Origin of the sequence: Pseudomonas sp. GM50 (genome assembly GCF_000282375.1) — a bacterium.
In the GTDB taxonomy this organism is placed as follows: Bacteria; Pseudomonadota; Gammaproteobacteria; order Pseudomonadales; family Pseudomonadaceae; genus Aquipseudomonas.
This window is the reverse complement of the sequence record NZ_AKJK01000061.1, coordinates 54,917-99,398: the sequence shown is the minus strand read 5'-3', so window position 1 is coordinate 99,398 and position 44,482 is coordinate 54,917. Positions and strand designations below refer to the sequence as shown.

The window sequence follows — 44,482 nt, the reverse complement described above, 5'->3', positions numbered from 1 at the left end:
TCAAGCTCAGCGGCGACCTGAAAGTGCCTGAAGACCAGGTCAAGTCCCTGCTGCTGGTTCAGAAAGGCCAGGTGTTCTCGCGCAAGCTGATGACCACCACGTCCGAACTGATCACCCGTCGCCTGGGTAACGAGGGTTACACCTTCGCCAACGTCAACGGCGTGCCTCAGCCTCACGATGACGACCACACGGTCGACATCACGTTCGCTGTCGATCCGGGCAAGCGTGCTTACGTGAACCGCATCAACTTCCGTGGCAACACCAAGTCCGAAGACGAAGTGCTGCGCCGTGAAATGCGTCAGATGGAAGGCGGTTGGGCTTCGACTTACCTGATCGATCAATCCAAGACCCGTCTGGAACGTCTGGGCTTCTTCAAGGAAGTCAACGTCGAGACACCGGCCGTGCCGGGCGTAGACGACCAGGTTGACGTGAACTACAGCGTTGAAGAGCAGGCGTCCGGCTCGATTACCGCCAGCGTCGGTTTCGCCCAGAGTGCCGGTCTGATCCTGGGTGGTTCGATCACCCAGAACAACTTCCTGGGTACCGGTAACAAGGTCAGCATCGGTTTGACCCGCAGTGAATACCAGAGCCGCTATAACTTCGGTTATGTCGACCCCTACTGGACTGCTGACGGTGTGAGCCTGGGTTACAACGCTTTCTACCGCACCACCGACTATGACGACCTCGATGTCGACGTGGCCAGCTATGCCGTAGACAGCCTGGGTGCTGGCGTGAGCGTCGGCTACCCAATCAGCGAGACTTCGCGCCTGACCTTCGGTCTGACTGCACAGCAGGACAAGATCAAGACCGGCCAGTACACCGTTGACGAGATTTTCGACTTCGTTAACCGCGAGGGCGACAGCTACCTGAACTTCAAGGCTTCGGCCGGTTGGTCCGAGTCCACTTTGAACAAAGGCGTATTGGCGACCCGTGGTCATTCCCAAAGCCTGACCCTGGAAACCACCACGCCGGGTAGCGACCTGTCGTTCTTCAAGCTTGATTACCGTGGCCAGTTGTTCCAGCCATTGTCTGAAAACTACACCATGCGCCTTCACACCGAACTGGGTTATGGCGATGGCTACGGTTCTACCGATGGCTTACCGTTCTATGAAAACTACTATGCTGGTGGTTTCAACTCGGTTCGTGGTTTCAAGGACAGTACCCTCGGTCCTCGCAGTACACCTAGCCGCGGCGCGGCTGTCACGGGTAACGCCGGTACGCTCGCCGACCCGGACCAGGATCCGCTGCCATTCGGTGGTAACGTCCTGATCCAGGGTGGTGTCGAAGTACTGTTCCCGCTGCCATTCGTCAAGGATCAGCGTTCCCTGCGTACTTCGGTATTCTGGGACGTGGGTAACGTTTTCGACTCCAAGTGCGACAAAACGACGAACGCCAATGTTGGTTCAACCGCCCAAACAGCGTGTAACGACATTAGCCTGAGCAACATGGCCAGTTCCGTCGGTGTAGGCGTGACCTGGGTTACCGCACTGGGTCCTCTGAGCTTCGCGTTGGCCATGCCGGTCAAGAAACCGGATGACGCTGAGACTCAAGTGTTCCAATTCTCCCTCGGCCAGACGTTCTAAGCGTCTGACCCAAGATAACGACAATGGATTTTGTAGGAGTGCATCGTGCGTAAGTTGACTCAATTGGTTCTCCTGGCGACCGTACTGGTAGCAGGTCCGGCTTTTGCCGACATGAAAATCGCCGTTCTGAACTATCAGATGGCACTGCTGGAATCCGACGCGGCGAAAAAATACGCCGTGGATGCCGAGAAAAAATTCGGCCCGCAACTGACCAAGCTCAAAAGCCTGGAAAGCAGCGCCAAGGGTATCCAGGACCGTCTGATGGCTGGCGGCGACAAAATGCAACAAGGCGAACGTGAGCGTCTGGAGCTTGAGTTCAAGCAAAAGGCTCGTGATTTCCAGTTCCAGTCCAAGGAACTGAACGAAGCCAAGGCCGTTGCCGACCGTGAAATGCTGAAACAGCTCAAGCCGAAACTGGACAGCGCTGTGGAAGAAGTCATCAAGAAAGGTGCTTTTGACCTGGTCTTCGAGCGTGGCGCAGTGATTGATGTCAAGCCTCAGTACGACATCACTCGCCAGGTTATCGAGCGCATGAATCAGCTGAAGTAACCCATGACAGCGACTATAAAGCTCGGCCAGTTGGCCGAGTTCCTCGGCGCCACCTTGCGTGGCGACCCGAAGAAAGAAATTACTGGGCTAGCCACTTTGCAAGAGGCTGGCCCAGCTCAGTTGAGCTTTCTGGCAAATCCTCAATACCGTAAATACCTGGCTGGCAGTCAGGCTGCAGCTGTATTGCTGAAGGCCGCTGACGCTGAAGGTTTTGCCGGTGATGCATTGGTGGTGCCGGATCCGTACCTGGCCTACGCGCGCGTTTCCCATTTGTTCGATCCCAAACCCAAGGCGCCTGCCGGTATTCATCCGACAGCGGTGGTGGCCGCGGATGCAGTGGTCGATCCAGCGGCGAGCATCGGTGCTTTTGCGGTGATCGAAAGTGCGGCGCGTATTGGCGCAGGTGTGACCGTTGGGGCTCATTGCTTCATCGGTGCGCGCTGCGAAATCGGCGAGGGCGGCTGGTTGGCTCCGCGTGTCACGCTGTATCACGATGTGCGCATCGGCAAACGGGTGGTGATTCAATCCGGTGCCGTGCTCGGCGGTGAAGGCTTCGGTTTTGCCAACGAGAAAGGTGTCTGGCAGAAAATCGCCCAGATCGGCGGCGTCTCGATCGGCGATGACGTGGAAATAGGCGTAAATACCGCTATCGATCGCGGCGCACTGGCCGATACCGTTATCGGCAATGGTGTGAAGCTCGACAACCAGATTCAGATCGCTCACAACGTCCAGGTCGGTGATCACACCGCCATGGCCGCGTGTGTGGGGATCTCCGGCAGCACCAAGATCGGCAAGCATTGCATGCTCGCCGGTGGCGTAGGGCTGGTGGGGCATATCGAAATTTGCGACAACGTTTTCCTGACCGGGATGACCATGGTGACCCACTCGATTACCGAGCCGGGTTCCTATTCTTCCGGTACGGCGATGCAACCGGCAGCCGAATGGCGCAAAAGCGCGGCACGTATCCGTCAGCTCGATGACATCGCGCGACGACTGCGACAGCTGGAAAAGCGTGTAGGGGACGTGACCCCTGACGGTAATGCTTCATCAGATGGCTGATACCATTTCCATATCAAGTGTGCACAGCCGCTAGACTGCCTCCTTGATTTGCTAGAGGAGTGCGCGTCAGTCGCGCGCTCCCAATCTTTACATAGGCTTCCCCCCGAAATGATGGACATCAACGAGATTCGCGAATACCTGCCTCACCGTTACCCGTTCCTGCTGGTGGACCGGGTCGTGGATCTGGATGTGGAAGGCAAGCGCATTCGCGCCTACAAGAATGTCAGCATCAACGAACCGTTCTTCAATGGTCACTTCCCTGCGCATCCAATCATGCCGGGCGTATTGATCATCGAAGCGATGGCTCAGGCTGCCGGGATCCTTGGTTTCAAAATGCTCGACGTGAAGCCTGCCGACGGCACGCTTTATTACTTCGTCGGCTCCGACAAGCTGCGCTTCCGCCAGCCTGTGCTGCCAGGCGATCAGCTGATCCTGGAAGCCAAGTTCCTGAGCTGCAAGCGTCAGATCTGGAAGTTCGAGTGCCAGGCTTCGGTCGATGGCAAGCCAGTCTGCTCCGCTGAAATCATCTGCGCGGAACGCAAACTATGAGTTTGATTGACCCTCGCGCAATCATCGATCCGACGGCCATTCTGGCCGACGACGTCGAAGTCGGCCCTTGGTCGATCATCGGCGCAGGTGTGGAAATCGGCGAGGGGACAGTGATCGGGCCGCATGTGATTCTCAAGGGCCCGACCCGAATCGGTAAGCACAACCGCATCTACCAGTTTTCTTCGGTAGGCGAGGACACGCCCGATCTGAAATACAAGGGCGAAGAAACCCGTCTGGTCATCGGTGACCATAACGTCATTCGCGAAGGTGTGACGATTCACCGCGGGACCATTCAGGACCGTTCGGAAACGACCCTGGGCGATCACAATCTGATCATGGCCTATGCCCACATCGGTCACGACAGCGTTATCGGCAACCACTGCATTCTGGTCAACAACACCGCGTTGGCGGGCCATGTGCATGTCGAGGACTGGGCGATCCTGTCCGGTTTTACCCTGGTTCACCAGTATTGCCACATCGGCGCCCACAGCTTTTCCGGTATGGGCACTGCCATTGGCAAGGACGTTCCAGCCTACGTCACGGTATTCGGCAACCCGGCCGAAGCCCGCAGCATGAACTTCGAAGGCCTGCGCCGTCGCGGTTTCAGCGAGGACGCGATTCACGCCTTGCGTCGTGCCTACAAGGTGGTTTACCGCCAGGGCCTGACGGTCGAGCAGGCGCTTGCCGAGCTGGCCGAACCCTCGCTTCAGTTCCCGGAAGTCGCGGTGTTCCGTGACTCCATCCAGTCTTCGACCCGCGGCATCACCCGTTAAGCATGGCCAATTTGCGTATTGCGCTGGTGGCGGGAGAGGCTTCCGGTGACATTCTGGGTGCGGGTCTCATGCGCGCGCTCAAGGCTCGGCATCCGGCAGTCGAGTTCATCGGTGTCGGCGGTCCGCTGATGCAGGCCGAAGGCCTGGCGTCGTATTTCCCGATGGAACGTCTTTCTGTCATGGGCTTGGTGGAAGTGCTGGGCCGTTTGCGCGAGCTGTTGGCGCGTCGCAAGAAACTGGTCGCGGACCTGATCGCCGAGAAGCCGGACGTGTTCATCGGTATCGATGCCCCGGACTTCAACCTCAATATCGAGCTCAAGCTGCGTCAGGCCGGGATCAAGACCGTGCATTACGTCAGCCCGTCGGTCTGGGCCTGGCGGCAGAAGCGGGTGCTGAAGATTCGCGAAGGTTGCGACCTGATGCTGACGCTGTTCCCGTTCGAAGCCAAATTTTATGAAGAGAAGGGTGTCCCGGTGCGGTTTGTCGGGCATTCCCTGGCCGATGCGATTCCGCTTGAGGCTGATCGCGCCGCCGCGCGGGCTGAGCTTGGCTTGCCGGATGGGCCGCTGGTCGCCCTGATGCCGGGCAGCCGTGGCGGTGAGGTCGGGCGCCTTGGTGCGCTGTTCCTCGACACCGCCCAGCGCTTGCGGGCCATGCGCCCGGGCGTACGGTTCGTCATGCCATGCGCGAGCCCGCAGCGCCGGGCCCAGCTTGAAGAGCTGCTGGCCGGTCGCGATCTGCCGCTGACCTTGCTCGACGGCAAATCCCATCTGGCCCTGGCGGCTTGCGACGCGGTGTTGATCGCTTCGGGGACGGCTACGCTGGAAGCATTGCTATACAAGCGACCGATGGTGGTCGCTTATCGCTTGGCACCGCTGACGTTCTGGATTCTCAAACGGATGGTGAAGAGTCCCTACGTCTCCTTGCCAAATCTGCTGGCCCAGCGCCTGCTGGTGCCGGAGTTGTTGCAGGACGATGCGACGGTAGAGGCCTTGGCCCAAACCCTGTCGCCACTGATCGAAGGTGGCCAGGAGCAGACCCGGGGCTTTGACGAAATCCACCGAACCCTGCGCTTGGACGCCTCCAATCAGGCAGCGGACGCGGTACTGAACCTGATTGGCAGAGCATAATGAGCAAAGCAAGTAAGCAGATGGGCCTGGATTTTATGCTGGTCGATGAGCTTGAAGATCTGGTGGCGGGTGTCGATGAAGTCGGTCGCGGCCCGCTGTGTGGTGCGGTGGTGACGGCGGCAGTGATCCTCGATCCGAGCCGCCCCATCCTGGGCCTCAACGACTCGAAGAAGCTTACCGAAGCTCGCCGTGATGCGCTTTACGATGAAATCTGCGAAAAGGCCCTGAGTTGGTATGTCGCTCGCGCTGAAGTAGAAGAAATCGACGAGCTGAACATTCTTCACGCCACCATGCTGGCCATGCAGCGTGCCGTCGAAGGGCTGCACATTCAGCCGAAACTGGCGATGATCGACGGCAACCGTTGCCCGAAGCTCTCGATGCGCGCCGAAGCGGTGATTCAGGGCGATGGCAAGGTACCGGCCATTGCCGCGGCATCGATTCTGGCCAAGGTCAGCCGTGATCGGGAAATGGCGGCATTCGAACTGATTTATCCGGGTTACGGGATCGGAGGCCATAAAGGCTACCCGACACCCGTTCACCTGGAAGCGCTGGCCCGCTTGGGGCCGACCCCAATCCATCGCCGCTCGTTCGCCCCGGTACGCTTGGCGTATGAAGCGCGGGAAAACCTGATCGAGCGTTAGCCGCAGGCTGATGTTTTACTCAAGGCCCGGTACAATCCGGGCCTTGTTGTCTTCACGTTTCTAGTTTCTAGACAGGATCACTATGCCGGCTTCATTCGTTCATCTACGCCTGCACACTGAATATTCCCTGGTCGACGGTCTGGTGCGGATCAAGCCGCTGGTCAAGACCCTGGTCGGCATGAACATGCCTGCCGTAGCGGTCACCGACCAGAACAACATGTGTTCCCTGGTCAAATTCTATAAAGCCGCCATGGGCGCCGGGATCAAGCCGATCTGTGGCGCCGACCTGTGGCTGTCGAACAAGGATCCGGATAACGCTCTGAGCCGGATCAGCCTGCTGGCGATGAACGCCGTGGGTTATCGCAACCTCACCGAACTGATCTCGCGTGGCTTCATCGATGGCCAGCGCAATGGTTCTGTCATCATCGAGCGCGAGTGGGTGGCTGAAGCCAGCGAAGGCTTGATCATGCTGTCGGCTGCGAAAGAAGGCGAGATCGGTCTGGCGATGCTCAGTGGCAACCCCGCCGAAGCGGAAAACCTGGCACGTGAATGGATGGCCGTGTTCCCGGATCGCTTCTACCTGGAAATCCAGCGCACCAACCGCCCCAACGACGAAGAACAGTTGCACGGTGCTGTGGCCCTGGCTGAAAAAATCGGTGCGCCGCTGGTCGCGACCAACGACGTGCGCTTCATCAAGCAGGAAGACTTCGCCGCCCACGAAACCCGCGTTTGCATCGGTGAAGGCCGCGCCCTCGACGATCCGCGGCGTTCGAAGAATTACAGCGATCAGCAATACCTCAAAAGCGCCGAGGAAATGGCCGAGCTGTTCAGCGACTTGCCCGAGGCGCTGGAAAACACGGTCGAGATCGCCAAGCGCTGTAACATCGACGTGAAACTGGGCAAGCACTTCCTGCCCAACTTCCCGATTCCCGATGGCATGACCATCGACGAGTACTTCCGCAAGGTTTCCTTCGACGGTCTGGAAGAGCGCCTCACCGTCCTGCTGCCCAAGGACACCACCGAAGACTACGAAGCCAAGCGTCAGGTCTATGTCGACCGGCTGAATTTCGAGCTGGATATCATCATCCAGATGGGGTTCCCCGGTTACTTTCTGATCGTGATGGACTTTATCCAGTGGGCCAAGAGCAACGGCGTGCCGGTAGGTCCGGGTCGTGGGTCGGGTGCCGGGTCGCTGGTGGCCTATGTGCAGAAGATCACCGACCTCGACCCGCTGGAATATGACCTGCTGTTCGAACGTTTCCTTAACCCGGAACGGGTATCCATGCCCGACTTCGACGTCGACTTCTGCATGGACGGCCGTGACCGGGTGATCGATTACGTGGCCGAGAAATACGGTCGTAACGCGGTTAGCCAGATCATCACCTTCGGTTCCATGGCGGCGAAAGCGGTGGTCCGTGACGTGGCGCGGGTGCAGGGCAAGTCCTACGGCTTGGCGGATCGTCTGTCGAAGATGATTCCGTTCGAAGTCGGCATGACCCTGGAAAAGGCCTACGAGCAGGAAGAAATCCTGCGCGACTTCATCAAGGTCGATGAAGAGGCAGCGGAAATCTGGGAGATGGCGCGCAAGCTCGAAGGCGTTGTGCGTAACGTCGGCAAGCACGCCGGTGGTGTGGTAATCGCGCCGACCAAGCTGACCGACTTCTCGCCGATTTATTGCGACGAAGCGGGTGATGGCCTGGTAACCCAGTTCGACAAGGACGACGTCGAGGCTGCCGGTCTGGTGAAGTTCGACTTCCTGGGGTTGCGGACCCTGACGGTCATCGACTGGGCGCTGAAAACCATCAACCGCGATCGCGCCAAGGTCAACGAGCCGCCGCTGGATATCGCCTTTATCCCGCTGGACGACAAACCGACCTACACGCTGTTGCAAAAAGCCGAAACCACCGCGGTGTTCCAACTTGAGTCGCGTGGCATGAAAGAGCTGATCAAAAAGCTCAAGCCCGACTGCCTGGAAGACTTGATCGCACTGGTGGCCCTGTTCCGTCCCGGCCCGTTGCAATCGGGCATGGTGGACGACTTCATCAACCGTAAGCACGGTCGCGCGGAACTCGCGTACCCGCACTCGGATTACCAGTACGAAGGCCTCAAGCCAGTCCTGGCGCCGACTTACGGCATCATCCTGTATCAGGAACAGGTGATGCAGATTGCCCAGGTCATGGCCGGTTACACCCTTGGCGGTGCGGACATGCTGCGTCGAGCCATGGGTAAGAAAAAACCCGAAGAAATGGCCAAGCAACGCGGCGGTTTCATTGAGGGTTGCGCCACCAACAATATCGACGCCGACCTGGCGGGTAACATCTTTGACCTGGTAGAAAAATTCGCCGGTTACGGCTTCAACAAATCCCACTCCGCCGCGTATGGCCTGGTGTCGTACCAGACCGCCTGGCTGAAAGCCCACTACCCGGCGCCGTTCATGGCTGCGGTACTGTCGGCGGATATGCACAACACCGACAAGGTCGTGACCTTGATCGAAGAAATTCGCACCATGAAGCTGCGTCTCGACGCGCCGGATGTGAATACTTCGGAGTTCAAGTTCACGGTGAATGACGAAGGCCGCATTATTTACGGTCTCGGCGCAATCAAGGGTGTGGGCGAAGGGCCGGTGGAAGCGATCACCGAGGCGCGACAGGACGGACCGTTCAAGGATCTGTTCGATTTCTGCGCCCGTGTCGATCTCAAGCGGATCAACAAGCGCACCCTGGACGGTTTGATCCGCAGCGGCGCGCTGGATCGTCTGGGCCCGTATTTCCATGACGAACCAAAAGCCTATCAAGCCAGTATCGACCAGAACCGCGCGGTCTTGTTGAACGCGATGGAAGGGGCGATCAAGGCTGCCGAACAAACCGCTCGCACCCACGACAGTGGCCACGCCGACCTGTTTGGCGGCCTGTTCGTTGAAGAAGACGCGGATGTGTATGTCAACCACCGCAAGGCCAAGGAACTGACCCTCAAGGAGCGCCTGAAAGGGGAGAAAGATACCCTCGGCCTGTACCTGACCGGTCACCCGATCGACGAATACGAAGGCGAAATTCGTCGTTTCGCCCGTCAGCGCATCATCGACCTGAAGCCGGCTCGCGATACGCAGACGGTCGCGGGCATGATCATCGCCCTGCGCGTGATGAAGAACAAAAAGGGCGACAAGATGGGTTTCATCACCCTCGACGACCGCTCCGGGCGGATCGAAGCCTCGCTGTTCGCCGACGCCTTCCATTCTGCGCAGTCGCTGTTGCAGACCGACGCGATGGTGGTGGTCGAAGGCGAAGTCAGCAATGACGACTTCTCTGGTGGCCTGCGGCTGCGGGTCAAGCGGGTGATGAGCATGGAAGACGCGCGCACCAACCTGGCCGAAAGCCTGCGCCTGAAATTGCACACCAAGGATTTGAAGGGCGATCAGCTACGCTGGCTGGGTGAGCTGTTCAAGCGCCACCGCGGCGCGTGCCCGATCACCATGGAGTACACCAGTCCCGATGCGAAGGCCTTGTTGCAGTTCGGCGAGACCTGGCGGATCGATCCGGCGGATGCCTTGATTCAAGCCCTGCGTGACCAGTTCGGGCGAGACAACGTCTTCCTCCAATACCGTTGACGGTCAGGTGCCATTCCTTACCATTGGAACGCGCCTGACCCCGACCCGAATTTTTAATCTCGACCTGAACGCGCCTGTCCCTTAAGGTAGGGCGCGAATAGACAACCGGCCGGCCCAAGCTCTCTTGGAGGTCGACCCAAGACGGACGCCTATGAACCCGAATTTTCTAGATTTCGAACAGCCGATCGCCGACCTGCAAGCCAAGATCGAAGAGTTGCGCTTGGTCGGTAATGACAATTCGCTGAATATCGGCGATGAGATCTCCCGCCTGCAGGACAAGAGCAGCACGCTGACCGAAGACATCTTCGGCAAGCTGACCAGCTGGCAGATCGCACGTCTGGCGCGTCACCCGAAACGTCCGTATACCCTGGACTACATCGAACACATCTTCACCGAGTTCGACGAACTGCACGGCGACCGTCACTTCTCCGACGACGCTGCGATCGTTGGCGGCATTGCCCGTCTGGACGACCAGCCGGTGATGATCATCGGTCACCAGAAAGGCCGCGAAGTGCGCGAGAAGGTTCGCCGCAACTTCGGCATGCCGCGTCCGGAAGGCTACCGCAAGGCGTGCCGTCTGATGGAAATGGCCGAGCGTTTCAAAATGCCGATCCTGACCTTCATCGACACCCCGGGTGCTTACCCTGGCATCGACGCCGAAGAGCGCAACCAAAGCGAAGCAATTGCCTGGAACCTGCGCGTCATGGCTCGCCTGAAAACCCCAATCATTGCCACCGTGATCGGTGAAGGTGGTTCCGGTGGTGCATTGGCGATCGGCGTCTGCGATCAGCTGAACATGCTGCAGTACTCGACCTACGCGGTGATTTCGCCGGAAGGTTGCGCTTCGATTCTGTGGAAAACTTCCGAGAAGGCGCCGGATGCTGCTGAAGCCATGGGCATCACTGCCGAGCGTCTGAAGGGCCTGGGCATTGTCGATAAGGTGATCGGCGAGCCATTGGGCGGCGCTCATCGTGATCCGGCCGCTGCGGCTGCCTCGATTCGCGCCGAGCTGAGCTCGCAACTGGCGATGTTGAAGAAGTTCGATAACAAGGCGCTGTTGGCCCGTCGTTATGAGCGTCTGATGAGCTACGGTCTCTGATCTGACCTCGGCTTTAATAATGTGGGAGCGGGCTTGCTCGCGAAAGCGGTATAACAGTCAACTGATGTGTTGAGTGTTGAACCGCTTTCGCGAGCAAGCCCGCTCCCACATTTGATTTGTGCGAAGTGATCGATATGAGTCAGCCCACGATTGATTTGTCTACCCGACTCCTGCGCAACCTTACGCCTTGGCGCAACGCCACAACCTGGCGCATCGCGTTCTCCGGTGGTCTCGACTCCACCGTCCTGCTGCACCTTCTCGCGCACCTTGCGAAAACCCAATCCCTGCCGACACTGACCGCCATCCATGTCCACCACGGCCTTCAGGCTGCGGCTGATGCGTGGCCGGAACACTGTCAGTCGGTCTGTGATGCGTTGGGAGTGCCGCTGGAAGTCGTGCGTGTTCAGGTTGAACCCGGCGCCAGCCTTGAGCGTGCGGCGCGGGATGCGCGTTATAGCGCCTTCATCGCGGCGACTCATATTGGTGAAGTGCTGCTCACTGGGCAACACCGTGACGATCAGGCGGAAACCCTGTTGTTTCGACTGATGCGTGGGGCAGGGGTGAGAGGCTTGTCGGGGATGCCGAGCGAGCGTCCTTTGGGGCGGGGGCATCTGCTGCGACCCTTGCTCGACGTTACTCGCGCCGAGCTTGAGGCCTGCGCGACTGAATATCAGTTGGGCTGGATCGAGGATCCATCGAACCAGGACCACCAGTTCTCGCGCAATTATCTGCGTCATCAGGTGTTCCCCGTGTTGACTGCGCGCTGGCCGCAAGCCGTGACGACCATGGCTCGCAGCGCCGCGCATCTGAGCGAAGCGCAGGGACTGCTCGACGAATTGGCGCAAATCGATCTGGCCCACGCCACCACGGTCAGCGAGTTCGATTGGCTGGGCTTGCCGTCGCTGGAGCTGGCGCCACTGGAAAAACTGTCTGATGCGCGCCAGCGCAACGCGCTAAGTCACTGGCTCAAACCGCTGACGACTTTGCCGGACAGTGACCATTGGTCGGGTTGGGAGAATTTGCGCGATGCGACCGGCGATGCGCGTCCGGTCTGGCGGCTGGCGGCAGGTGAATTGCATCGCGCGGGTGGGCGTCTCTGGTGGTTGTCGGGTGGCTGGCTGCGCACTCCGCCATTCCCGGTATCTTGGGCTGATCCCTCGGTATCACTGGTGTTGCCGGATAATGGCGTACTTACGTTCACCGGTCAGATCCCCGCTGGCCCGCTGCAGATCCGCTATCGTGAGGGAGGCGAGGTCATGAACCTGCCCGATCGCGGCCACCGTGACTTGAAGCGTTTGCTCAACGAAAGCGGTGTGCCGGGCTTCGCCCGTGGCAGATTGCCGCTGGTCTACAGAGGCCAGCAATTGCTGGCGGTGGCGAACCTGCGGGGGCTAAATGGCGGTGAGCAAGGTGGCTGGTATTTGCATTGGCAGCCGCTGATCGAAGATCAAGGTTTGAGCTGAAAGGGGCTTTCCGGTAGACTACGCTCCCTTCTTGATACAACTTCTGTGGATTCGCCTGAATCGCAGGAGTTGCCGATTACCAAGCAGTCTTTGCTGGGCGATTCCAAAAAATGTGTAGCGAGCAACCTACCGGTGTTTCATCTACCGGTCTGTCCCAACGCGGCGGTTTTTTTGAAAGGTGCACTGTGATTAATGCAGGTGATCGGGGGCTTCGGCCTTCCTTCGCTTTCCCCGGCGGCTCGGACCGCTTTAACGCAGACTTCTAGGGTTTTTCATGACGCGCTACATATTCGTCACGGGCGGTGTTGTTTCTTCATTGGGGAAAGGCATTGCCTCGGCTTCATTGGCGGCCATCCTGGAGGCGCGGGGACTTAAGGTCACCATGCTGAAGCTGGACCCGTACATCAACGTTGACCCGGGCACCATGAGCCCGTTCCAGCACGGTGAAGTGTTCGTCACCCACGACGGCGCCGAGACCGACCTGGACCTGGGCCACTACGAGCGGTTCATCCGCACGACCATGACCCAGAACAACAACTTCACCACCGGCCGTGTCTACGAACACGTCCTGCGCAAAGAGCGCCGTGGTGATTACCTGGGCGCAACCATTCAGGTGATCCCGCACATCACCGACGAAATCAAGCGCCGGATCATCAAGGGCGCCGGCGATGCCGACGTGGCCATGGTCGAGATCGGTGGCACCGTGGGTGACATCGAGTCGCAACCGTTCCTCGAAGCGATCCGTCAATTGCGTTTCGAAGTCGGCGCCAAGCGCGCGATGCTGATGCACCTGACGCTGGTGCCGTACATCGCCACTGCCGGCGAAACCAAAACCAAACCGACTCAGCACTCGGTCAAGGAACTGCGTTCCATCGGCCTGCAGCCAGACGTGCTGGTGTGCCGTTCCGATCACCCGATCGACATCTCTTCGCGTCGCAAGATCGCGCAGTTCACCAACGTTGAAGAACGTGCGGTGATCGCGCTGGAAGACGCCGACACCATCTACAAGATCCCGGGCATCCTGCACTCCCAGGGCCTGGATGATTTCGTCGTCGAGCGTTTCGGCCTGCAATGCGACAGCGCCGATCTGTCCGAGTGGGAAGCGGTAGTTGATGCCAAGCTGAACCCGGAACACGAAGTCACCATCGCGATGGTCGGCAAGTACATGGAACTGCTGGACGCCTACAAGTCGCTGATCGAAGCGATGAGTCACGCCGGCATCAGTAACCGCACCAAGGTCAACCTGCGCTACATCGATTCCGAAGACATCGAAAACCAGGGCACTGCGCTGCTGGAAGGCGTCGACGCGATTCTGGTACCGGGCGGCTTCGGTCTGCGTGGCGTTGAAGGCAAGATCACTGCCGTTCAATACGCTCGCGAAAACAAGGTTCCGTACCTGGGTATCTGCCTGGGGATGCAAGTGGCCGTTATCGAGTTCGCTCGTAACGTCATGGGCTGGAAAGACGCCAACTCCACCGAGTTCGATCGCACCAGCGGTCACCCGGTCGTGGGGCTGATCACCGAGTGGGAAGATGCCACCGGTGCAGTCGAAACGCGTACTGAAACGTCCGACCTGGGCGGCACCATGCGCCTCGGCGCTCAGGATTGCCTGCTTGAGCCAGGTTCCCTGGTGCACGATTGCTATGCCAAGGACGTGATCGTCGAGCGTCACCGTCATCGCTACGAAGTGAACAACAACCTGCTGCCGCAAATCATCGAGGCCGGTCTGAAAATCTCCGGTCGCTCCGGTGATGGCGCGCTGGTTGAAGTGGTCGAAGCGCCGGATCATCCATGGTTCGTCGCTTGCCAGTTCCACCCTGAGTTCACCTCGACGCCACGTGACGGTCACCCGTTGTTCAGCGGTTTCGTCAAAGCCGCTTTGACCCAACACCAGAAGAAGGCATAAACCTGATGGCGCAGAAAATCATCCGCGTAGGCAACATCGAGATCGCTAACGACAAGCCGATGGTGCTGTTCGGTGGCATGAACGTGCTGGAAAGTCGCGACATGGCGATGCAGGTTTGCGAAGAGTACGTAAAGGTCACCGAAAAACTCGGTATCCCTTACGTGTTCAAGGCCAGTTTCGACAAGGCGAACCGTTCTTCTGTGACCTCTTACCGTGGCCCCGGCCTGGAAGAAGGTATGCGGATTTTCCAGGACATCAAGCAAGCTTTTGGCGTGCCGGTCATCACCGACGTCCACGAGCCTGATCAGGCAGCGGTCGTCGCTGAAGTCTGCGACATCATCCAGTTGCCGGCCTTCCTGTCGCGCCAGACCGACCTCGTGGTCGCGATGGCCAAGACCGGCGCGGTGATCAACATCAAGAAAGCCCAGTTCCTTGCGCCTCAGGAAATGAAACACATCCTGAACAAGTGCGTAGAAGCCGGCAACGATCAGTTGATCCTCTGCGAGCGTGGTTCGAGCTTCGGCTACAACAACCTGGTCGTCGACATGCTTGGCTTCGGCATCATGAAGCAGTTCGAATACCCGGTGTTCTTCGACGTGACCCACGCGCTGCAAATGCCCGGCGGTCGCTCCGATTCCGCTGGTGGTCGTCGCGGCCAGGTCACCGACCTGGCCAAGGCCGGCATGAGCCAGTCGCTGGCCGGCCTGTTCCTCGAAGCGCACCCGGACCCGGACAACGCCAAATGCGACGGCCCTTGCGCCTTGCGTCTGGACAAACTGGAACCCTTCCTGGCTCAACTCAAGGCACTGGACGAATTGGTTAAAAGTTTTCCGACAGTAGAAACCGCGTAAACCCCGATTCTCCGGTAAAGTACTGCACGGTTTAACGCTCAGGCCCTCGGGCTTGAGCGTTGTCGTCCGCAAGCTTGCCCCCTGTCTATCACTTGCCGACGATAAAAGATTTCCTTCAGCTGCGTCGTTTTCGTCAACTTTGGAGTGTTCACAACAATGGCAAAAATCGTCGACATCAAAGGTCGTGAAGTTCTCGACTCCCGTGGCAATCCCACTGTGGAAGCAGACGTGCTTCTCGATAACGGCATCATCGGCAGCGCTTGCGCGCCATCCGGTGCTTCCACTGGCTCGCGTGAAGCGCTCGAGCTGCGTGATGGCGACAAGAGCCGTTACCTGGGCAAAGGCGTTCTGAAAGCCGTCGCCAACATCAACGGTCCGATCCGCGACCTGTTGCTGGGTGCAGACCCAAGCGACCAGAAAGCGCTGGATCACGCGATGATCAAGCTGGACGGCACCGAAAACAAAGCGACCCTGGGCGCCAACGCGATCCTCGCCGTTTCCCTGGCCGCGGCCAAGGCAGCAGCACAGGACCAGGACCTGCCGCTGTACGCTCACATCGCTAATCTGAACGGTACCCCGGGTGTTTACTCGATGCCGGTTCCGATGATGAACATCATCAACGGTGGCGAGCACGCCGATAACAACGTCGACATCCAGGAATTCATGGTTCAGCCGGTAGGCGCCAAGTCTTTCTCGGAAGGTCTGCGCATGGGCACCGAGATTTTCCATCACCTTAAAGCTGTACTGAAGGCTCGTGGCCTGAGCACTGCCGTTGGTGATGAAGGTGGTTTCGCGCCGAACCTGGCCTCCAACGAAGACGCTTTGAAAGTGATCTCCGAAGCCGTGGCCAACGCCGGTTACAAGCTGGGCACCGACGTGACCCTGGCTCTGGACTGCGCAGCCAGCGAATTCTACGAAGACGGCAAGTACAACCTGTCCGGCGAAGGCCAGGTGTTCACCGCTGAAGGTTTCGCCGATTACCTGAAAGGTCTGACCGAGCGTTACCCGATCATCTCCATCGAAGACGGTCTGGACGAGTCCGACTGGGCTGGCTGGAAAATCCTCACCGACAAGATCGGCGAGAAGACTCAGCTGGTAGGCGACGACCTGTTCGTGACCAACACCAAGATCCTGAAAGAAGGCATCGATAAAAAGATCGCCAACTCGATCCTGATCAAGTTCAACCAGATCGGCACCCTGACCGAAACCCTGGAAGCCATCCAGATGGCCAAGGCCGCTGGTTACACCGCCGTAATCTCGCACCGCTCCGGCGAAACCGAAGATTCGACCATTGCCGACCTGGCGGTGGGCACTGCGGCTGGCCAGATCAAGACCGGCTCCCTGTGCCGTTCCGACCGCGTTTCCAAGTACAACCAACTGCTGCGTATCGAAGAGCAGTTGAATGGCAAAGCCAAGTACAACGGTCGTAGCGAATTTCGCGGCTGAGTGGTAAACGACAAAAAGACACCGGATTGTGTCGGAAAAATCGCAGCAGCGATGGATTTGCCACTAATCTGATGCCTTAAGAGCACAAGCCTGGTTCTTCCAGGCTTCGTGCTATCAGAAGCTTCAAAGTTTTGGCATGGCTGTCTTTTTTCACTGGATACCTGATATTCGATGCGCAGTCCCAACTGGTTGTTCCTCGTCTTGCTCTTGCTGCTGGCCGGCCTGCAGTACCGCCTGTGGGTGGGTAATGGCAGTCTGGCGCAAGTGGCCGAGCTGAAGCAGCAGATTGCGGATCAACACGCCGAGAACGAGGCGTTGCTGGAGCGCAATCGGGTGATGGACGCCGAAGTCAGCGAATTGAAAAAGGGCATGGAGACCGTTGAAGAACGGGCTCGTCATGAGTTGGGCATGGTCAAGGACGGTGAAACCCTTTACCAGTTGGCCCAATGATTAACTCGTTACCGGCCTTCTGGGCCGTGATTCCTGCCGCGGGCGTTGGTGCCCGTATGGCCGCGGACCGTCCCAAGCAATACTTGCAACTGGGCGGGCGCACTATTCTCGAACACAGCCTCGGCTGTTTCCTCGATCATCCTGCCCTGAAGGGGTTGGTGGTCAGTCTTGCTATCGACGATCCTTACTGGCCGAACCTGGCCTGTGCTGCCGATCCGCGTATTCAGCGGGTTGAAGGCGGCGCCGAGCGTTCCGGGTCAGTGCTCAATGCCTTGCTGCATTTGCATGCCCAAGGCGCTGACGATGAGGATTGGGTGTTGGTTCACGATGCCGCGCGGCCGAATCTGGCGCGTGATGATCTTGATAAGTTGCTCAGTGAACTGGCCGACGATCCGGTGGGCGGTCTGTTGGCGGTGCCTGCGCGCGATACCCTCAAGCGGGTCGACAAGCAGGGCCGTGTCGTCGAAACCGTGGATCGCAGTGTGATCTGGCAGGCTTATACGCCACAGATGTTTCGCCTTGGCGCGTTGCATCGGGCATTGGCGGACAGTCTGGTGGCCGATGTTGTCATCACCGATGAAGCCTCGGCCATGGAGTGGTCGGGCCAGGCGCCGCGCTTGATTGAAGGGCGATCCGATAACATCAAGGTCACTCGCCCCGAAGACCTTGAATGGTTGCGCCAGCGTTGGGCTAACCGCCGCTGAATGACTCGTTGACTGTTCTGTCGCCATCGCGAGCAGGCAACCCATGACTTAACTCCGATACTCCGGCCGTTCAGCCAACCCCTCCTTCAAATAATCCACCAACTTGCGCACCTTCGGCGACAGATTCCGTTGCTGTGGGTAAAGCGCCCACACGGCGGTATTCGGCGGTTGATGGGCTTCCAGCAGCGAAATCAATTCGCCGTTTTTCAGGTGTTCCAGCACGTAGTAATCCGGCAACTGACACAACCCCACTCCCTGTAACGCCGCATCCAGCACCGCTTGCCCACTGTTGCAGCGCCAGTTTCCCTGTACGCGCTGGGAAAATTCCCGTCCGTTCTGTTCCAGTTGCCAGATATCCGAACTGCCGATGAGGCAATTATGGCGACTCAGTTCCGACAAGCTGTGTGGGCGACCATACCGTTCCAGGTAGGACGGCGAGGCGCACAGGTACATGCGTCGTGGCGCCAGGCGCGTCGCGACCAATCTTGAATCCTGCAGGCGGCCGAGGCGGATGGCCAGGTCCAGCCCTTCATGCACCAGATCGAGCGGTCGGTTACTCAGCTCGATGTCGACGCGCAGTTGTGGATACAGCCCCATGAAGCGAGTCACCAGTGGCACGATGAATCGTTCGCCGTAAGCCACGGCGCAGGTCATGCGCAGCATGCCCTTGGGCTCGCTGGTCAGGTCGCCGACAGCGCGTAAGGCTTCTTCGCGACCGTCCTGCAAACGCTGGCAATGCTGCAAAAAGGTTTGCCCGGCCTCGGTCAGCGTGACCCGACGGGTGCTGCGATAGAGCAAACGGGTTTGCAGGCGCTCTTCCAGTCGTACGATTTGGCGACTGATGTGAGAGGAAGAAACCCCAAGACGTTCCGCCGCGGCGGTGAATTGGCTGCACTCAGCGACGGCGACGAACTCATCGATGCCTTCCCAGCGATTTTCGGACATCAGGATTATCCCTGTATGGCAATAATGTTTTGCTTTTGTCCTGATTATTCATCGTAAGGCGTTGTATTACACTTATTGTCTCGTTTTTATTCACTGGAGAGTCAGCATGATCAAGTCGCGCGCCGCCGTTGCCTTCGAGGCCAAGAAACCCCTCGAGATCGTTGAAGTCGATGTCGCCATGCCCAAGGCTGGTGAAGTCTTGCTGCGCGTCGTCGCCTCCGGTGTCTGCCATACCGATGCCTACACACTTTCTGGCGCGGACCCGGAAGGTATCTTCCCGTCGATCCTGGGTCACGAAGGTGGTGCTGTGGTCGAGGCGATCGGCGAGGGTGTGACCTCGGTCGCCGTCGGCGACCATGTGATCCCGCTGTACACCCCGGAATGCGGCAAGTGCAAATTCTGCCTGTCGGGCAAAACCAACCTCTGCCAGGCGATTCGTGCGACACAGGGTAAAGGCCTGATGCCGGATGGCACTTCGCGTTTTTCCTACAAAGGCGAAACGATTTTCCACTACATGGGCACCTCGACTTTCTCCGAGTACACCGTGCTGCCGGAAATCTCCGTCGCCAAAATTCCGAAAGAAGCACCACTGGAAAAAGTCTGCCTGCTGGGTTGTGGCGTCACCACCGGCATCGGCGCGGTGATCAACACCGCCAAGGTCAAGCCGGGTGACACCGTCGCCATCTTCGGCTTGGGCGGCATTGGTCTGTCGGCTGTGATTGGCGCGGTCAAAGCCAAGGCAGGGCGGATCATCGCCATCGACATCAACCCGGCCAAGTTCGAGATCGCCAAGCAATTGGGCGCGACCGATTGTGTAAACCCGAAAGACTTCGATCGTCCGATCCAGGAAGTGATCGTCGACATGACTGATGGTGGCGTCGACTTTTCCTTCGAGTGCATCGGCAACGTCCAGCTGATGCGTGCTGCACTTGAGTGCTGCCATAAGGGTTGGGGTGAATCGGTGATCATCGGCGTGGCCGGTGCCGGTCAGGAAATCTCCACCCGTCCATTCCAACTGGTGACCGGTCGCGTCTGGCGCGGCTCCGCGTTCGGTGGTGTGCGCGGGCGTACCGAGTTGCCGAGCTATGTTGAAATGGCCCAGACCGGCGAGATTCCGCTGGATACCTTCATCACCCATACGATGGGCCTGGAAGATATCAACAAGGCGTTTGACCTGATGCATGAAGGCAAAAGCATCCGTAGCGTCATCCATTTCTGAGGTCGGTCATGAGCCTGGAAAATATCTCCTGCCAGAAAAGCTTCGGTGGCTGGCACAAGCGCTACCGGCACCGCTCCGACGTGCTCGGTTGCGACATGGTGTTTGCCGTGTACCTGCCGCCGCAAGCGGAGCAGGGCGGCAAATTGCCGGTGTTGTACTGGCTGTCTGGCCTGACCTGCACCGACGAAAACTTCATGCAAAAGGCCGGCGCCATGCACATGGCTGCCGAGCTTGGGCTAATCATCGTCGCACCGGACACCAGCCCTCGCGGCCCTGATGTGCCGGGTGATCCAGATGGCGCCTGGGACTTCGGTCTCGGTGCCGGTTTTTATCTGAATGCCACTCAGGAACCCTGGTCCCGGCACTATCGGATGCATGACTATGTCGTTCAGGAATTGCCGGCATTGGTCGAAGCGCATTTCCCGACATCGGACAAGCGTGGCATCAGTGGTCACTCCATGGGCGGCCACGGCGCGTTGGTCTGCGCGTTGCGCAATCCGGGGCGTTACCTGTCGGTGTCGGCGTTCTCGCCGATCAACAATCCAATGGATTGTCCTTGGGGCCAGAAAGCCTTTTCCCGTTACTTGGGAGAAGACCGTTCGAAGTGGCGCGAATGGGATGCCTGTGCATTGATCGCCGAGGCTGACGAGAAGCTGCCGCTGCTGGTCGATCAGGGTGATCGCGATGATTTCCTGGCTACCCAGCTCAAGCCTGAAGCCTTGCAACAGGCCGCCAAACTGGCGGGTCATCCGCTGACGTTGCGTCTGCAACCAGGCTACGACCACAGTTATTTCTTCATCGCCAGCTTCATTGACGACCACTTGCAGCATCACGCACGCGCCCTAGGCGCCTAATGCAGGTAGAATCACGCCCTGACAAAAATCGGGGCGTTTTTTTATGCGTATTGGCCACGGCTATGATGTGCACCGTTTCGCTGAAGGCGATTTCATTACTCTGGGCGGCGTGCGTATTGCACATGGCTTCGGGCTGCTCGCTCACTCCGACGGTGACGTCCTGCTGCACGCCTTGAGCGATGCCTTGCTCGGCGCTGCCGCGCTGGGTGATATCGGCAAGCACTTCCCGGACACCGACCCGCAATTCAAGGGCGCCGACAGCCGTGTGCTGTTGCGTCACGTTGTCGCGCTGATCCACGCCAAGGGCTGGAAAGTCGGCAACGTCGATAACACCATCGTCGCCCAGGCCCCGAAAATGGCCCCGCATATCGAATCGATGCGCGCGCTGATTGCCGCGGATCTTCAAGTTGAGTTGGATCAAGTGAACGTGAAAGCTACCACCACCGAAAAGCTCGGCTTTGTCGGCCGCGAAGAAGGCATTGCCGTGCACTCCGTTGCCTTGTTGCTGCGCGCATGAACGAGGCGCAATTGCTTGGCCCCCGGGCCTATGGTGAGGCTCTCGGTACCGCTGTACTGAAAGCCACAGCGGAAGATTTTCAGGTCGATGAGGTGCTTGATATCCCCCTCAGTGGTGATGGCGAACACCTGTGGATCTGGGTGGAAAAGCGCGGTCTGAATACTGAAGAAGCGGCACGGCGCATCGCCAAGGCGGCGGGTGTGCCGTTGCGCACCGTCAGCTATGCCGGCCTCAAGGACCGTCAGGCGCTGACTCGCCAGTGGTTCAGCGTGCAACTGCCAGGCAAGGCCGATCCTGATCTGTCGGCGGCGGAAAACGACACGCTGAAAATCCTCAAGACCGGTCGGCATAAACGCAAACTGCAACGCGGTGCCCACTCGGCCAACGGCTTCACCTTGCGCTTGACCCAGTTCGCCGGTGACAAGGCGGCGATCGAAGAGCGTCTGCAACTGATCGCCAAGCAAGGTATTCCCAATTATTTCGGCGCCCAGCGTTTCGGCTTTGACGGCGCTAACGTGGTCGATGCTCGTGCCTGGGCGGCGCGCAAGGCCCTGCCGGAACAACGCAACGTACGTTCGCGGCTGCTCTCCACCGCACGCAGCTTTTTGTTCAATCAAGTGTTGGCGGCGCGCGTCGCCGATGGCACCTGGCAGCGCGCCCAGGTGGGCGATCTGCTGGCATTCACCGACAGCCGCAGTTTCTTCCCGGCCGGTGAGGCCGAATGCAGCGACCCTCGTCTGGCGATTCTCGACCTGCACCCGACCGGCCCGCAGTGGGGCGAAGGTGACTCGCCGACGTCAGGCGCTGTCCATGAACTGGAGCAGGCAATCGCCGCGCGCGAAGCGGATCTGCGCGATTGGTTGATTAACGCTGGAATGAGCCACGAACGTCGCATCCTGCGGCTGCCCATTGGTGGGTTGACGTGGCATTATCCCGAACCTGACATTCTGCAACTGGAATTCGTCCTGCCGGCCGGATGCTTCGCCACCGTATTGGTGCGTGAACTCGTCGATCTGGTGCCGGTGGGGCAGACGGACAGCCCATGCGTATTCTGATTTCTAACGACGATGGGGTAACCGCACCCGGTCTCGCCGCGCTTTATGCTGCGCTGGCGGATTACACCGAATGTGTGGTTATCGCCCCGGACCAGGACAAAAGCGGCGCCAGCAGCTCGCTGACGCTCGACCGTCCGTTGCACCCGCAAACTCTGGCCAATGGCTTTATCAGCCTCAACGGCACACCCACCGACTGCGTACACCTGGGCCTTAACGGCTTGCTGGAGCTCGAGCCGGACATGGTGGTTTCCGGCATCAACCTGGGGGCCAACCTGGGGGATGATGTGCTGTATTCCGGCACCGTGGCGGCGGCCCTCGAGGGACGTTTCCTTGGGCGTCCTTCGTTTGCCTTTTCGCTCGTCTCACGGCAAGTAGAGAACCTTCCCACAGCCGCTTATTTTGCGCGCAAACTGGTAGAGGCTCACGCGGACCTTGATCTGCCACCGCGCACGGTACTGAACGTGAACATTCCCAACTTGCCACTGGAGCACATCCGCGGTATCCAGCTGACCCGCCTCGGCCATCGCGCCCGCGCCGCGGCACCGATGAAAGTGGTCGACCCGCGTGGTAAATCCGGTTACTGGATCGCCGCGGCGGGGGACGCTGAAGATGGCGGCCCGGGTACCGATTTCCATGCGGTGATGCAAGGCTATGTTTCAATCACGCCACTGCAACTGGATCGCACCTTTAATGATGCCTTCAGAAGTCTCGATGGCTGGCTGGAGGGGCTGCGTTAATGTCTCGTGAACAAGACCATATTCTGCATCGCGGTATCGGGATGACCTCCCAACGGACCCGTGAGCGTCTGATTCAGCGCCTCTATGAAGAGGGAATATCCAACGCCAAGGTGCTGGAAGTCATCCGCCGCACCCCGCGTCATCTGTTCGTCGATGAGGCGCTGGCTCATCGCGCCTATGAAGATACGGCGTTGCCGATCGGGCATAACCAGACCATTTCCCAGCCTTATATGGTGGCTCGCATGAGCGAGCTGCTGCTGGAAGCCGGTCCGTTGGACAAGGTGATGGAAATCGGCACCGGTTCGGGTTACCAGACGGCAGTGCTGTCACAATTGGTCGAGCGGGTTTTTTCCGTGGAGCGCATCAAGGTTCTGCAAGACCGGGCCAAGGAGCGCCTGGTGGAGCTGAACCTGCGCAACGTGGTGTTTCGCTGGGGCGATGGCTGGGAAGGCTGGCCGGCACTGGCGCCATACAACGGCATCATCGTCACCGCAGTGGCCACCGACGTGCCTCAAGCACTGCTCGATCAGTTGGCACCGGGTGGGCGACTGGTGATTCCGGTCGGCTCCGGTGAAGTTCAACAATTGATGTTGATCATTCGTGAAGAACAGGGCTTTTCCAGGCGTGTTCTGGGGGCTGTGCGCTTTGTGCCATTGCTCAACGGGCCGTTGGCCTGAGCATTTGTTTAAGCACGCTGAATTCTCTTCGATTGCCCGGGTCTTACAGCGGCATCGATTGGTTAAACAGAATTCATCGTCAGGCAGCAAACGTGTGCGCGAAGCGAATCCGCTTCATTAAAGGTAAAGCCTGTTCGGCCCGTTATACTTGCGATATTTCGTGCCGGAGCACGGCAATCCATATTTTCAGCCACCACAAAGGGAGCGGCGGGTGAGTCTCACAGTCATTGCGCAGCGAATGGGTATAACGAGCTTTCAGCGTCTGGTGACTGGCCTTGTCTTGAGTACCTTGCTGGTTGGTTGTTCCAGCACCAAATCAGGTAGTGCGAGCGTCGTCGATCGCAACAAGGCGGTCGCCCAGCGTCCGGCCGTGACCACCGGACAGTACGTTGTCCGTCCTAAGGACACTTTGTTCTCCATCGCTTTTCGCTACGGTTGGGACTACAAAGCCCTCGCGGCACGGAACAACATTCCTACGCCTTACACGATCCATCCGGGTCAGACAATTCGCTTCGACGGTCACAGCGGTTCAACGCCGACGGCGGTAGTGAGTTCGTCCAGTTCTTCGCCTTCGTCGTCGAGTAAAACCACCGTAATTCGGCGCCAGGCAAATGGCGCGACGACCACTACAACAGTGCTTGCACCGTCCGTCGCCAACAAGCCGGCACCCGCGCCACTGCCTCCTGCCGGTCCGGCCCCGACGGGCTGGGGGTGGCCTTCTAATGGCATTCTGATTGGTAAATTCTCTTCAAACGGTAGTTTGAATAAAGGAATTGATATCGCCGGAGATTTGGGACAGCCTGTTTTAGCTGCGTCTGATGGGACGGTGGTATACGCCGGGAGTGGCTTAAGGGGCTACGGCGAATTAGTCATCATCAAACACAGCGATACCTACGTCAGTGCCTACGGACATAACCGCAGGCTGTTGGTTCGGGAGGGGCAGCAGGTCAAAGTCGGACAGACAATTGCCGAAATGGGGTCAACGGGTACAGACCGGGTGAAACTGCATTTTGAGATTCGCCGACAAGGTAAACCTGTAGATCCGCTGCAATTCCTGCCACGTCGTTGATTTGTTAGCCAGCCTGTTCCGTCACGTAGAGGGAACAGGCTCCAGCGTTGCCAAGGATCAAGGCGCCGCTTGAGCTTGAGGTCGAACTCACCAAAGGACTATAACAATGGCTCTCAGTAAAGAAGTGCCGGAGTTTGACATCGACGATGAGGTTCTCCTGATGGAGACCGGCATCGCCACGGATTCGATGTCGAATGATGAAGGGGATGCACCACCTTCCGTTCGTGCCAAATCCAAACACTCCGCTTCGCTTAAGCAACACAAGTACATCGACTACACACGGGCACTCGATGCCACGCAGCTGTACCTCAACGAAATCGGCTTTTCCCCATTGCTCTCCCCGGAAGAAGAAGTTCATTTTGCGCGCTTGTCGCAAAGTGGCGATCCGGCCGGACGCAAGCGCATGATTGAAAGCAACCTGCGGCTGGTGGTGAAAATCGCCCGGCGTTACGTCAATCGTGGGCTGTCGCTGCTGGACCTGATCGAAGAGGGCAACCTCGGCCTGATCCGGGCAGTAGAAAAGTTCGATCCCGAACGCGGATTCCGCTTTTCGACCTACGCCACCTGGTGGATTCGTCAGACCATTGAGCGCGCGATCATGAATCAGACCCGGACCATCCGGTTGCCGATCCATGTGGTCAAAGAGCTCAACGTGTACTTGCGAGCTGCAAGGGAGCTGACTCAAAAGCTCGATCACGAACCCTCACCCGAAGAAATCGCCAACCTGCTGGAGAAACCGGTAGGCGAGGTCAAGCGCATGCTCGGCCTGAACGAGCGGGTTTCTTCGGTCGACGTCTCGCTGGGTCCGGATTCGGATAAAACCCTGCTGGACACCCTTACCGACGACCGCCCGACCGATCCATGTGAACTGTTGCAGGACGACGACCTGTCACAGAGCATCGATCAGTGGCTCTCGGAGCTGACCGACAAGCAACGCGAGGTGGTCGTACGCCGCTTCGGCTTGCGAGGTCACGAGAGCAGCACACTTGAAGACGTAGGCCTGGAAATCGGCTTGACCCGGGAGCGGGTCAGGCAAATCCAGGTTGAAGGCCTCAAGCGTCTTCGGGAAATTCTCGAGAAAAACGGCCTGTCGAGCGAGTCGCTGTTCCAATAAGCAATTCGTTCAGCCGGTACAGAAAGCCCCAACTGGTTTGGGGCTTTTTGTTGCCGGGAATATGAGAGGTGCGTTGTTTTTTGCACCACCTCAGGTTTGTAGTCTCGTGCTGTAAGTCTTTGCTTACTCTTTCGTAAGTGTTCGTTATTTTTACACCCTGGCAGTTGTCTATTTAACCTGTGGTGTTTATTTATGTTATTGATTTATATGATTATTTTTTTAGATTAACGGCGTGTGACAGTCGATTTCAGCGACAGAGGCTGATTGCTCTTGGTGGGGAACTCTCTAGTATCTGAACTGTGTCGACGGATAGACACGCCCTTCAAGGATGAGGGGAATGGATATCGCAGGAAGCGATTCATCAGGACGATGAAAAGGAACACAAGGAATAGGGAAAAAATGTGGGCGGGTCATACCGCCCCTTTTTTTTGCCTGCAGAAAAGCAAAAGATCAAAAGATCGCAGTCTGCGGCAGCTCCTACACAAACCGCGTACACCCGTGATTTCACGAGCATGCACAATCTCTGTAGGAGCTGCCGAAGGCTGCGATCTTTTGATATTTTGATCTTTGGAAAAGCAAAAAGGCCCACGAGGGGCCTTTTCGAGAACGCGGGGGGAATCAGCGTTCGAGGTCTTTGATCTTGCCTTTGACGCCATCCCACTCTTCGGCATCGGGCAACGATTCTTTCTTCTCGGTGATGTTGGGCCAGATTTCCGCCAGCTCAACGTTCAGCTGAATGAATTCCTGCATATCTTCCGGAACTTCATCTTCGGAGAAGATGGCCACGGCAGGGCATTCTGGTTCGCACAGTGCGCAGTCGATGCACTCATCCGGGTGAATCACCAGGAAGTTCGGGCCTTCGTAAAAGCAGTCCACCGGACAGACTTCTACGCAGTCGGTGTACTTGCACTTGATGCAGTTGTCGGTGACGACGAAGGTCATTTCTAATTTTCTCCTCAGGCGGCGGCAGCGGAGCCCCTTCACGTTGGGGTCGCCAGGTTTGAGAGCGATAGTCTGCAGGTCAGGCTATTAGCCTGCAGCATCCCAAACCGCGCGAGATTCTAACAGCTTGCAGGCAAGTGCGTTAGATCCGTGTCTTTAGTGTATAGAGCATTTCGAGTGCACGACGCGGTGTTATGTCGTCCAGATCAAGTTTGGCCAGTTCATCCAGCACCGGGTGCGGCAGGCTGGCGAACATGTCGCTCTGCTGCGGCGTGACCGGTTTGCCTTTGGCCGGCTTCGGAACTTCATGAGGCAGCGCCGTGGATTCCAGTCGGCTCAGATGCTCACGAGCACGCACGATCACTTCGCTCGGCACACCGGCCAACTGCGCAACCGCCAGGCCATAGCTCTGGCTGGCAGGTCCAGGCAACACGTGGTGCAGGAACACGATGCGTTCGTTGTGTTCGGTGGCATTGAGGTGCACGTTGGCCACCAGTGGCTGGGCTTCTGGTAGTACTGTCAGTTCGAAATAGTGGGTAGCGAACAGTGTGTAGGCCCGTAGGTGCGCCAGACGCTCAGCCGCCGCCCAGGCCAGGGAGAGACCGTCGAATGTGCTGGTGCCGCGACCGACTTCGTCCATCAGCACCAGGCTGCGCTCGGTGGCGTTGTGCAGGATGTTTGCGGTTTCGCTCATTTCAACCATGAAGGTCGAACGACCACCCGCCAAGTCATCGCTGGAGCCGATTCGGGTGAAGATTCGGTCCACCAAGGACAATTCGCAACTGGCCGCCGGCACGAAACTGCCGATATGTGCCAGTAGCACGATCAACGCGGTCTGACGCATGTAGGTGGATTTACCACCCATGTTCGGACCGGTGATCACCAGCATGCGGGTATTGTCGTCAAGGCTCAGGTCGTTGGCCACGAACGGCGTGGTGAGTACTTGCTCGACCACCGGGTGACGACCCTGGGTGATGCGCATGCACGGCTCGCTGACGAAGCGCGGGCAGTTCAGGTCCAGATTCAGTGCGCGCTCGGCGAGGTTGCTCAGCACGTCCAGCTCGGCCAATGCGGCGGCCGTGTCTTGCAAGGGTGGCAGCTGGGCGATCAAGTCTTCGAGCAACGCTTCGTAGAGCATCTTCTCGCGGGCCAGGGCGCGACTCTTGGCCGACAGCGCCTTGTCTTCGAACGCCTTTAGCTCCGGCGTGATGAAGCGCTCGGCACCTTTGAGGGTCTGGCGACGGATATAGTCCGCCGGTGCCGACTCGGCCTGCTTGCTCGGCAGTTCGATGAAGTAGCCGTGAATCCGGTTGTAGCCGACCTTCAAGTGCGACAGGCCGGTGCGGGCCTTCTCACGCGCTTCGAGATCGATCAGGAATTGCCCGGCGTTTTCGCTGAGCGATTGCAGTTCGTCGAGTTCGCTGTCGTAACCGGTTTTCAACACGCCGCCGTCACGGATGACGGCGGGCGGGTTGTCGATGATGGCTTTTTCCAGCAGCGCCGCCAGTTCCGGATAGGTGCTGGTGGTCGCCGCCAGTTGAATGATGTGCGGGGCTTCAAGCTCGGCCATCGCTACCTGCAACTCTGGCAGTGCACCGAGGGCATCGCGCAGACGCGCCAAGTCACGAGGACGGGCATTGCGCAGGCCGATCCGCGCCAGAATCCGCTCGATGTCGCCGATTTCCTTGAGCTGCGGTTGCAGTTTTTCGAAGCGGTAACCGTCGAGCAGGCAAGTGATCGAGCTCTGACGCGCCAGCAATACGGTCAAATCCCGCAGCGGACGGTTCAGCCAGCGAGTCAGCAAGCGGCTGCCCATGGCGGTCTGGCAGCGGTCGACCACCGATTGCAAGGTGTTGTCGCGACCGCCGGCCAGGTTGGTGTCCAGTTCCAGGTTGCGACGGCTCGCGCCATCCAGCACCACGGTGTCGTCCAGGCGTTCATGACGCAGGCTGCGCAAATGCGGCAGGGCAGTGCGTTGGGTTTCCTTGGCGTAGCTGAGCAGGCAGCCAGCAGCGCCGATGGCCAGGGTCAGGTTCTCGCAGCCGAAACCTTTCAGGTCTTGGGTAGAAAACTGCTGACAAAGACTTTTCAGCGCCGAGTCGCGCTCGAAATCCCACGGCGCACGGCGACGAACCCCGCGACGTTTTTCCGCCGGCAGGTCTTTCGGCCAGTCGTCCGGGATCATCAGCTCTACCGGATTGACCCGCTCCAGTTCCGCCAGCAGGTTTTCCCAGCCCTTGATCTCCAGCACGGTGAAGTTGCCGCTGGTGATGTCCAGCACCGCCAGACCGAACAGACGCTCATCACCCAGCACCGCCGCGATCAGGTTATCCCTACGTTCATCCAGCAGCGCTTCATCGCTGACCGTGCCGGGGGTGATGATCCGCACTACCTGACGATCCACCGGGCCCTTGCTGGTGGCCGGGTCGCCGACTTGCTCACAAATCACCACCGACTCGCCGAGCTTCACCAGTTTCGCCAGGTAACCTTCCGCGGCGTGGTAAGGAATCCCACACATCGGAATCGCCTGCCCCGCCGATTGCCCACGAGCCGTCAGGGTGATGTCCAGTAACTTGGCGGCCTTCTTCGCGTCTTCATAGAAGATCTCGTAGAAGTCACCCATGCGATAGAACATCAACTGGTCAGGGTGCTGGTTCTTCAGGCGCCAGTACTGCTGCATCATCGGGGTGTGGGAAGACAGATCGGAAATGGCTTTATTCATCGGAAATTCAGGAAAACTCGTTGAAAGGTGTAGGGCAAAGGAGGGGCATCGGCCCGGCTTTTCCGCGATGGGCGCAAGGTTAACATGGGCAGTCCGACCTACGCAGGCATGAAAGCGCCAAGGCACATTTCTGCGGGCTATGCACGATCTATGCAAATCAGCATTTGTCTTCCGAAAAAAGATCAAGCACTATGCGCGTTATGCAAAAACGCAATGTTTCTACCGTCTTAAGAGCACTGCTCGACCAGCACGGGATCTCCCCCACGGAGCTTCACCGTCGCACCGGCGTGCCTCAATCCACTCTCTCTCGCATTCTCAGCGGGAAGATCGTCGATCCTTCGGATAAACATATTTCGAAGATTGCCGAATACTTCTCCGTGAGCACCGATCAGTTGCGTGGCCGTGCGGATGTCTCGTCCGCCGCCAACGCTGGGCGCGATGAGTCGCACTCGGAACTCAAGGATATAAGCCTGTGGGACGACGATACGCCAGTCGATGATGACGAGGTGTCGGTCCCCTTTCTTCGCGAGGTTGAATTGGCTGCTGGATCAGGAAGATTCGTCATTGAAGAGAGCGAGCGCTCTAGCCTGCGCTTCGGCAAGCGCAGCTTGCGCCACAACGGCGTGCAGTTCGATCAGGCCAAATGCGTGACCGTGCGCGGCAATAGCATGTTGCCGGTACTGCGCGATGGCGCCACGGTCGGGGTGAATGCCGGTAAATGCGGGATTGGCGACATCGTCGACGGCGACCTGTACGCCATCAACCACAATGGCCAGTTGCGGGTGAAACAGCTTTATCGCCTGCCGACAGGGATTCGCCTGCGCAGCTTCAATCGCGATGAGCATCCGGACGAGGACTACAGCTTCCAGGAGATCCAGGAAGAGCAGATTGTCATCCTCGGTCACGTCTTCTGGTGGGGCATGTACGCCCGTTAATCTCACCGCTGTCAGATAGAACCCGCTGCCCGGCGGGTTTTTTTTCGCCTATCGAAAAACCGCCAACGCCTTTGCTTGCGGGGCTTTCATGCGCCTGTGCATTTTCAATGCATAAATAAATGCATTTATGCATTGACTGTATATGCATCCATGCATATTCTTTGTCTCAAGCCGCCCAACAAGGCGGCTCGAAACGAAGCTCTTTAGTTCCACCACAAAGGCAGCGATGAACCGGCCTCAACGGTTCAGAGGGTTGGCAACTGACCCGGGTGTGCAGCGTAAAGCACCAGAAGCAGTTATCCGGCGGGTAGGGACCGCGGTCGGAAAAACAATTTGAATCGATCCGTACCGCGCCAGTAGCGCCGAAAGATCAGCTTCCTTTTTTGTACACAGGATTAAAGGAAGGCGAAGGACCGCATTACTGAAAAGCCCGGCCAACATCGGGCTTTTTGGAATGCCTACCTCAAGAGACATCGCTTGAATCCAACACACATCACTCATCAATCACCCCCAGGAGGCGTGACATGACAAACGAGCAACAAGCGTTGCTGGACATGCCGATCTGGCTGGTCATCGTTCTCGCCCTGGTGGGCGGGGTGTCCGGCGAAATGTGGCGTGCCGACAAGGAGGGCGCCCGCGGCTGGTCGCTGCTGCGGCGTCTGGCGCTGCGCTCCGGGGCCTGCATGATCTGCGGGGTCTCGGCAATCATGCTGCTGTACGCCGCCGGTGTGTCGATCTGGGCCGCCGGTGCCTTTGGCTGCCTGACGGCGATGGCCGGGGCGGACGTGGCCATCGGGCTTTATGAACGCTGGGCCGCCAAGCGGATTGGCGTTTGCGAAGTACCACCGCGCGATTCTCGCCCCGATCAACAGTGAACCGGCGTCGCTGATCTTCGCGTTGCTACAGGAACAGGAGGCCATTAATGCCCGCCGTCATCGAAAAACCGTCGCAGCTGTTTTCCGCCATTGCCGAGACGTTGCGCATCACCATTCCTGGCTTGAAGGCCGGGGGTCATCAAGACTTCGACGGCTCCGGCGATCAGCCCTGGGTGCTGATCGCCATCGAACGCGATGCGCCGGGCAATCGTGCCAACGACGGACGTATCGCTCATGTCCTGACGATTTCCTTGCAAGTCGTATTTCCCGGCACAGGCACAGGATTGGCGGCTTGCGACCTGGCCAGCGAATTGAAAAATCTGATCACCGACAATCGCTGGAATCTGTCGGGCGACCAATGTGATTTGCCCATGAACATTGATGGCATCCCATCCGCGTTCATCAGCGAAACACGGGAGTACACCGCCTGGACCGTTTCATTTACCCAAACCCTGTACCTCGGCCCAACGCTGCTCGAGGACCCGCTGGGTATTCCAAAGTTCGCCCGCACCTGGGAGGTGTCGAACATCGACGACCCGGATCAATACACCGCACTCGAGGCCTGACCCATGTTTGATGCGCTTTTACGTATGCAGCTGGGTCCGATCATCGAGCGTCTGGCCGAGATGGAAACCGAGCTTGAAGACCTGCATCGGCGTGCCGACAGTTTCTGTCGCATCGGCGTTTGTCAGGAGGTCGATGCGGCCAGCAACACCTGCAAGGTCAGTCATGGTGAGCTGCTCACCCCGGCGATCCGGTTTTTCAATCCGAGTGCCGGCGCACAGAGCGAGTCGCGGATCCCCTCCGTGGGCGAGCAGTGTCTGTTGCTCAACCATGGCGGCGGTGAGGGCGGCGGGCAGTCGGTGGCGTTGTTCGGTCTTAATGGCGGTCAGTTTCCGCCCGTCTCGACACAGGCATCGCTGACGCGTCGCCTCTATCAGGACGGCACGGAAAGCGGTTACGACGACGCCAGTCATGTTCTGCACTGGAAAAACGGCCCGGCGGCGTTTACCGGTTCTCGCGAAACGCTTGAATTGAGCATCGGCCCGGCGAGGCTGGCGATGACGCCTGAGGCCATCGAATTGCAACTGGGCGCCGTCGGCCTGCGGCTCGACGCTTCCGGTGTGCATCTGAGCGGCCCATTGGTGGATCACCAGGGCCGCGTCATCAGTACTGCATAAAGAGCTTCCCATGATCGGAATCGATAGAAACACCGGCGCGACGGTCGACGACTGGCTGCAGTTTGTGCAGCGCGCCACCCGGGCGCTGACCACGCCTTTGGGCACTCGTCAGAAGCGTCCTTTATATGGCTGCGCACTCACTGAATTGCTGGGGCAGAACCTCGGCGACGACCTGCTGATTCTTGCCCAAAGCCATGCGGCCCAAGCGTTTTACAACCAGTACAACGGCATCGACGATTTCGAGCCACAAGTCATTGTCGCCAGTCGCCGCGGTGCCGGGCTGCTACTGCGTTTCGCCGGCACCTGGAAAAATCGCCAACAGACTTTCGAGGTAATGGCATGAGCATGTTGATCCCCGGCCAGAACCAGTTGGCCGAACCGGCAATCGTCACGATCGAAGCGTTCGAGGATTTGCTCGCAGAGTTCAAAACCTTCGTCGTCGAGTACGTCGGCACCCGTTCCCCCGAGAGCGCGGCCAAGCTTGCAGTCAGCCTGGAAAATGAAAGCGAGTTGCTGACCCTGGCCCTTGAAGCCTTTTGTGTGCGTCTGCAAACCCATGAACGCAAATACAACGCCCGCATCAAGCAGATGCTGGCGTGGTGGGCTACCGGGACCAATCTCGATGCGCGCCTCGCAGACATGGGGCTTGAGCGCCAGTTGCTGGACCCGGGCGACCCGGCGGCGTTCCCACCGGTGGCCCCAATCTTTGAGAGTGATAACGACGCCCGGTTGCGTTATTACCTGGCGCCGCATGCCCCGGCAGCCGGCTCTCGCATGCAGTATCGGCGTGAGATTTTCACCCTTGGTGAACGGCCTGCCGTGAAGGTGGAAACCGCGGCGGCGGGTGTGGTGACGGTCACTTACACCTTCGACCCGGACGGTTACGCGGCGCAGGTCAAGGACGGCAACGGGCGCCGCACCGCTCCAGGCGAAGTCACGGTCACGGTGCTTTCCCGAGAGGGCGATGGCACACCATCCGAAGCGCTGCTAGATGGTGTTCGCCAGCATTTCGCCCGGCCTGATGTACGACCGGAAACGGATCGGGTCATCGTGCAGGGCGCGCACATCAAGAACTACAAAATCCGGGTCGTGGCCAAGATCAACGCCGGTCCCGATTCGGGGCTGACCAAGGTTGCCGCGCAACAGCAGTTGCAGGCGTATGCCGATTCTTGTCACCGACTGGAAGGGCGGGTGGACCCGAGCTGGATCGACTACACGTTGCACAGCGCTGGCGCGGTTCAGTTGCAAATCCTTGAGCCGCTGGCGCCGATAGTGACGACGGCCTTTGAGGCCCCGTATTGCACCGGCGTCGAGGTGGAGGTGGACACGTTATGAGTGAACAAACGTCTCGCCCGAGCCTGCTGCCAGTCAACAGCTCACCCTTGGAAAAGGCCCTCGATCTTGGTTTCGGCACGTTGCTCGATCGCATCGCGCCGCCGTTCCCCGAGCTGATGAACCCGACTGCAACGCCCTTGGCGTTCTTGCCGTATCTGGCGGCGGATCGCGGGGTCAGCGAGTGGAGCTCCGAGGCGGCCGAGGCGGAAAAACGCCTGACGGTAGAGCTCGCATGGCCCACTGCGCGGCAGGCCGGGACGCGAAAGGCGCTGGAGAGCGCGGCCAAAGGTTTGCAATTGATGCCTGAGGTGCGCGCCTGGTATGAGCAAACGCCGCCAGGCCAGCCTTACAGTTTTTCCGTCAGGGCCTTTACCGAACAGCCTTACAGCGAAGAGATCGACGCCCGCCTTGACCGTCGCCTGGCCGATGCCAAAAGCGAACGGGACATCTTGTCGGTCTCGGTAGGCTTGAGTGCATTCGGCACTCACGTCATCGGCGCCGCCACCGTGTGCGGTGAGCTGACCACGGTTTATCCGATTGTCATCGAAGGGCTTGAAGCCTCGGGTCAGGCCTTCATGGCCGCCGGGCTCTACACCGTCGAAACCTCCACTATTTATCCACAGGGGTCCTAAATGGCCGACTATTACACCCTGCTCACCAACGCGGGGATCGCCTACGAAACCGCCTGTAAGGCGGCGGGCGTACCGATCAAGTTGTCGCAGATTTCCGTCGGTGATGGCGGCGGCGCGGTTTACAACCCGGCCGCCACTGCCACGGCGCTCAAACGTGAAGTGTGGCGCGGGCCACTCAATGCGCTGTTCCAGGATGAGAAAAACCCGAGCTGGTTGCTGGCCGAAGTGACTATCCCGCCTGACGTCGGTGGCTGGTATGTGCGTGAGGCTGGGCTGTGGACTGATACCGGCATTCTGTATGCCATCGTCAAGTATCCGGAGTCGTTCAAACCGGTGTTGGCGACGTCAGGGTCGGGGAAAGAGTTTTATATTCGTTCTATTTTCGAGACCAGCAATGCGGCGTTGGTGACGTTGTTGATTGATGACACCGTGGTCAAGGCAACGCGGGCCTGGGTGATGGGCTATCTCTCCGATGAGTTGGCCAGGCTGGATGGCAAACAATCGGTGCGCGCGGCGGCTACGGCCAATGTCGTGTTAAGCGGGGCTCAGCAGATTGACGGCGTCGCAGTGGTCGCTGGTGATCGTGTGTTATTGCCCTATCAGACGCTAGCCAAAGACAGTGGCATCTGGGTTGTGTCCAATAACGGTTGGTCGCGGGCCTTCGATGCCAATAGCAGCACCAAAGTAACGCCCGGCCTGACGGTCATGGTCGAAGAAGGGGTAACGAACGGCGACTCTCTGTGGCACCTGACAACCAACGGTCCAATCACTCTGGGTACTACAGCGCTGATTTTTGAAATGCTCGCGGGCAGGACAGGCATTCTGCCTGGTAGCTATCGGGGGGTGACCGTTGATAAGTACGGTCGAGCCATTGCGGGTGACAATCCGACCACGGTGGCGGGGTATGGACTGACAGATGTTTACACCAAGGTGCAGGTCGAAGCATTGGCACTTGGCGTGGCGGGTGATCGTGTGGGGGAGGTAACGCACTTCGCCATGACAACGCCGCCCGCCGGCTTTTTGAAACGCAATGGGGCCGCGGTATCGCGAACAACCTATGCTGCGCTGTTCGCGAGGATCGGCACACTGTATGGGGCAGGGGATGGTTCCACTACATTCAATCTGCCGGACTCTCGTGCTCATTTCGATCGAGGGGTCGATGACGGGAGAAACCTCGACCCGGGTCGTGTTTTCGGCAGTGCTCAGACGAGTCAGAACGCCGCTCACGTACACACTGGTAGTGCGGCGGTAGCCGGGAACCATACACACTCGATGTGGATAAATCTGGATCGTGGGCCAGGTACAGACGGCAATGCTATATGGGGTGACGAGCCCTACTATGGGTCTACGGGGCCAACGACCAGCGCTGCAGGTGATCACACTCACTCGATCACCATTGCCAGTTCCGGTGGCCCTGAAGCCAGACCACTCAACACTGCTTTTCTCGCCTGTATCAAATATTAATCAGAACCACATTGGAGTTTTTGAGAATGTCAGACGAACGCACGGCCGTTAAAGGCGAGGTGTCCTGGTGGCTCGCTGATGAGGTCACATCACCGACCATTTGCAATGTGCACCCCGCCACCGGTGAGTTCATCGGCACTGGGCTAGCGGACCCCAGTCCTTTGGAACCTTTTACTTGGTTGATCCCCGCGCATGCTTATCAGTGTGAGCCGCCAACGCCGGAGCCAGGACACACCGCGGTCAAGGTTACAGGTGACGGTTGGAAACTGGTTGCGGACTATCGTGGGTTGACTGTCTACAGCACCGAAACGGGTGAGGCGCAAGTCTGGGACATGTTGGGCGATTTGCCCGAAAGCTATACACGCGAAGCCCCGGCAACCGAGTTCGATAAATGGCAGGACGATAAATGGACTTTTGATGAAGCCGCGAATGCAGAGGCTCTGAAAAAGAAAGCCGCCAGGAAGAAACTGCTGTTGACTCAGTTCAGCGCAAACATGATTGCCACATTGCAGAACGCGTTTGATCTGGAAATTGCCACTGAAGTCGAGATCGCGGATCTCAGGTCCTGGAAAATCTACGGCGTTGAACTGAATCGTGTCGATATCGTTGGTGAGCTACCCCAGGATAGTGAATGGCCGACCAGCCCGAACGATGCCTTGGCGGCTGCCTGGCTGGTAGCGCAGGGCTTTGACGACCCCCCCCTGGAAACCTTCAGTGTTCCCGAATAACGCCCCGCACCGCCGGGGCGTTTTCTTATCCGCCAAACACCACACAACACCCGACAGCCCCTTCCTCAAAAGGGGCTTTTTCGTATCTGGAGAAACCCAAATGGCACTACGCCAAACCTACACCGTGCTCCTCCCATTCCCCACCGGGGGTGGCCATTGGTCGAGCGTCGGCCAAGAACTCGACCTGCTCGATGTGGAGGCCAGTGCGTTGCGCAGCGCTGGTCGTCTGGAGCTGAAAAAAACCGAGGCCGCCGAATCGGCCTCTACATCCACCAAGGCCTTGAAGGCCGCTGCCAAGAAGGCTGAATAACCATGGCTGAGGTTTTGAACTTCGAGCACAATGGCATTACCGTCAATGCCACTGAATCTCCCGAGGCCATGGGTGGCCTGGGGGACAACGTCATCGGTCTGGTCGGCACAGCGCCGAAAGCGGATCTGCTGATTCCGCGCAATGCGCCGTTCCGCATCAACAGCTTCACCACCCAGGCACTGCTGGATCCGACCGGCACCGAGTCGGGCACGCTGTTCCACGCGGTGTTCCAGATCCTCAAAGTGGTCAAGGTGCCGGTCTACGTGGTCATCGTCGAAGAGGGCGCGACCCCGGCCGACACGCTGAACAATGTCATCGGCGGTGTTGAGCCTCTGACCGGTCGCAAACTGGGTCTGGCCGCGCTGGGCAGTGTCCCGGAAGACCTGACCATCATCGGCGCGCCGGGCTTCACCGGCACTAAGGCTGTGGCCAGCGAGTTTGCTTCGTTCGGCAAGCGCATCAAGGCACGGGTAGTACTCGACGGCAAGGACGCCGCGGTCGCCGATCAAGTGACTTACAGCCAGGAACTGGGCGGCGCGGACCTCGGTTTCGACCGCTGCCTGGTGGTGCACAACATGCCGGCCGTTTACTCCAAGGCCGCGAAGAAAAACGTCTTCCTGGCGCCTTCGAGCCTGGCCATCGCTGCGCTCGCCAAAGTCAAGCAATGGGAGAGCCCGGGCAACCAGGTGACCTACGCCGAAGACGTTTCGCGTGTCGTGGAATACAACATCCTCGACACCTCCACCGAAGGCGATCTGCTCAACCGCTACGGTATCAGCTACTACGCCCGGACCATCCTTGGCGGCTTCTCGCTGCTGGGTAACCGCTCCATCACCGGCAAGTTCATCAGCTACGTCGGCCTCGAAGATGCGATCAGTCGCAAGCTGGTGAAAGCCGGTCAGAAGGCCATGGCCAAGAACCTGACCAAATCGTTCATGGATCAGGAGGTCAAGCGCATCAACGATTGGCTGCAAACCCTGGTCGCCGACGAAACCATCCCTGGGGGCAGCGTGTACCTGCACCCGGAATTGAACAGCGTCGAGAAGTACAAAAACGGTACCTGGTACGTGGTCATCGACTACGGCCGCTACGCGCCGAACGAACACATGATTTATCAACTCAACGCCCGCGATGAAATCATCGAGCAGTTCCTGGAGGACGTTCTCTAATGTTTACCAACCGCGTAAGACAGGCCATCGCGGCCACCCTGCAAGGCCTGCCGTTGTCGGCGACTGTGGAAGAATTCACCCCGCCTAAGATCGAATTCGAGATGGAAAACATGGTCGGCGGTCGCTTCATCGGCGAGGAAATGGCCAAAAGCGGCAAGGCGCTGACCTCCAAGCTGATTCTGCAAGGCTCTGGTCCAGAAATCATGCTCGCCCTGGGTGTGAAACTGGGCGACGACATTCTGCTGAACGTGCGTGAAGCCGGACAGGATCAGGACGGCAACACCTGGTTCACCTACCACACCGTCGGCGGCAAGCTGAAATCCCTTGAGGAAGCCGTTCTCAAAATGAACGAGAAGCCCAAGACCACCCTCGAGCTGTCCTGCCGCACCTACAACCGTCTGGAAAATGGCATCCCGGTGATCGACATCGACGTACGCACTCAGAAGTTCGTGCTTAACGGCGTCGACATTCTCGGCGACGCCCGCCGGGCTGTGTTGCTGCCGTAACACCAAGGTCAGCAAGGCATACAACCTGTGGGAGCGAGCCTGCTCGCGATGAGGGAATCACATTCAACATCATTGTTGACTGTCCCGACGCTATCGCGAGCAGGCTCGCTCCCACAAGGATTGTGGCGAACTGTTCCCTGCACAGCACTCTTCCATGATTCACCAAGGAATTCATTTCATGTCCTGGACGCCTCCTGTTCACGTCTTGTTGTCGCCGATCACCGCCGACGATCAGTCGACAATCGAGCAGATTCAGCTCAAACCACTGTTCTACGCCGCGCAGAAAGAGGCCCTGGCCCGTGCTGGCGATGATGAGGACGATCAGTTCTTCGAACTGGCCAGGCTGGCCACCGGGTTGTCGGTCAAGGAGCTCGACCAGCTCAAACGCCCGGACTACGTGAGCATCGCGCAGTACGTGCATGAGATGTCGACTCGCCCTGCTGCGTACTTTCTTGAACAGCAAGCGCAGGGCGAACAATCGGTAGACCCCGATCAAGTGCAACTGCTGCAACCGCTCAGCGCAGCGGGACGCAGCATGACTTCGCTGACCCTGGAAATGCCGGTACTGCGCGCCACCAAGGCGATGAAAAAACTCAAGACGGCCAAGGAGCGCGCCGAGTTCATCACCGCCCATTGCACCGGTCTGATGCTTCCCGATCTGGACCTGCTGACCGTGCCTGACTGGACACAGCTTCAGGTACGCATTGACGATTTTTTAAACAAACCGGCGGACTTCTTTCGGAGCGCGACATCGAAGTAATTCTCGATGTAGTGCCGCTCATTTACTCAGTAAGTGAAGCGGAAATTCTGGAGTGGGACGCCGGCAAGGCATTGCGCCGTTACGACATCGCGATCACTCGCCTTGGCGTGAAACAGGAGTAGAGCGGGATGGCAGACAGTAAGTATTCGCTGTCCGGTGCGAGCATCGAATTGCCGCAACTCGGCAGCGCGTCTGAAACGTCGGGGCTGAACCTGGCACTGACCACGGCCAGCCTCGACATTCGTCTGCTGGTGTCGGAGCAGGTAAAGCTGCGTGAAACCTTGGCGTTGCTGAACATTGCCCTGTCGTCGCAGCAGTCGCTGCTCAAGGCGAATGCATCGGCGCCGGCGGCAGGCAATGAGCCAAAGTCAAAGCTCAAGGCTGAGGTTGATCAGCGTGCGCCACCGGATTTGCTCAAGTCTGCGATGGCGACTGAGCTGGCGATGGTAGAGCTCAACCAGGTGCTGAAACTGGACAATGTCCAGTTGCAGAAACTGTCGGAGGCCAACCAAAAAATGGCCACGGACAAGCAGGTTGCTCCGAGCGGGGCAACAGCGGTTCAACTGGCCCAGGTCGAGTTGGCGGCGGCGAAGGCGGGGATCGGGGATGGGCTCGACCCGGCTAAAAAGCAGGACGAACTGCTGAACTTCACCCGCGATAGCGCAGTGACGGCGTCGGCGTTCAATCTCGACGTCAAGGCCGCCAGCGAGATGCTGATGGGCTGGCGCACCTCGATGAAGCTGGATCGCGGACAAAGCCTGAGCCTGGCGGATGCGACCAACCATCTCGGCAACAGCGGCCTGAATGTCAAAGCGGCCGATATCGGCTCTGTAGTGCAGCAGAGTGGCGAAGTTGGTATCGCTTCAGGCTTGACGCCTGAACAGGTGGCGGCTCTCGCGGCGGCGTTCTTGAACAGTGGAGCGGACAAGTCCGGTGCCGGTGTGGCTTTGAAAAGTTTCACCTCGGGGTTGGCGAAGGGCGATACGGCTTCACCGGAGCAGCGCAAGGCCTGGACAGAACTGGACGCCAAATTCAATCCCGAGATGGTCGCCGATGGCCTGCGTACGGACCCACTCGGAACGATTAACCAGGTGCTTGAAGCACTGAAGAACAAACCAGTGCAAGAACAGCAGTCGCTGACCAAGACACTGTTTGGCGATAACGCGGGGATTCTTGAACTGCTGAAGAAGCCGGAAGATGCCCAAAAGGCTCTTTTGTTGGTGTCCGAAAGAACCAAAGATGGCGCGTTGCCGAAGTTCACGGGCTCGGTAGCGCAAACCGCCGAAGCGCTGGGAGAAACCTCGCAAGGGCGCTGGAATGCGTTGGATGCCAGTAAAAACCGGATGTTCGCGGCGGGCGGCAATGCTTTGGCGCCGTTGACCGACGGCTTGATGGTATCGCTCGGCGCGTTGGCCGATGGCTTGAGCGGGGTCGCTGAAGCACAACCGAAAGCTACCGCAGGATTGCTCGTACTCGCAGGGGCCATTGCGTTGGCGCGTGGTGCTGAAATCAAGGTGGCGATGGCCTCGGCCATCACTGCTGCCGCGACGAAACTTCTGGCTCTGGCAGGTGCACGACCTATTCCCGAAGCGGGGGATCTGACAGTTGATGCCAAGGAACGCGGCCGTAAGGGCAAGAAACAACCCCGAGGCGGCAGGGCCCAAAAAGGCACTGCTCCTGCAAAAGCTGCGATCAAGCCCATCCCCAAAAGCGCTCCCAAGCTGCCGCGTATGTCGACCGGGAGTCGCTTGCTGGGTGCCGCCAGAATGGGCTCGGCAGTCACCAAACGGGTCGCGCCGCTGATGCTGCTCAGCGCTGGTTACGATGTCGTCAAAGGCCTGCGGGCGGGTGATAACAAAGCGGTCGGCGGAGCGCTGGGCTCCGCCGGTGGCGGGCTCGCCGGTACTTATGCCGGCGCTGCTGCCGGCGCCATGATCGGCAGCGTGGTGCCTATTCTGGGCACCGCAGTCGGTGGGGTGATCGGTGGCTTGTTGGGTGGTATGGCGGGTAGTTGGGGAGGGGAATGGCTGGGTGAAAAACTCGCCAAACCCGCTGACAAGCTCGCCGCTCCAGACCAGATCAGCAAAGACCTGACCAGCGCCCAAACAACCAGTCAGCAGAATGCAATGACCGCGAACATCTACATCAATGGCCAGGATCAGGCCAGCGCCAGTCAGTTGGCGAACCTGGTTGTACAACAGATTACCGGCCAATTCGGATTGATGACCATGCCCAACTCACTCGCCATGCGAAGTGACGCGGCCCTGACCGACGGAGGTACATGATGCGTCAGCAAATGGCGTTGGGCAGTTTCATTTTCGGCCTGTCCAGAAACTTCGCCTACCACAGTCTGGTGCGCACCTCGGATGGCGGCTGGAAGAGCATCGACATTCTCACCAGCAAACCAAAATCCAGTCAGATCGGCCAAGGCCTGCAAGGGCTGACAATAACGGGCAAGTCGATGTACGCGACCGCCATGGATCGGCTCGATGAGTTGCGTGCATTGCAGGCGCTGCGCATCCCTGTGCCGTTGGTTGACGGTATCGGCCGCAACTGGGGCCTGTGGCAGATCAACAAGGTGTCGGAAACCCAAAGTGACGTCATTGATGACGGCACCGCGATGGTGGTCGGCTGGGTGATCGAATTGACGGAGTTTGCCAATGCGTAGGGTTCGAAGTATTGCCGGTGATTCGGTGAATCTGTTGCTGTACCGCGAGCTTGAGCGTTGTGACGATGCCGCCGAGCAAGCGCTCTGGCGTCTCAATCCGGGGCTTGCCGAATGGGGGCCGGTATTGCCGGCGGGAGTGTGGGTTGCCCTGCCGGACGTGGATTCAAAACCCGTTGCACCCACACCGGTTTCGGCCTGGGATTAAGGAGGCAGCATGTCACTGGGTTTCACGCCTGCGGTGGAAATTTACGGCGCGAACGCTGCGCTGCTCAACGAACGGTTGCTCAGTTGGACGCACATCGATGCGGCGGGGATCGAGTCCGATCAACTGACGCTCACGATCAGTCTGGATGGGCTTGAAGGATTACCGAGTCTCGGCGGAAAAATCGGTCTTCGGGTCGGTTATCTGGAGTCGGGGCTGGTGGATAAAGGCGAATTCGTCATTACCCGGCGCACCCCGACCCTGTTTCCCCTGCGTCTGACGCTGGTGGCCACGGCGGCGCCGTTCAGTGCGGCGGATCAGACCGGATTCAAGCAGCGCCGGTCGGTCAGCCATGGCCCGACGACCTTGGGTGCGCTGTTTCGCCAGTTGACGTCCAGGCACGGTTTTTCCCCTCGTGTGGCCCCGGACCTGTCGCTGATAAAAATCGGGCACATCGATCAGTCCAACGAAACCGACATGGGTTTTCTGACGCGACTGGCCTACCTGCATGACGCCGTCGCTAAACCGGTCAACGAGCTGTATGTGCTGGCTCGGCGAGGGCAGGCGAAGTCGTTATCGGGCAAAGTCCTGCCGACCATAAAGCTGTCGGTGACGACCAACAATCGCCCAGGCGATCAGGCCTTTATCTCCGCCGTCCTGGATGAAACCGCCCGGGCGAAATACCAGGGTTGCAAGACCAGTTGGTGGGATGCGGCGGCCGGCAAAGTGCGTGTCGAGGAGAGCGGCATCGCGCCGTTCAAGACCCTTCGCCAGCGTTACCAGAGCGCAGACGATGCCCGAGCCGCCGGCGAAGGTGAGGTGCGCCGGATGATGCGTGAAGCACTCAAGGTGACGATCGCATGCCCTGGCAACCCGGGATTGTCCGCTGAAGGGATCGTGCTGCTGGACCCCTCCTGGCCGGATTTCATGCGCGGTCGCTGGTCGATCGACAAGGTCACCGCCACCGGCGACCGGGAAAAAAGCTATCGCTGCACGATCGAGGCGACCTGCCTGGACGCCAAGACCTGACACCAACTCCCTGTGGGAGCGGGCTTGCTCGCGAAGGCTGCAGCACATCCAACATCAATGTTGACTGACCCACCGCTTTCGCGAGCAGACCAGTGTGTCCGCACACCCCTTGCATACACCCGAGATCCCCTGTGGGAGCGAGCCTGCTCGCGAAGACGGCAGCACATTCAACATCGATGTTGCCTGACCCACCGCCATCGCGAGCAGGCTCGCTCCCACAGGTTTCTGACTGCACCTTCCATACAACTGGAGCGCCCTCATGAAGATCACTCCGATCCTCACGCAGCTGCGTGAGCAATGCCCGACCCTGGCCAATCGCGTGGCCGCCGGCATCGATCTCGCCACGCTGCAAGCCAACACCCCGCTGCAAACACCCTGCGCCTATGTGGTGCCGATTGCCGATGTGGCGAGCAAGAGCCTCGCGCAAAACCTGATGCTGCAACCCATCCGCGACCGCTTCGAAGTGACCCTGGTGCTCGACACCACGGACGCCGCGGCAGCGCTGGATCAATTGCACAACTTGCGCGCCGAGCTGTGGCGCGCACTGGTGGGTTTCAAACCCGGCAGCGACTACGAAGCCATCGAGTACGACGGCGGCGAACTGGTTTCGATCAACAGCAGTCGCGTGCTGTATCGCCTGCGCTTTTTTGCTGAATTCCAGCTCGGCCGCAATCTGCCGGGTCAACCGGCGGAGAGCTGGCACGAGCGTGAACTGGACGGTTTGTCGTCCTTTACCGGGGTCACCGTGCGGGTCGATGCGATCGATCCGGCGGACCCCAATCTGCAACGCCCAGGCCCCGACGGGCGCCTGGAACTGACTTTCTCTGGAGACGTAACCCCATGAGCAAACGCATCACCGTGCTGCCGGCCCCGGGCCGTGTTGTGCCGGACCCGGAAGCGGGCGATCTGTTGCCCCTCGAGGGCCGTGAAGTGCCGGACAACGCCTGGTGGCGTCGACGTCTGGCCGATGGCGATATCACTACCAAAGCCGTGAAAGCGGCGAAACCACAGGGAGCCAAATAATGGCGAT

At 58.9% G+C, this 44,482-nt stretch carries 45 protein-coding genes and 1 pseudogene (1 of these 46 only partly in view); 43 read left to right on the top strand and 3 right to left on the bottom strand.

What is annotated here, in order from left to right; all coding sequences use genetic code 11:
* From bamA to ispD, 15 genes are all read left to right on the top strand, one after another.
* Positions 1-1,583, top strand: a 1,583-nt coding sequence (gene bamA / locus PMI30_RS13850) for an outer membrane protein assembly factor BamA (protein ID WP_008010232.1), incomplete at its 5' end; no start/stop codon positions are given.
* Between the two features lie 45 nt (positions 1,584-1,628).
* Positions 1,629-2,132 carry an OmpH family outer membrane protein gene (locus PMI30_RS13855; RefSeq protein WP_007907155.1) on the top strand — a complete coding sequence of 168 codons (504 nt, stop codon included), beginning with the start codon at positions 1,629-1,631 and terminating at the stop codon, positions 2,130-2,132.
* A 3-nt stretch (positions 2,133-2,135) separates the two neighbouring features.
* The gene (gene lpxD, locus PMI30_RS13860; RefSeq protein ID WP_008010228.1) at positions 2,136-3,191 is read left to right on the top strand and encodes a UDP-3-O-(3-hydroxymyristoyl)glucosamine N-acyltransferase; all 1,056 of its coding nucleotides are present in this window, start codon (positions 2,136-2,138) and stop codon (positions 3,189-3,191) included.
* A 108-nt stretch (positions 3,192-3,299) separates the two neighbouring features.
* A complete protein-coding gene (fabZ, locus tag PMI30_RS13865; protein WP_007907157.1) occupies positions 3,300-3,740 on the top strand; it encodes a 3-hydroxyacyl-ACP dehydratase FabZ in 441 nt (146 codons plus the stop codon).
* Positions 3,737-4,513: an acyl-ACP--UDP-N-acetylglucosamine O-acyltransferase gene (lpxA, locus tag PMI30_RS13870; RefSeq protein ID WP_008010226.1), complete on the top strand. Its 777-nt coding sequence runs from the start codon at positions 3,737-3,739 to the stop codon at positions 4,511-4,513. Before fabZ ends, lpxA begins: the two co-directional genes overlap by 4 nt.
* A 2-nt stretch (positions 4,514-4,515) precedes the next feature.
* The gene (lpxB, locus tag PMI30_RS13875; protein WP_008010225.1) at positions 4,516-5,643 is read left to right on the top strand and encodes a lipid-A-disaccharide synthase; all 1,128 of its coding nucleotides are present in this window, start codon (positions 4,516-4,518) and stop codon (positions 5,641-5,643) included.
* The gene (gene rnhB, locus PMI30_RS13880) at positions 5,643-6,284 is read left to right on the top strand and encodes a ribonuclease HII (RefSeq protein ID WP_008010223.1); all 642 of its coding nucleotides are present in this window, start codon (positions 5,643-5,645) and stop codon (positions 6,282-6,284) included. The genes lpxB and rnhB overlap by 1 nt, the downstream gene beginning before the upstream one ends.
* An 82-nt stretch (positions 6,285-6,366) precedes the next feature.
* Positions 6,367-9,888, top strand: coding sequence for a DNA polymerase III subunit alpha (dnaE, locus tag PMI30_RS13885; protein WP_008010222.1), 3,522 nt, complete (start codon positions 6,367-6,369; stop codon positions 9,886-9,888).
* 151 nt (positions 9,889-10,039) lie between these two features.
* On the top strand, positions 10,040-10,987 hold the full coding sequence (locus PMI30_RS13890) for an acetyl-CoA carboxylase carboxyltransferase subunit alpha (protein ID WP_008010221.1): 948 nt from the start codon (positions 10,040-10,042) through the stop codon (positions 10,985-10,987).
* A 134-nt stretch (positions 10,988-11,121) separates the two neighbouring features.
* A complete protein-coding gene (tilS, locus tag PMI30_RS13895) occupies positions 11,122-12,450 on the top strand; it encodes a tRNA lysidine(34) synthetase TilS (protein WP_008010219.1) in 1,329 nt (442 codons plus the stop codon).
* Between the two features lie 274 nt (positions 12,451-12,724).
* Complete coding sequence (locus PMI30_RS13900) at positions 12,725-14,356, top strand: CTP synthase (RefSeq protein ID WP_007907172.1); 1,632 nt, start codon at positions 12,725-12,727, stop codon at positions 14,354-14,356.
* 5 nt (positions 14,357-14,361) lie between these two features.
* Positions 14,362-15,207 carry a 3-deoxy-8-phosphooctulonate synthase gene (gene kdsA / locus PMI30_RS13905; protein WP_008010217.1) on the top strand — a complete coding sequence of 282 codons (846 nt, stop codon included), beginning with the start codon at positions 14,362-14,364 and terminating at the stop codon, positions 15,205-15,207.
* 156 nt (positions 15,208-15,363) lie between these two features.
* Positions 15,364-16,653: a phosphopyruvate hydratase gene (gene eno / locus PMI30_RS13910; protein WP_007907175.1), complete on the top strand. Its 1,290-nt coding sequence runs from the start codon at positions 15,364-15,366 to the stop codon at positions 16,651-16,653.
* Between the two features lie 171 nt (positions 16,654-16,824).
* Positions 16,825-17,103 carry a cell division protein FtsB gene (gene ftsB, locus PMI30_RS13915; protein WP_007907178.1) on the top strand — a complete coding sequence of 93 codons (279 nt, stop codon included), beginning with the start codon at positions 16,825-16,827 and terminating at the stop codon, positions 17,101-17,103.
* Positions 17,100-17,807 carry a 2-C-methyl-D-erythritol 4-phosphate cytidylyltransferase gene (gene ispD / locus PMI30_RS13920; protein ID WP_008010215.1) on the top strand — a complete coding sequence of 236 codons (708 nt, stop codon included), beginning with the start codon at positions 17,100-17,102 and terminating at the stop codon, positions 17,805-17,807. The genes ftsB and ispD overlap by 4 nt, the downstream gene beginning before the upstream one ends.
* 48 nt (positions 17,808-17,855) lie before the next feature.
* Here the strand turns inward: ispD and PMI30_RS13925 are convergent, their stop codons facing one another.
* On the bottom strand, positions 17,856-18,752 hold the full coding sequence (locus tag PMI30_RS13925; RefSeq protein WP_008010213.1) for a LysR substrate-binding domain-containing protein: 897 nt from the start codon (positions 18,750-18,752) through the stop codon (positions 17,856-17,858).
* A gap of 106 nt (positions 18,753-18,858) precedes the next feature.
* On the opposite strand from PMI30_RS13925, the gene PMI30_RS13930 reads away from it, so the two are divergent.
* The 8 genes from PMI30_RS13930 to rpoS all read left to right on the top strand — a co-directional run bounded on the left by PMI30_RS13930 (position 18,859) and on the right by rpoS (position 25,994).
* Positions 18,859-19,971 carry an S-(hydroxymethyl)glutathione dehydrogenase/class III alcohol dehydrogenase gene (locus PMI30_RS13930; RefSeq protein ID WP_007907184.1) on the top strand — a complete coding sequence of 371 codons (1,113 nt, stop codon included), beginning with the start codon at positions 18,859-18,861 and terminating at the stop codon, positions 19,969-19,971.
* Between the two features lie 8 nt (positions 19,972-19,979).
* Positions 19,980-20,825 (top strand): S-formylglutathione hydrolase, encoded by an 846-nt coding sequence (gene fghA, locus PMI30_RS13935; RefSeq protein WP_008010210.1) that lies wholly within the window; start codon positions 19,980-19,982, stop codon positions 20,823-20,825.
* Between the two features lie 43 nt (positions 20,826-20,868).
* Positions 20,869-21,342 (top strand): 2-C-methyl-D-erythritol 2,4-cyclodiphosphate synthase, encoded by a 474-nt coding sequence (ispF, locus tag PMI30_RS13940; RefSeq protein ID WP_007907189.1) that lies wholly within the window; start codon positions 20,869-20,871, stop codon positions 21,340-21,342.
* Positions 21,339-22,397 (top strand): tRNA pseudouridine(13) synthase TruD, encoded by a 1,059-nt coding sequence (gene truD / locus PMI30_RS13945; RefSeq protein WP_008010208.1) that lies wholly within the window; start codon positions 21,339-21,341, stop codon positions 22,395-22,397. The genes ispF and truD overlap by 4 nt, the downstream gene beginning before the upstream one ends.
* The gene (gene surE / locus PMI30_RS13950) at positions 22,385-23,134 is read left to right on the top strand and encodes a 5'/3'-nucleotidase SurE (protein WP_007907194.1); all 750 of its coding nucleotides are present in this window, start codon (positions 22,385-22,387) and stop codon (positions 23,132-23,134) included. The genes truD and surE overlap by 13 nt, the downstream gene beginning before the upstream one ends.
* A 41-nt stretch (positions 23,135-23,175) precedes the next feature.
* Positions 23,176-23,811, top strand: coding sequence for a protein-L-isoaspartate(D-aspartate) O-methyltransferase (locus tag PMI30_RS13955; RefSeq protein WP_177318845.1), 636 nt, complete (start codon positions 23,176-23,178; stop codon positions 23,809-23,811).
* Between the two features lie 211 nt (positions 23,812-24,022).
* Positions 24,023-24,880, top strand: coding sequence for a peptidoglycan DD-metalloendopeptidase family protein (locus PMI30_RS30655; protein ID WP_008010206.1), 858 nt, complete (start codon positions 24,023-24,025; stop codon positions 24,878-24,880).
* 106 nt (positions 24,881-24,986) lie between these two features.
* Entirely contained in the window at positions 24,987-25,994 is a 1,008-nt protein-coding gene (rpoS, locus tag PMI30_RS13965) for an RNA polymerase sigma factor RpoS (RefSeq protein WP_007907200.1), read from the top strand.
* 618 nt (positions 25,995-26,612) lie between these two features.
* Here rpoS and fdxA read toward each other — a convergent pair.
* Together fdxA and mutS are read right to left on the bottom strand one after the other, a co-directional pair.
* Positions 26,613-26,936, bottom strand: coding sequence for a ferredoxin FdxA (gene fdxA, locus PMI30_RS13970; RefSeq protein WP_003222178.1), 324 nt, complete (start codon positions 26,934-26,936; stop codon positions 26,613-26,615).
* A gap of 142 nt (positions 26,937-27,078) precedes the next feature.
* The gene (mutS, locus tag PMI30_RS13975) at positions 27,079-29,646 is read right to left on the bottom strand and encodes a DNA mismatch repair protein MutS (RefSeq protein ID WP_177318844.1); all 2,568 of its coding nucleotides are present in this window, start codon (positions 29,644-29,646) and stop codon (positions 27,079-27,081) included.
* Positions 29,647-29,858: 212 nt separating this feature from the next.
* On the opposite strand from mutS, the gene PMI30_RS13980 reads away from it, so the two are divergent.
* The 20 genes and pseudogenes from PMI30_RS13980 to PMI30_RS14075 form a co-directional block, all read left to right on the top strand.
* On the top strand, positions 29,859-30,593 hold the full coding sequence (locus PMI30_RS13980) for an XRE family transcriptional regulator (protein ID WP_008010202.1): 735 nt from the start codon (positions 29,859-29,861) through the stop codon (positions 30,591-30,593).
* 524 nt (positions 30,594-31,117) lie between these two features.
* Positions 31,118-31,468, top strand: a complete 351-nt coding sequence (locus PMI30_RS13985) for a phage holin family protein (protein WP_008010200.1) — start codon at positions 31,118-31,120, stop codon at positions 31,466-31,468.
* 47 nt (positions 31,469-31,515) lie between these two features.
* The gene (locus PMI30_RS13990; RefSeq protein ID WP_008010198.1) at positions 31,516-32,034 is read left to right on the top strand and encodes a hypothetical protein; all 519 of its coding nucleotides are present in this window, start codon (positions 31,516-31,518) and stop codon (positions 32,032-32,034) included.
* Positions 32,035-32,037: 3 nt separating this feature from the next.
* Positions 32,038-32,649, top strand: coding sequence for a phage baseplate assembly protein V (locus tag PMI30_RS13995; protein WP_008010196.1), 612 nt, complete (start codon positions 32,038-32,040; stop codon positions 32,647-32,649).
* 10 nt (positions 32,650-32,659) lie between these two features.
* The gene (locus PMI30_RS14000; RefSeq protein WP_008010194.1) at positions 32,660-32,992 is read left to right on the top strand and encodes a hypothetical protein; all 333 of its coding nucleotides are present in this window, start codon (positions 32,660-32,662) and stop codon (positions 32,990-32,992) included.
* A complete protein-coding gene (locus tag PMI30_RS14005) occupies positions 32,989-33,984 on the top strand; it encodes a baseplate J/gp47 family protein (protein ID WP_008010192.1) in 996 nt (331 codons plus the stop codon). Before PMI30_RS14000 ends, PMI30_RS14005 begins: the two co-directional genes overlap by 4 nt.
* Positions 33,981-34,616: a phage tail protein I gene (locus PMI30_RS14010; protein ID WP_008010190.1), complete on the top strand. Its 636-nt coding sequence runs from the start codon at positions 33,981-33,983 to the stop codon at positions 34,614-34,616. Before PMI30_RS14005 ends, PMI30_RS14010 begins: the two co-directional genes overlap by 4 nt.
* Positions 34,617-35,828 (top strand): annotated as a pseudogene (locus tag PMI30_RS14015) (phage tail-collar fiber domain-containing protein); the annotation flags it as partial.
* A gap of 278 nt (positions 35,829-36,106) precedes the next feature.
* Positions 36,107-36,808, top strand: a complete 702-nt coding sequence (locus PMI30_RS14020) for a tail fiber assembly protein (protein WP_008010186.1) — start codon at positions 36,107-36,109, stop codon at positions 36,806-36,808.
* A 100-nt stretch (positions 36,809-36,908) separates the two neighbouring features.
* On the top strand, positions 36,909-37,118 hold the full coding sequence (locus PMI30_RS14025; RefSeq protein WP_008010185.1) for a hypothetical protein: 210 nt from the start codon (positions 36,909-36,911) through the stop codon (positions 37,116-37,118).
* 2 nt (positions 37,119-37,120) lie between these two features.
* Positions 37,121-38,287, top strand: a complete 1,167-nt coding sequence (locus tag PMI30_RS14030) for a hypothetical protein (RefSeq protein ID WP_008010183.1) — start codon at positions 37,121-37,123, stop codon at positions 38,285-38,287.
* Entirely contained in the window at positions 38,287-38,793 is a 507-nt protein-coding gene (locus PMI30_RS14035) for a phage major tail tube protein (RefSeq protein WP_008010182.1), read from the top strand. The genes PMI30_RS14030 and PMI30_RS14035 overlap by 1 nt, the downstream gene beginning before the upstream one ends.
* Positions 38,794-38,971: 178 nt before the next feature.
* A complete protein-coding gene (locus PMI30_RS14040; RefSeq protein ID WP_008010181.1) occupies positions 38,972-39,553 on the top strand; it encodes a phage tail assembly protein in 582 nt (193 codons plus the stop codon).
* A 128-nt stretch (positions 39,554-39,681) separates the two neighbouring features.
* Positions 39,682-41,838 (top strand): phage tail tape measure protein, encoded by a 2,157-nt coding sequence (locus PMI30_RS14045; RefSeq protein ID WP_008010180.1) that lies wholly within the window; start codon positions 39,682-39,684, stop codon positions 41,836-41,838.
* Positions 41,838-42,221 carry a phage tail protein gene (locus PMI30_RS14050; protein ID WP_008010179.1) on the top strand — a complete coding sequence of 128 codons (384 nt, stop codon included), beginning with the start codon at positions 41,838-41,840 and terminating at the stop codon, positions 42,219-42,221. The genes PMI30_RS14045 and PMI30_RS14050 overlap by 1 nt, the downstream gene beginning before the upstream one ends.
* On the top strand, positions 42,214-42,426 hold the full coding sequence (locus PMI30_RS14055) for a tail protein X (protein ID WP_008010178.1): 213 nt from the start codon (positions 42,214-42,216) through the stop codon (positions 42,424-42,426). Before PMI30_RS14050 ends, PMI30_RS14055 begins: the two co-directional genes overlap by 8 nt.
* Positions 42,427-42,435: 9 nt before the next feature.
* Complete coding sequence (locus PMI30_RS14060) at positions 42,436-43,452, top strand: contractile injection system protein, VgrG/Pvc8 family (RefSeq protein ID WP_008010177.1); 1,017 nt, start codon at positions 42,436-42,438, stop codon at positions 43,450-43,452.
* A 259-nt stretch (positions 43,453-43,711) separates the two neighbouring features.
* Positions 43,712-44,296 (top strand): phage tail terminator protein, encoded by a 585-nt coding sequence (locus PMI30_RS14065; RefSeq protein ID WP_008010176.1) that lies wholly within the window; start codon positions 43,712-43,714, stop codon positions 44,294-44,296.
* A complete protein-coding gene (locus tag PMI30_RS14070; RefSeq protein ID WP_007907211.1) occupies positions 44,293-44,475 on the top strand; it encodes a DUF2635 domain-containing protein in 183 nt (60 codons plus the stop codon). Before PMI30_RS14065 ends, PMI30_RS14070 begins: the two co-directional genes overlap by 4 nt.
* Positions 44,475-44,482, top strand: partial view of a phage tail sheath subtilisin-like domain-containing protein gene (locus PMI30_RS14075; protein WP_008010175.1) — the 5' end (the start) only. It continues 1,489 nt past the right edge of the window; 8 of the gene's 1,497 nt are visible here — the first part of the coding sequence; its start codon is at positions 44,475-44,477; the stop codon falls past the right edge of the window. Before PMI30_RS14070 ends, PMI30_RS14075 begins: the two co-directional genes overlap by 1 nt.

Bases quoted from the DNA above. Each gene is read 5' to 3' on its own strand.
- lpxD (WP_008010228.1), top strand. From the start codon at position 2,136: ATGACAGCGACTATAAAGCTCGGCCAGTTGGCCGAGTTCCTCGGCGCC.
- fabZ (WP_007907157.1), top strand. From the start codon at position 3,300: ATGATGGACATCAACGAGATTCGCGAATACCTGCCTCACCGTTACCCG.
- lpxA (WP_008010226.1), top strand. From the start codon at position 3,737: ATGAGTTTGATTGACCCTCGCGCAATCATCGATCCGACGGCCATTCTG.
- lpxB (WP_008010225.1), top strand. From the start codon at position 4,516: ATGGCCAATTTGCGTATTGCGCTGGTGGCGGGAGAGGCTTCCGGTGAC.
- rnhB (WP_008010223.1), top strand. From the start codon at position 5,643: ATGAGCAAAGCAAGTAAGCAGATGGGCCTGGATTTTATGCTGGTCGAT.
- dnaE (WP_008010222.1), top strand. From the start codon at position 6,367: ATGCCGGCTTCATTCGTTCATCTACGCCTGCACACTGAATATTCCCTG.
- PMI30_RS13890 (WP_008010221.1), top strand. From the start codon at position 10,040: ATGAACCCGAATTTTCTAGATTTCGAACAGCCGATCGCCGACCTGCAA.
- tilS (WP_008010219.1), top strand. From the start codon at position 11,122: ATGAGTCAGCCCACGATTGATTTGTCTACCCGACTCCTGCGCAACCTT.
- PMI30_RS13900 (WP_007907172.1), top strand. From the start codon at position 12,725: ATGACGCGCTACATATTCGTCACGGGCGGTGTTGTTTCTTCATTGGGG.
- kdsA (WP_008010217.1), top strand. From the start codon at position 14,362: ATGGCGCAGAAAATCATCCGCGTAGGCAACATCGAGATCGCTAACGAC.
- eno (WP_007907175.1), top strand. From the start codon at position 15,364: ATGGCAAAAATCGTCGACATCAAAGGTCGTGAAGTTCTCGACTCCCGT.
- ftsB (WP_007907178.1), top strand. From the start codon at position 16,825: ATGCGCAGTCCCAACTGGTTGTTCCTCGTCTTGCTCTTGCTGCTGGCC.
- ispD (WP_008010215.1), top strand. From the start codon at position 17,100: ATGATTAACTCGTTACCGGCCTTCTGGGCCGTGATTCCTGCCGCGGGC.
- PMI30_RS13925 (WP_008010213.1), bottom strand. From the start codon at position 18,752: ATGTCCGAAAATCGCTGGGAAGGCATCGATGAGTTCGTCGCCGTCGCT.
- PMI30_RS13930 (WP_007907184.1), top strand. From the start codon at position 18,859: ATGATCAAGTCGCGCGCCGCCGTTGCCTTCGAGGCCAAGAAACCCCTC.
- fghA (WP_008010210.1), top strand. From the start codon at position 19,980: ATGAGCCTGGAAAATATCTCCTGCCAGAAAAGCTTCGGTGGCTGGCAC.
- ispF (WP_007907189.1), top strand. From the start codon at position 20,869: ATGCGTATTGGCCACGGCTATGATGTGCACCGTTTCGCTGAAGGCGAT.
- truD (WP_008010208.1), top strand. From the start codon at position 21,339: ATGAACGAGGCGCAATTGCTTGGCCCCCGGGCCTATGGTGAGGCTCTC.
- surE (WP_007907194.1), top strand. From the start codon at position 22,385: ATGCGTATTCTGATTTCTAACGACGATGGGGTAACCGCACCCGGTCTC.
- PMI30_RS13955 (WP_177318845.1), top strand. From the start codon at position 23,176: ATGACCTCCCAACGGACCCGTGAGCGTCTGATTCAGCGCCTCTATGAA.
- rpoS (WP_007907200.1), top strand. From the start codon at position 24,987: ATGGCTCTCAGTAAAGAAGTGCCGGAGTTTGACATCGACGATGAGGTT.
- fdxA (WP_003222178.1), bottom strand. From the start codon at position 26,936: ATGACCTTCGTCGTCACCGACAACTGCATCAAGTGCAAGTACACCGAC.
- PMI30_RS13980 (WP_008010202.1), top strand. From the start codon at position 29,859: ATGCAAAAACGCAATGTTTCTACCGTCTTAAGAGCACTGCTCGACCAG.
- PMI30_RS13985 (WP_008010200.1), top strand. From the start codon at position 31,118: ATGACAAACGAGCAACAAGCGTTGCTGGACATGCCGATCTGGCTGGTC.
- PMI30_RS13990 (WP_008010198.1), top strand. From the start codon at position 31,516: ATGCCCGCCGTCATCGAAAAACCGTCGCAGCTGTTTTCCGCCATTGCC.
- PMI30_RS13995 (WP_008010196.1), top strand. From the start codon at position 32,038: ATGTTTGATGCGCTTTTACGTATGCAGCTGGGTCCGATCATCGAGCGT.
- PMI30_RS14000 (WP_008010194.1), top strand. From the start codon at position 32,660: ATGATCGGAATCGATAGAAACACCGGCGCGACGGTCGACGACTGGCTG.
- PMI30_RS14005 (WP_008010192.1), top strand. From the start codon at position 32,989: ATGAGCATGTTGATCCCCGGCCAGAACCAGTTGGCCGAACCGGCAATC.
- PMI30_RS14010 (WP_008010190.1), top strand. From the start codon at position 33,981: ATGAGTGAACAAACGTCTCGCCCGAGCCTGCTGCCAGTCAACAGCTCA.
- PMI30_RS14020 (WP_008010186.1), top strand. From the start codon at position 36,107: ATGTCAGACGAACGCACGGCCGTTAAAGGCGAGGTGTCCTGGTGGCTC.
- PMI30_RS14025 (WP_008010185.1), top strand. From the start codon at position 36,909: ATGGCACTACGCCAAACCTACACCGTGCTCCTCCCATTCCCCACCGGG.
- PMI30_RS14030 (WP_008010183.1), top strand. From the start codon at position 37,121: ATGGCTGAGGTTTTGAACTTCGAGCACAATGGCATTACCGTCAATGCC.
- PMI30_RS14035 (WP_008010182.1), top strand. From the start codon at position 38,287: ATGTTTACCAACCGCGTAAGACAGGCCATCGCGGCCACCCTGCAAGGC.
- PMI30_RS14040 (WP_008010181.1), top strand. From the start codon at position 38,972: ATGTCCTGGACGCCTCCTGTTCACGTCTTGTTGTCGCCGATCACCGCC.
- PMI30_RS14045 (WP_008010180.1), top strand. From the start codon at position 39,682: ATGGCAGACAGTAAGTATTCGCTGTCCGGTGCGAGCATCGAATTGCCG.
- PMI30_RS14050 (WP_008010179.1), top strand. From the start codon at position 41,838: ATGCGTCAGCAAATGGCGTTGGGCAGTTTCATTTTCGGCCTGTCCAGA.
- PMI30_RS14055 (WP_008010178.1), top strand. From the start codon at position 42,214: ATGCGTAGGGTTCGAAGTATTGCCGGTGATTCGGTGAATCTGTTGCTG.
- PMI30_RS14060 (WP_008010177.1), top strand. From the start codon at position 42,436: ATGTCACTGGGTTTCACGCCTGCGGTGGAAATTTACGGCGCGAACGCT.
- PMI30_RS14065 (WP_008010176.1), top strand. From the start codon at position 43,712: ATGAAGATCACTCCGATCCTCACGCAGCTGCGTGAGCAATGCCCGACC.
- PMI30_RS14070 (WP_007907211.1), top strand. From the start codon at position 44,293: ATGAGCAAACGCATCACCGTGCTGCCGGCCCCGGGCCGTGTTGTGCCG.